We start from the raw sequence: 57,671 nt of genomic DNA, 5'->3' as shown, positions 1-57,671 counted from the left end.
GCAGTGCCCTGATGGTGGCTACGGACGTTTATCGTCCCGCCGCCATTGACCAGCTCAAAACCCTGGGGCAACAAATTGATGTGCCCGTATTTGACCTTGGTAGTGATGCAAACCCGGTGGAAATTGCTCGCCAAGGGGTGGAAAAAGCGAAGGAACTGGGGGTAGATACGGTTCTGATCGATACCGCCGGTCGTTTGCAGATCGATCCCCAGATGATGGCGGAGTTGGCCGAAATTAAAAAAGTCGTTGACCCCGACGATACCCTGCTGGTGGTGGATGCCATGACCGGGCAGGAAGCGGCCAACCTAACCCACACTTTCCACGAACAAATTGGCATTACGGGTGCAATTCTCACCAAACTAGATGGGGATACCAGGGGCGGTGCGGCCCTATCTGTGCGGCAAATCTCCGGCCAGCCGATCAAGTTTGTCGGGGTGGGGGAAAAGGTGGAAGCTCTGCAACCCTTCTATCCCGATCGCCTAGCCAGCCGTATTTTGAACATGGGGGATGTGCTCACCCTGGTGGAAAAGGCCCAAGAGGCGATCGATGTGGGAGACGTGGAAAAACTCCAGAACAAGATTCTGGAAGCCACCTTCGACTTCGACGATTTTCTCAAGCAAATGCGCTTCATGAAAAATATGGGCTCCCTCGGGGGCTTGCTGAAAATGATTCCTGGTATGAACAAACTCAGCAGTGGCGACATTGAAAAAGGCGAAAAAGAACTCAAGCGCACTGAAGCAATGATTAGTTCCATGACCACGGAAGAAAGGAAAAACCCCGATCTACTGGCCAAATCCCCCGGTCGCCGTCGTCGCATTGCCCAGGGATCGGGCCATAGTGAAACCGACGTGTCTAAATTAATCACTAATTTCACCAAAATGCGGACCATGATGCAACAAATGGGCATGGGGGGAATGCCTGGAGGGATGCCAGAAATGGGGGCAATGCCGGGTATGGGAGGAGGTATGTTTGGCGGCCAGCCGGGCCCTGGTTTCCGGGGCTACAAGGGCAAAGGTGGCAAAGTCAAAAAGAAAAAGAAGAAAAAAGGCTTCGGACAGCTTTAGGGGTTTGGGGGCCTGGATTTATTTGTTTTTTGAATCGATCTGCTATCACTCTAACAATGTGGTAAGAGCCACCAAAAAATCGGAGAGCCGGGATACATTCTCGAACCTAATTTAGGTTTTCCTTGGATCAAGATTAGGATGAAAAATCTGTTGCCAAAATTTTAGTTTTTTCCTTGAATCAACTTACTCAACTTATTTAAAGATCGGGCAATACTGGGAGAATTAAATCTAGTCCTCTCTAAAATTTGCTGGGTCAAAGGATCTGTAAAACTTGCTCCAAACCAATGACTGGAAATGGGTAACACAGCATCCAGTTACAGTCAATTTATTCCAAAAGAATTATTCTGGGTTCCCCTAGCTCCATACATTGAAGAAGTATATTAAGGCTCCCCCAATATCTGTGCCTAGCTCAGGATTTTCCCAAAACAAGTAAAATCATTTACACTGAAATTGTTTTATTTAATTTTTTAGGGATTATTCCTGGTGCTCATTGCTCAATCTGAATACGTTAAAAAACTCCGTCCCCTCTTGCCACCGGAAGCCTTCCAAGCTGATCCCCATAAATTAATTGTTTTAGGGTTAAATTTGGGTATTTATGTTGCCGGATTAACCATCGCTCGTAATCTCAATCATTGGCCTCCACAGTGGCTTTGGCTATTTTTGCCCATGGCGGTCTTGATGGGGAATAGCGTCACTGTGTTTTTATTTGGGAGCCACGACCTAATGCACGGTAGTGTGCTGAAAAAACGTTCCAAAATTTCCTATCTCATCAGTTTTTTAGGTCTTTCTCTTTGGTGGATGCCTCCGACTCAATGGCGATCGCTCCATAATCAAGTCCACCATAACAATACGAATAGTGTGCGAGATCCGGATCGAAATTATCTACACGAACAACCCAAAACCTGGGGGAAATGGATCCATCATTTATTTGCGCCTTCAGGAGAAGTTAATCCTCTGTGGCTAATTTTTGGCATGGGTACAGCCTGGGGAGTGCATAATTTTCGCAACCTGATTTCCGTACTTTTCTTCACTGGGGGAAGCGCTGACTTTGTTCCCGCTGCTTTTACTGTTAAACCACAGGAGCGTCAGAAAATTTTGTTGGAATTGGTCGCTATCGTAGCGGTGCATTTAAGCATTTTATTTTACTTACAATTTCAGTTGATTCCAGTTATTTTAGGCTACTTTTTGCCAATTTTTCTCGGACATGCCATGGGAATGTTTTATATTTATACTAACCATTTGGCCTGCCCAATGACGGACGTTAATGATCCACTAGTTAATAGTGTTTCTTTGCGGATGCCCAAGCTACTTGATTGCTTGCATTTTAATTTTTCTTACCATACAGAGCACCATTTATTTCCCGACGTAAATTCGGATTATTATCCTTTGGTGCAGGATTTATTACAAGCCCACTACCCTCGCCAAATGAATTTATTAACAGCAAAGCAAGCCTGGCAAATGTTGCTGGAAACGCCCCGTCATTACCAAGGAGAAACAACGCTGGTGGGCTACGACGGCACTGGGGCGATCGCCTGTCCGTTGCCGAAAAATACCCCCGATTTAACTGAGGCCAAGGTAACTACATTGGTTTAGGTGCATTAGTCAAATTTCCCGAACAGTAATTGCCATGGACATCAACACCCTACTGGAACCATATAAAACCGCCGGCGTTAATCTGGGGCTGGAACGCATCCATGGCCTGCTGGCCAAGTTGGGTAATCCCCAAGCCAAAGTGCCCTATATCCATGTGGGGGGTACCAATGGCAAGGGATCGGTGTGTGCCTACCTGTCCAGCGTATTGACGGAAGCTGGTTATAAGGTAGGGCGGTACACTTCTCCCCATTTGATTGATTGGCGGGAACGGGTTTGGCTGGATAACCATTTCATCGATAACCGTGACCTAATGGCGGTGTTGCAACAGGTAAAGGCGATCGCCAAAGCGGATAGTGCTGACCGCCCCACTTTGTTTGAGGTGTTTACAGCGGCGGTGTGGCTTTATTTTGCCCAGGCAGAAGTGGACATTGCGGTGATGGAAGTGGGTTTGGGGGGAAGGTTAGATGCCACCAACGTCCCAGAACCTTGTTTGCTCAGCATTATCACTTCCCTCAGTCGGGAACATTGGCAGGTGTTGGGGCCCACCGTAGTGCATATTGCACGGGAAAAAGCAGGCATTCTCAAAGCAGCAAGGCCGGTGTTTTTAGGGCAAATTCCCGCAGAGGCACAGCCAGTTTTTCGGGAACGCATTGCCGAATTACATTGCCCCGATCATTGGATTGACCCCGCCATGGCCAGCGGGAAAAATGGTCAGCCCTGGGCTAATTGGCAAGGTTTTGAGTATCCCCTCGCCCTATTGGGAGATTTCCAACTACAAAATTCGGCCCTGGCGATCGCCGCTTTACAGGAATTACAGCAACAGGGTTGGGACAAATTAACCCCGGAGATTATCCAACGGGGCATGGCCAAAGCTACCTGGCCTGGTCGATTGCAATGGGTGGATTACAACGGGCAAAAAATCCTTTTAGATGGAGCCCATAATCCAGCAGCGGCGCAGGCTCTGGCAAATTACACCCACCACTTAGTTGATCATTCAGACCACTATTTACCGACTATCACCTGGGTAATGGGCATGCTCAGCACCAAAGAACATGACCAAATTTTCCGCCATCTGCTCCGTCCCGGCGATCGCCTCTTGTTAGTGCCGGTGCCCGACCATGACAGTGGGGATTTGCCAGGGTTGGAACGGTTAGCATGGCAGACTATGCCGGAATTAAGCGAGGTTAAAGTGTTTGATGATTGTTTTACAGCCCTGGAAAATTTAGAAAAAACGGAAGAACATTCTAAAAAATTGACTGTTCTCTGCGGCTCCCTTTATTTAGTAGGCTATTTCTTAAAAAAATTGCAATCTTCTCAGTAATTATCAAAAAAATGGGTTTTAAACCCCGTCCTTTAGGACGGCTTTGTGTTAGGCTGTATGTGCCCATGCACCTGAGTGTGCCACGAGAGGCAAGGTTGGTGGTTCCCGCCGTCTAGAATGCACGACCAAAAGGAAATACCTGGGCACAGGGGCGTCATAGTCTAGGAATGGGAAAACTACACTAAATATTTGTTCGGTCTGCGGTGGGGCACATCGTGGACGTTAAAACAGATGCCTGTGGAGGGGAATCTGGACGGGGCTTGTGAACAGAGACGTTTTCAAGCTAGACAAAACCGATGAAGCAGGAATCCTCTGACTTTAGTCAGAGGAGGATGTCAATTCTAGCAATTCTGCTTGGACTTAATTTTGATTGCTATGATTGCTATGATCGGATTCTTCCTCCTAGTTTACCTACCATAGCTATTCCACCAAACCGTCTAGCTCGCTAGCACCAGGGACAACACAGAAGAACTGATTTTACCCAAGCTTTCATTAATTTGTAGGATAAATAAATTGATTAAGCTACTTATTTATTTTGTTATTCTTCCCATCATTATTTTCCTCCTGGGCAATCAACCCACCATGGCAGCGTCAAATTCTATCTCCCAGGAGCAGAACCCTGCGATTTTAGTTTGTTTTTCGGGGGGGCAAGAGATTTTTCGTAAAAATGTGGTGGATGGACCCTTTGCTGATGAGTATAAATTCGCCCATGAAATCAAAGTTGCCGATAGCGAAGGAGAACACTGGGTTAATTTTGGTGGAGGCATGTGTCTGATTGATCAAGGGGAAGCTTTCAACAGAAGACAGCTAGAATTAACAGATAACTTAAGTTGTTATTCAGGGGTGAAAAAAGTAGTCACTTTTGATGTTTATGGAGAAGAAACAACCATTGATGAATATGTTGAAGGCAGAACATTTCTGGCCAAAGCCAGTGGCAGTGGACTTGCTTCCGAGTCAATTCATAGATATTTACTGTTTGGTAGTGGAACCTGCATTGGAGAAGAGGTAGGGGAAGATTGATAAAAGTTTTAATTAAATAAATTTCTCAAGCAAGATACAGAAAATGATTCAAGAGATGCGTCTAGTCCATTTTTTATGGCGGTGGTGTGAGCTTGACATTTTTTTATTTTGAAAAAACGCTCTAGTTGCGGTGCTAGACAAGTAAAAAGTCGTCAATTTTTTCTTTTGAGGTTAGTTGAGAACCCTTGATTTTTGCGGAGAGATTATATTGACAAATAACTATGGCGAACCTTAAATTTGTCGGCATTGATTTGGAGGCGATCGCCTGCTGTTAGTGACGGTGCCCACACTATGACAGTGTTTTCAGGTCATCTCTACCTAGTGGGGGATTTTCCGTAGAGTAATTTTGGTTCTTTTCGGTTCAGTTGATACCATAGGGGCGTTTCACTCTACCGCCAATGAGTATGGATTTCCCCACTCTAAGTTCTTACCTGCATCACCATCGACCAGAGGAAGATATTCTGGCAGAACTGCAGACGGATCAAGGTTTAGGACTAACAGCGGAGGCCGTGGCCCAGCGTTACGAACAATATGGCCGCAACGAACTGAAATTTAAACCGGGTAAACCGGCTTGGTTACGTTTTCTGCTGCAATTTCACCAACCTCTGCTCTACATTCTGCTCATTGCCGGTACAGTTAAAGCTTTTCTCGGTTCCTGGACTAATGCTTGGGTTATCTGGGGAGTCACCTTAGTCAACGCCATCATTGGTTACATCCAAGAAGCTAAAGCAGAGGGAGCGATCGCCTCTTTGGCCAAGGCCGTGACCACGGAAGCCACCGTGTTGAGGGAAGGACAAACCCTCCGTATTCCCTCCCAGGAATTAGTCATTGGTGACATTGTTTCCCTGGCTTCAGGGGATAAGGTGCCAGCGGATCTGAGATTGTTAAAAGTGCGGAATCTTCAAGTGGATGAATCGGCTCTGACCGGGGAAGCGGTGCCCGTGGAAAAAGCTGTGCAAGTGTTACCGGAGGAAACGCCCCTCGCCGAAAGATTAAATATGGCCTATGCAGGCAGTTTCGTCACCTTTGGCCAAGGCACCGGGGTGGTGGTGGCCACAGCTAATGCCACGGAAATGGGACAAATTTCCCAGTCCATGGAAAAGCAGGTCAGCCTCATGACCCCTTTGACCCGTAAGTTTGCCAAATTTAGTCACACATTGCTCTATGTCATTGTCACTTTGGCGGCGTTTACCTTTGTGGTGGGTTGGGGGCGGGGAGGCACTCCCCTCGACATGTTTGAAGCGGCAGTGGCTTTGGCCGTCAGTGCCATTCCCGAAGGTCTGCCCGCTGTGGTTACCGTTACCCTGGCGATCGGGGTTAATCGCATGGCCAAGCGCAATGCCATTATCCGTAAACTTCCCGCTGTGGAGGCCTTGGGCAGTGCCACTGTAGTATGCTCCGACAAAACCGGTACCCTGACGGAAAATCAAATGACGGTGCAGGCCGTGTATGCAGGGAGAAAACACTACGAAGTCAGCGGCGGTGGTTACAGTCCCAAGGGGGAATTTTGGCAGGTAATGGGAGGGGAAGTGGACAATGTTTTGTTGGATGGTTTACCCCCAGTGCTGGAAGAATGTTTGCTCAGCGGTATTCTTTGTAACGATTCCCAACTGGAACATCGAGGGGAAGATTGGGTGGTGGTGGGGGATCCCACGGAGGGAGCATTGTTAGCTTCGGCGGCCAAGGCTGGATTTAGTCAAGCTGGTTTAGCCAGTCAAAAACCTCGTTTAGATTCCATTCCCTTTGAATCGGATTATCAATATATGGCTACGCTCCATGATGGAGAAGGGCGGACAATTTACGTTAAAGGTTCGGTGGAATCCCTGCTACAAAGATGTAATTCCCTGCTGTTGGATGATGGGCAAACGGTGCCGGTTAATCTGTCGGAAGTGGAAAAGAATGTTGAAGATATGGCTAAACAAGGCCTGCGGGTGTTGGCCTTCGCTAAAAAAACGGTGGAGCCCCATCACCACGCCATTGACCACGGGGATATTGAAACAGGGCTAATCTTTTTAGGTTTACAGGGCATGATCGACCCACCGCGACCGGAGGCCATTGCCGCAGTCCATGCCTGTCACAGTGCTGGCATCGAAGTGAAAATGATCACTGGTGATCATATTAGTACTGCCCAGGCGATCGCCAAACGGATGGGCATTGCCTCTGAAGAGGATGGGCTTGCTTTTGAAGGACGACAGTTGACAACCATGGGTCCAGCGGAATTGGCCCAGGCGGCCACAGAAAGTTGTGTATTTGCTAGGGTAGCCCCGGCTCAGAAATTGCAACTGGTGGAAGCTTTACAGGAAAAAGGTCACATTGTCGCGATGACGGGGGATGGGGTGAACGATGCGCCGGCTTTAAAGCGGGCTGACATTGGCATTGCCATGGGTAAAGGGGGAACGGAAGTGGCTCGGGAGTCCTCCGATATGTTGCTCACCGATGATAATTTTGCCTCCATTGAAGCGGCGGTGGAAGAAGGACGCACTGTTTACCAAAATCTCCGCAAGGCGATCGCCTTTTTATTACCGGTCAACGGCGGGGAGTCCATGACCATTTTGATCAGCGTGTTGCTGGCTCGGGCGTTACCCATTCTTTCCCTACAGGTGCTGTGGTTAAACATGATCAACTCCATCACCATGACGGTGCCCCTAGCCTTTGAGGCCAAGTCACCGGGCATTATGCAAAAGCCCCCCCGCAACCCCAATGAACCCCTCATTACCAGGAAGTTACTGCACCGTATTTTATTGGTGTCCCTGTTTAACTGGATTCTTATTTTTGGCATGTTTGAATGGATCAAGCGCACCACTGGCGACGTCGATTTGGCCAGGACCATGGCCATCCAAGCCCTTGTGGCCGCTAGGGTAATTTACCTGCTCAGCATTAGCCAATTAGGTCGTAGTTTTCTCGGCTATGTGATGGGTAAGCGTCAAACCATTACCAAAGCCCCCATACTGTTAGTGGGCATTGCGGTGGCGATCGCCCTGCAAATAGGTTTCAGTCAACTGCCGTTTATGAATGTATTGTTCAAAACTGCTCCCATGGACTGGCAACAATGGGCAATCTGTTTACTGCCGATGATTCCCATGGTGCCCGTTGCGATCTTGGCCAATCGTCTTGATCCTTAATCGCTGGTTTAGCCGGCCCCAGGGGTGACAGAAACCTTAAAATTCACCTAAATAACTTCTCAAATCCCCTTTCATCCCACCCAATGCACCTAGAAGATACTATTGCGGCGATCGCCACCGCCATTGTGCCCCAACAGGGCAGTATCGGTGTGGTGCGACTGTCGGGACCACAATCCCTCACCATTGCCAAAACCCTTTTTGAAGCACCGGGGAGCCAAACCTGGGAAAGTCATCGTATTTTGTACGGCCATGTGCGTCATCCCGATACCCAAGTGGCGATCGATGAAGCATTGCTCTTATTGATGCTAGCGCCCCGTTCTTACACCAAAGAAGATGTGGTGGAATTCCAGTGCCACGGGGGAATCATGCCAGTGCAACAGGTTTTACAATTGTGTTTGCAACAGGGGGCCAGGCTGGCCCACCCGGGGGAATTTAGCCTGCGGGCCTTTCTCAATGGCCGGCTGGATTTAACCCAAGCAGAAAGTATCAGTGAACTGGTGGGAGCCCAATCTCCCCAGGCCGCGGCGATCGCCTTAGCGGGTTTACAGGGTAAATTGGCCCAACCGATTCGGGATCTACGGAACACTTGCCTAGATATTTTGGCAGAAGTGGAAGCCCGCATTGATTTTGAAGACGACTTACCCCCCCTGGATGAAAATTTAATTCGTCAACAATTAGAAGACTTATATTGCCAGCTAGAAAGGATTTTAGACACCGCCCAGCGAGGGGAACTGCTCCGCACCGGCTTAAAAGTGGCCATCGTGGGGCAACCCAATGTGGGGAAATCCAGCTTACTCAATGCTTGGAGCCGCACAGACCGGGCGATCGTCACTGATCTACCAGGCACCACCAGGGACGTGGTGGAATCCCAACTCGTAGTGGAAGGCATTCCCATCCAGGTATTAGACACTGCAGGTATTCGGGAAACGGCGGACCAAGTGGAGCAGATGGGAGTAGAGCGCTCCCGCAAAGCGGCCCAACAGGCGGATTTAGTTTTATTGACGGTGGATGCTCATCAGGGTTGGACCGAGGCAGACCAGTTGATTTACGACCAAGTCAAAGACCGCCCTTTAATTTTGGTAATTAACAAAATTGATTTAGCCCGGGCCGATTTAGTCAACTATCCACCAGGAATTACTAACATAGTTCTAACCGCCGCCGCCGTTAATTTAGGTATCGACGCTCTAGAAACCGCCATTGTTGAGCAAGTTAATCAAAATAGCTTATCACCCCAAAATTTAGATTTTGCCATCAACCAAAGACAAGCGGCTGTTTTAACGGAAGCTCAACTAGCTCTTAAGCAATTACAACAAACCCTAACGGAGCAGTTACCCCTAGACTTTTGGACCATTGACCTGCGTTTGGCCATCAATGCCCTTGGACGAGTGACAGGGGAAACGGTAACGGAGTCAGTGTTAGACCGTATTTTCAGCCGTTTCTGCATTGGCAAGTAATGGATATAGCAAGCTGTCTGCCAACGGATGGTTACTCGAATCCTTAATTGTTTTGATTGGCCACAAACTGATTAACCAATTCCACATCAACATCTAATTCTTTGACATTTTTTGACAATCTCGGCGATCGCCAGACCTGATTTTTTTGGTATGGGTATAGTTTCCAGTTTTTCTTCAAAACGATCCTCTAGCTCGTCCTCCATTTTTTCCTTAGCTAAACCTCTCTGTTCCCCCTCTTGTAAAATTTCTTGATAGGCAGCGAATTACTTCATAATTCCACTTCTTGAAATTGTCTTGATAAGCTCAGGGGAGATTGGTAAACATACTCAAATTTTACCGGCGATCGCCAGTTGGGCAAAAAACAAACCGATTAATGTGAGAATAACTGGCTTCATATTGTGGTCACTGAACAGGGGTAGGCTGCAAACCTTGAAATACCATCTACCATGGAGCACAAGCCAAAGGAGTTTGGGAAACGAGCCATGAAAATCGACATCATCATTGTCTACATTCAGCGATACCGCAAGGGACATGAGGTTCATTTTGTCCCACCGCTGACTGGTATTCACCTGGCTGCGCTGACCCCAGCAAAACATACTGTTCGAGTCATTCACCAGCAGGTTGAGACCGTAAACCTAGATAGCGAAGCGGACGTGATCGTTCTCTCCTTCTTCAGTGGCTTTGCACCGGAAGCATATCGTTTGGCAGGGGAGTATCGAAAACGGGGCAAGATAACAATCGCAGGCGGTCCTCATGTCACCTTTGCGCCAGAGGAAGCTCTAGGATTTGTGGATAGTATTGTCATTGGTGAAGGAGAGTCCGTCTGGGAGCAGATTTTCCAAGATATCGAGCAAAATAGGCTTCAGCAAAGGTATGTTGGCGAAGCTATTCCTCTCACCCATGTCCCCACTCCTCGGTATGATCTCTTACCTCCGCAATACTTCATTCGACGGGTCGTCCAAGCCACTAGAGGATGTCCATTTACCTGTTCATTCTGCACTGTACCCGTTCTCAATCCCGGTTTCCGTACTCGCCCTGTCGAGGCAGTGCTAAACGACGTCCGATACAACAAATTCAAATGGTGGTGGCAACGAAAGACCGTCTGGTTCTGGGATGATAATTTGACAGCAAACAGACCTTATATCAAGGAACTTCTGCGCCAGATGATCCCTCTGCGAAAGTGGTGGTTGACCCAAGCGAGTATGGACATCACTAAGGATGACGAGCTGTTAGATTTGATGCGCGACTCTGGTTGCATCGGAATTTTTTTCGGCATTGAATCATTCGGCCAGGAATCTTTGGAAGATGCAGGAAAACGCCAAAACAAAGTCGCAGAGTATCAAAGCAAAATTAAAAAATTGCACGACCGCGGGATTGGTGTAATGGCTGGTTTTATTTCCGGTTTGGATGGAGATACCCCAGAGAGCATCCGAGACATGGCTAACCAATTGGAGGAAATTGGTGTAGATGTGCCATTTTTGAGCATTCTTACTCCCTTCAAAGGCACACGTTCATATTCAAAGATGATGGATGCGGATCGGTTGCGTTCTGATTTAGGGTGGGAGTTTTACAATGGCTATAATGTGACATTCATGCCCAGTAAAATGACTCCTGCAGAGCTTTTAAAGGCGCACCGTGATTTGTGGAGATCGGCCTTTAGCCTGCCAGCAATTTTTCGTCGAATTAGTAGATCTTTTTTTACTTTGCGCGGGGGGGCAATGATGATGTGTGGCATCATGAATTTGTTTTACGGACTGAAAGCTCTCACAAATAATGAACCGATTAGTTTTGAGGGAACGGATAAATATAAATCGATTCGCGAAACCACGGATTTGATTCCGCACAGTCCCCAAAAGGTTGAGTCAATGTAGTTGAAGAAGCTAAATAGCGGAAATTTGCCGATATATCCTCGTTTTGTTTGTCTGGATGTTTGTTGAAAAATAAGCGATGGATTTAATGGCGATCGCCAAAAGATGCATCAAGCTATATTCCTATTTTGCTGATTGAGATAATTGCGATAAATTATCCATAGAAGACTTGGAGATCAATTGCTGTGAACTATGTACCTCACAAGACTAAAGGAAGTTGCCGTTGCGGCAAGATTCAATTTGAGGTGTCTTCAAAACCATTGATTACTATGGCTTGTCATTGTACAGGGTGTCAGAAAATGACATCAAGCGCATTTAGTCTGAGTTCACTGTTTCCCAGTTCTGCATTTTTTATCACATTAGGTTCACCTGCTATCGGTGGTTTACATGGGGGTACACGTCACTATTTCTGTGGCCATTGTATGAGCTGGCTATTTACACGCCCTGAAGGGATAGATGATTTTGTCAACGTACGCTCCACTATGTTAGAAGACACTCAAAACTATAGGCCATTCATTGAGTGCTACACAGACGAAAAGCTAGCTTGGGCTACCACTGGTGCAAAGTACAGTTTTAACAAATTTCCTGCACAGGAGGATTATCCAGCGCTGATTCAAGCATTTGCGGATAATGAGGAATAAATACAGCATTTGATGGATTTAATTGTATTGGTCTGGAGCTTTTTTGACTGAAAATTCTGATTTGGTAATGATTGCTATTCTGCGTTAATCATTCCTCTAAACAGTTAACTGCTTTGAATTGGAGTGGTTCCGCTGGGCCAACCCAGCCCGGGGGGTTATTAGAAGGTTTTCTTTCAAACCTGATCTGGCAATCTTGACCATAGTTAATGGTCTGATTTGTTAAATCTATGGATTTCAACGTTGCTGCCACGTCGGGATTTTCTTTAACGTAATTGACCATTACCTCCAGATCCTTGATGTTTTGGTACTGGGGAGGCAAAGCGGCAATGCCAGGAGCGCGCTCGGCGATCGCCATTGAAAAAAAAGAAAAAGTGATCAGTGCGGGAATAATTTGCTTCATATTATGGCGGCTGATGGTTCCGCTTCACCTTACATCAAAACCTGTCAGCCTCAAAAATGATACAATTCTACGAAGGACGCAGTTTCATCGCTTGAATGATACTAATGGTTAGAATTAAAGATATAGATGCTGCCCTAAAATTTCCCCAATCATTCTAGTTGAATTAATAGATATTTCTCCCGATTTTATTATCTTATTTAACTACTATTAAACCGATAAAATTTTATGGTTACTCCCCTTTCCTGGCCGGCTCTAGCGGAATTATCTAACTACCAAGTGGATACAGTTAATGGTGCCACCACTGCCCAGGCAACCTTAAGATTGTTTGGACAACCGGAGGAGGCAGTGCGAGTCACCCTCTATCGGGATAATCATGCCTGGTGTCCCTATTGTCAAAAAGTTTGGTTATGGTTAGAAGAAAAGCAAATTCCCTACCAAATTAAAAAAGTGACCATGTTTTGCTACGGAGAAAAGGAAGCTTGGTATAAAAAATTGGTGCCATCGGGAATGTTACCGGCTTTGGAGTTAGATGGCAGATTCTACACCGAAAGCGACGATATTTTAATGGCTTTGGAAAATGCTTTTGGGCCATTGCTTTGGGGCATGGAAGATCCATTGGTTTTACCCCTGAGAAAACTGGAAAGACTATTGTTTCGAGCTTGGTGTAATTGGCTCTGTTACCCAGCCATGTTTCCCGGTGCCGATCAACGGAATCAACAACAGTTTCAACAGGTAGTTGATCAAGTGGAAAAAGCCTTAGAAAAATTGCCTGGTCCCTATTTTTTGCCGGAATTTAGCACTGCTGACATCGTTTTTATTCCCTATGTGGAGCGCATGAATGCCAGCCTGTTTTATTACAAAGGTTATTCTCTGCGGGAAAATAATCCCCGGCTCAACGACTGGTTTGGGGCATTGGAAACTAGGGATACCTACCGGGGCACCCAGAGTGATTTCCACACCCATGCCCACGATTTGCCTCCCCAAATGGGTGGTTGTTACTCCAACGGCAGCGCCCAGGCCCAGCAGAACCAAGCGCGGGTAGACCATGGCCCTTGGTTTGGTTTACCCGATGCCACCTACCCGGAACCGGAAAACGTTAAGCAAGAGGCGATCGCCAGGGTGGTGAAACACCACCGCAATATTATTGAAATCAATGGCCATGACCGGGGGGAGAGTTTTGAGCAAGCTCTACGCTGTGCGTTAACCCTACTGGCGACGGGGGAACAATGTACACCACCCCAGGGTACCGACCAAGCTTTGCGTTATCTGCGGGATCGTATTAATGTGCCCCGGGATATGTCCATTTATGCGGCTAAACATCTCCGCCAAGCGTTGGAAACCACCGCCAGTTTAGTGGGAGATCAGGAAGGAGAACCAATTCCAGTGCGTCACCGCCGGGATCAGGACCCAGCCAATTTTCGCTGATCCGTTGTTGCCCTAGGGCTATGTTCCAATTGGGCGATCGCCCCTTGGCAATCTTCAAATAACTCCAGGGAAGCCTGTTGCTGGCCAAAACAGAGTTCCTGATGGATAGTGAAAAGGGTATTGTAGGCGCTGGCCTGGGGAAATTGCGCCGTTAGCCGTTGATATTCCCGGTCAGTTCTCCCTGGTGCTGGCTCTAAACCCCTTTTCTCCTGCAATATTTGCAACATGGCCAAATACAAATAACGGCAAGCTTGGTAATAATCTCCCTGGCGGGCAGCCTGGTGGGCCGTTCTCATCCAATAGCTAGCTCCGGGGGGAGGAGTTGCAAAATTAGGGCGCAAATCCACTGCGGTTAAATTATGCCAATACCTCTGCCAAGTGCGGCGGTTCAACCAAATGAAGGCGATCGCCACTGCAATAATTAACCAGAGTAAGCTGTGGAAAATTAATTCTTCCCACCGTTCCCAATGGGGAATATCTAACCCCGGTATGGGAGGCACCCCCTGCCAGAGGCGATCAGTCTGCCAGGCCACCCATTCCCGCCCATTCTGCGTTAACTGTTGCAATTCCCAGGCAAGGTTGCTTTTTTGATAGGTGGCCATGGCATTGGTGAGAAAAAAGAGACAGAGCCTTTAGCCGATGGGATTGCGGTCTTTGATCATGTCGATGGCCTTGGTGACACTTTCGGGGAACATCACCACCAAGCCATCGGTTTCAACGTTGTCTAGAGCCTGGTTGAGGGCGGTGGTTTCATTCAAAATTAACTCATAGTCGGCACCAGGATTTTCTTGCAAAATGCCCTTAATGATTAAATCGGCCGCTTCTCCCTCTGACCGGCCCCGCTTATCGTCATCTTCTTTGACAATGATACGGTCAAATACTTGGGCGGCAATTTGTCCCAACTCAATCAAATCACTATCCCGGCGATCGCCAGGGCCCCCCACCACCCCAAAACGTTGACCCCGCCAGTTTTTGACAAAATCTCCTACGGCCCGATAGCCGGCCGGATTGTGGGCATAGTCCACCAACGCATGGTAACGACCCAGATTAAATAAATTCATCCTGCCGGGGGTCTGTTCCGCCGAGGTGGTGAAGGTGCGTACCCCCTGACGAATTATTTCCACATCTAAGCCATTAACAAAGGCGGCCAGACAGGCGGCCAGGGCATTGGCAATCATAAACGGTGCCATCCCCCCCATGGTCATGGGAATCAATGTGGCCTGCTCCACCCGCAGAGTCCAGGAACCTTCCAAAATGGACAAATAACCAGATTCATAGACTGCCGCAATGCCATTGCGCCGTATGTGGGTTTGGATAATGGGGTTATCGGGATTCATGGAGAAATAGGCCACCTTGGCTTTCACCTTATCCGCCATGGCCGCCACCAAGGGATCGTCGGCATTGAGCACCGCATAACCACTGGGATCAACCACTTCCGCAATGACGGACTTAACTTTGGCCATTTGTTCAATGGTGTCAATATCTCCCAAACCGAGGTGGTCCGCCGCCACGTTGAGCACTACCCCCACGTCACAGGTATCAAAGGCTAGTCCTGCCCGCAAAATTCCGCCCCGGGCCGTTTCCAACACCGCCACTTCCACCGTGGGATCCCGTAAAATTACTCCGGCACTCTGGGGTCCCGTATTGTCCCCTTTTTCCACACAGTATTCGTTGATATAGATGGCATCGGTGCTGGTGTAGCCCACCGTTTTGCCCGTCTGTCGATAAATATGGGCCAAAAGGCGGGTAGTGGTGGTTTTACCGTTGGTGCCCGTCACTGCCAAAATGGGAATGCGGCTAGGGGTACCGGGGGGAAAGAGCATATCCAATACGGGGGCGGCTACGTTACGGGGTAGGCCCTGGCTGGGGGCCACATGCATACGAAAACCCGGGGCAGCGTTCACTTCCACAATTACCCCGTTGGTTTCCCGCAGGGGCTTACTAATATCGGAGGTCACCACGTCGATGCCGGCAATGTCGAGGCCAATCACTTTGGCTACCCGTTCCATTAACCAGATATTTTCCAGGTGAATATCGTCGGTGCGGTCAATGGCAATGCCGCCGGTGCTGAGGTTGGCCGTGGCCCGCAGATAAACCACTTCATCTTTGGGTAAAATGCTGTCCAGGTTATGGCCCTGGCGTTCCATTACATCGATCGCCGTTTTATTAACAACAATTTTGGTGAGAATATTATCGTGCCCATCACCGCGATTGGGGTCTTGGTTGGTTTTATCAATTAACTCGCTAATGGTGGAGTTGCCGTCCCCGGTCACATGGGCCGGAATTCTCTCCGCCACCGCCACCAGTTTGCCATTTACCACCAGCACCCGATGGTCACTGCCTTCGTAATAGCGCTCCACAATAATGGAACGACTCTTCGATTCTTCCACTGCTAAATCATAGGCGGCGATCGCCTCCTGCCAATGGCGCACATTAATGGTGATGCCCCGACCATGGTTACCGTCTAGGGGTTTAATTACTATCGGATAGCCCCCCACATCGTTGATGGCTTCCTCCAAATCATCAAAATATTGGATGGTGGTGCCCCTGGGCACTGGAATGCCCGCATCTTGGAGAATGGTTTTGGTACCTTCCTTATCACAGGCCAGTTCCACCCCCAGAATGCCAGATTGGGAACTAAGGGTCGCCTGAATTCTCTGCTGATGTATGCCATACCCCAACTGCACCATGGCCCTGGCACTGAGGAGCATCCAGGGAATTTTACGGGCATCAGCTTCAGTAACGATGGTTTCGGTGCTGGGGCCCAGGGCAGAGTTAGCCCCCAAATCCCGTAAATCTTCTAAATCCTTCTCCAATTCTGCTTGGGGATAATCCCCCGTATCCACCAAGGCACGACATAAACGCACCGCCGCCCTGCCGGCGTAACGTCCCGCCTGTTCATCCACATATTCATAGACAACGTTATAAATGCCCGGGGTCGAAGTTTCCCTGGTGCGGCCAAATCCCGCTGTCATACCGACCAATTCCTGGAGTTCCAGGGCCACATGCTCAACGATATGACCCATATAGGTTCCTTCCTGCACCCTTTCCAAAAAGCCGCCCCGGTGGCCTGGGGAGCAAAAGTGTTCTATGAGGGAGGGCAACACCCTGATTAACCCTTCATAAAAACCGGGAATACTACTGGAGGGTCGCTCCGCCAAATCCTCCAAATCTAGGCGCATTACAATTAACTTCTTGCGTCGAATGCTCCAATAGTTAGGGCCGCGGAGAGTAAGGGTTTTAAGAATTTTCATGATCTGTGTCAGTCAAGAACCAATGCAAGAAGCACAACACGCCGACTATCATTCTCAAGCTAGGCCTCTGACTGAAACTGTTCGCTGTGAACAATTGATCCGAGTCAGTCCCTGGGGTCAGGGAACCTTACCTGCCTTGGGTCACCCCTAGATTACCCGAGGAAAAGCCCGCTGTTTTACTTGATGATAAACTTCCCCATGGACAAGGATGTTAAGGCGGAGATTATGGAGGCTCAACGGGGCATTGGCCACCACCATAGCGGCGTTGGTGTAGCTCATGTCCCTAGCATCCACAAAGGACACCGTACCCTGGCCAATAACTTTAACGGAGCCATCCCGCTCGAACATGGCGCAGGTATCTTCATCAATGCCTAAACCAAGCAACTCAGGATGGGTAGAAATGGCACTCAACAGCCGGGCCATGCGGTTACGATTGTGGAAATGCTGATCCACCACAATTTCCGGCACAATCCCCAGCCCCACTGCCATATCCACCAAAGCTCGATTGGGCCATTCGCCGCTACTGCCCCCGGCAATCATGTGATGCCCCATCACCGCTGCCCCTGCACTGGTGCCTGCTAAACTAATTTCCCCGTTATGCACCCGTTGACGAATGCGGTCCATCAAGGGGGTATCCGCCAACAGCCCACAAAGGCGCAGTTGATCTCCCCCGGTCATAAAAATGCCTGTACACTGTTCGACAAATTCCCGGTAACCACTGTCGTCCCCCTGGGAGCGGTCCCGGATATCCAATACCTTTAACTCTTTGACCCCCATGTCGCCAAAGATAGTTTGATATCTCTCCCCAATTAGTAAAGGCTCCCGAGATGCAGAGGGAATGATGCCAATAATGGCGTCGGTGCCACCGGAACGCGACCAAAATGTTTGTAAAATTTCACGGCCGTGAACTTTATCTTCTGCACCACCAATAATTAAGATGGCCGGTTGGGAGGATAGGGGCATTGTCAACTCTTAGGGGTTCAGTTCTCTGATTAGCAGACTAATATTATCTTGACCGGACGAAGAAAAAAAGTCCATGCCAAGAGTTTTTGCGGGCACCTTGACAACCATTGGGGCGCCTTGATCAGCTTTAAATCCCTCGACCAAATTATTATTACTACTCAGACAGGGCCAGCCTATGGTCAAAGCTAGTTAAATTCAGTCAAATTTAAGTTTAATTAGCCACTGTAAGCGATTTTAGTCATTAATTAATTGGGGGAATTCTCCGGAGTAACGGTGGGCTCAGGCTCAACTGCGGGGGATGGGGCTGCGGGAGCATTAATGACATCTTTGGCGCTTAGGCCATCGGCCTGGGCTCCTAAAAACCAGAGGGCAGAGGCTGCTTCTTCCCTGGTGGCGGGGCGCTGGGGTTGAAAGATGGTGATGTAACCAAACATTCTTTTGAGGTTGGATTGATCGCCATTTTGGAAGTCGGCAGCTAGGGCGGGCCAAATGTTGGGGTTAATTTTGGCGGCGTCCTGGAAACCCCAGGTTTCTTTAATATTTTCCAGGCTGGCATTGGGCAGGGCCCGGCGATAGTCTAGGGGCACTTTCCAACGGACTACATCTTCCCTAGTTAGGGGAGCACCGGGGCGAAACTGGGTGGCGCTGGGGTCGTTGGTGAGGCTAGAGGGAATTAAACCGGCATCAGCTAAACCTTGAATTTGGGCAAAGTCGGGGTGGCTGGGGGGAACGTCGGTGAAAAGAGGGGTGGTGTTACTGGAAGCGGGTCTAATTTGTTTACTGGGTTGGTTGGCAAAAAAGACATTATTGGCTCGAAATAACCAGCGGGCGAATTCTCCCCGACTGATGTTACTCTGGGGCGCAAATTCCTGCCCCGTTTTAGCTTGAACAATGCCTAGTTGACTCAGGTCTTCAATTTCTGCCCTTTGGCGATCGCCTACTTTTTCTAGATCGCTAAAAGTGCCCGTAGAAAAGGTGGCAGTGGGGGTTGGAGTGGGTGTGGCGGTGGAATCTGGCTCTGTGGGTTGGGGAGTTGGGGCAGGGGAAACCGGGGTAGTGGTATTGGGAGAACTGCCCAGGGAAGGATTGGCGGCAAAACGATCCTGTAACGCTTGGTTGCTACTGCAGGCCCCCAACAGGGCGCAAAGTCCAATAATTAAATAGGGAAAAAATGATGAAGATTTTTGAACCATCGGCGGCACTGCTGGCTGAATTGGGCAACTTTTTTGAGCAAAAGGGGAGTGATGCCCCCATAGATCCTATCAAATCGGTAATGGAAAAGAAGATCCAACACATCTTCATAGCGGAGATAGCTCAAGTACGTCACCCCCAAATCAATCTGGCGATCGCCAAACTCTAGGTAAACCCGTTGACTTAATTTTTCTGTCCGTTGCCAGGGTTCAGCAAAATGGGCTTTCATCGCCTGCTCATACTTTCCGAAAGCCTTTGGATCCCCCTGGAGATAATCCCGCACAAAGGGAACGGCAATATTAGCTCCCTGCATACCATGGCGGATGCCTTCTCCTCCCAAAAAATTTACCGTCGATACCGCATCCCCGATCGCCACCACGGAACCCCGATGGTAAGTGTCCCCTTGATTAACGGCGTAATCCAACACGGAGCCGTGGATTTCCTCCAGATGGTATTGGGATTTTTCCAGTTTTAAATAGTCCCGGATAATGGCTTCAGTATAGGCACGGATCGGCTTTAACTTACCTAAATAACGGTGTTGCCCGGCAAAAATAGCTGTTCCCACCTTTAACTGGTGATTATCCATGGGAAAAATCCAGGAATAACCCTGGGGACTCCAACGGTAACCAAGGAAGAAAACTAAGGTGTCGGCAAAACGTTCATGGGTAGCTTCGTCCACCGTGATTAAATATTCTGTGCCAATGCCTCGGTAATATTGACCGTTATCCGTGACTTTGGGTTGCCCATAATTAATCACCGCCCGCTTTGAGCCGGTGGCATCAATTAACACCTGGGTTTTGACAGTGACCTTTTCCAGGGATCCAGCACCTAGGGGATCTCGGCAAGATAGGGTAACCTCTAACCCCGATTCCCCCGGTTGGTAACTCAAAAAACGGTGCCCCAACCACACCTGACCCCCCGCCTCCGTGACCATATCCGCTAAAAATTGTCGCAATTTCGCAAAATCAAACACAACACCCTGAGGTTGATCGCTGTACCAGACTTGTTCTTTTTCCGTGGCGGCGATCGCCAAATTGTGCCAATAGCGGGCCACCACCCCTGGAGGTAGATCAAACAATGCCATGGTTTCCAAAGGACTAGCGGCGCTAGAGTAATTATTTTGGCTAAAATTTGAATGTTGCTCTACTAACAGGACTCGGACACCCTGTCGGGCCAACTGTCGAGCACATTGCCCCCCGGCGGGCCCTGCCCCAATTATCACCACTGCAAACTCTTCCATCGGCCTCTGGGCTTATTCCCCTAGATAATCGAAACATCAACAATAAAAACATCAACGGGCAAATTTGTAATGTCCCCATCCCAGCCCCCTTCAGCCATTGCCACTTTTGAGCCAGAGAGTTTTCTCATTCTGGTGGTAGATGATGTGAAAGATAATATCTATGTCATTTCCGAGCTGTTGGAAGGGGAAGGTTACAGCACCACCTTTGTCACCTCCGGGCCAGAAGCTCTGCAACGGGCCACCCAGGCTCAACCGGACCTGATTCTGTTGGATTTGATGATGCCCGGCATGGATGGGCTGGAAGTGTGCGATCGCCTTAAACAGGATCCCCAGGCCAGAGATATTCCGGTAATTTTTCTTACCGCCAGCAACGAAAAACAACATCTTCTCCAAGCCTTTGCCAAGGGGGCAGTGGACTATGTCACCAAACCCTTTAGCCCGCCGGAACTGTTGGCCCGGGTGAAGACCCACCTGGAACTAAAACAAACCAGGGACAATCTGCGCCATACCCTACTAGAACAGGCCAAAACCGCTGAAGCCTTGGCTTGCACCTCCACCCGCCTCAGTACCCTGGTGCAAAATATGCAAGCGGGGGTGCTAATGACCGACGCCCTGGGCAATATTGTGGTGGTCAATCCCGAATTTGCTCGACTGTTTAACCTCGGTTTTCCCGCCGAACTCCTGCTGGGGAAAAATTTAACGACGATCGCCCCCCGCATTAATGGCCTTGTTTCCCAGGGCCAGGGCATAACCGAAGACTTTTTGGCGATCGAGCATCCGGAACCATTGCTGAAAGTGGAACTGTCCCTACAGGACGGACGTTTTTTTGAGCGGGATTATGTGCCCATCTTGTTGGGGGATAGCTCCCAGGGCCATTTTTGGCTTTACCGGGACATCAGCCAGCGTAAACAAGTGGAAGTGATTCAGGGGCAATCCCTGGAAATGGAACGGCGCATGCGGCAACAATTGGCCGAACAAAATCAAGAATTGGTGGTGGCCACCAGTGCGGCGGAGGCAGCTAACCGCTCCAAAAGTGAATTTTTGGCCACCATGAGCCACGAAATTCGCACCCCCATGAATGCCATCATCGGCATGACCGGATTATTGCTAGATACGGCATTAACCACCCAACAAAAATATTTCACCCAAACCATCCGCAACAGTGGGGAAACCCTGCTCACCCTAATTAACGATATTTTGGATTTTTCCAAGATTGAAGCCGGCAAATTGGACCTGGAAGTGTACCCATTTGATTTGGGGCAATGCCTGGAGGAAGCCTTGGATGTGGTGGTGCCCAGCGCCAGGGAAAAATCCCTCACCCTGATCCGACGTTTTCTCACCCCCATTCCCCCCAACCTCCAGGGGGACGTGACTCGCCTCAGGCAAATTTTGGTTAATCTCCTCAGCAATGCGGTCAAGTTCACCGAAGCAGGGCAGGTTAAAGTGACGGTGGAAGTGGTGGACCATGACGCGGCCAAGGGGGAATATCAACTCTGTTTTGCGGTGCAGGACACGGGCATTGGCATCGCCCCCAACCAACAGCAGGCTTTGTTTCAGGCCTTTAGCCAGGGCAATTCTTCCATTACCCGGCGCTTTGGGGGCACGGGGTTGGGCTTGGCCATTTGTGTCCGTTTAACTGCTTTGATGGGGGGCACCATCTGGGCAGAAAGTAATGGTTGTGTGGTGGGAGACCCCCCCGCTCCTTGGCAGATCGGGCAACCGACAACCCTGGGTTCGACTTTCTATTTCACTGTCAATTTAACGGTGGTGCCCAGCTGTGCCTATTCTGCCCATAATTTGCGCCACTCCCTGTTCCTTGGGCGATCGGTGTTGGTGGCGGATTACGACGAAGGCCGGGCCACCAGAATGCAAAATCTTTTGGCCAGTTGGCGTCTCCAAGCGGAGCAAATTACTTTTTCTTCTCCGGCAAAACTGGGGGAGGATCTAGGGGAAAAATTAGCGCAAAAAACCTATAGCGCCCTAATCATCCATTGTCCCCATCCAGACGGGAGGGGAGAGCATTTGGCCGATTTTGATTTGGCGGAAATTGCAACGTGGGCCCCCACGGACCAAGGCATTCCGGTGCTGGTGGCCACGGACATTTACCTATCCCCTGGGGAGCGCTACAGCGGGGATAAATCTCCGGTACAGACTTGGCTTAGGAGTCCAATCAATCCTGACGAGCTGGAAAATACCTTGGTGCAGGTGTTGGGACAAACGGAGCCTCCCACCCTAGTGTCTACGGGGGCAATCAGCGGGCCTTTGTTTCCCTATGCTCCTTCCAATTTAACCATTTTGTTGGCGGAAGATAACCTAATTAATCAACAGGTGGCCAAGCTCTTGCTGAAAAAGTTGGGTTACCCAGTAGAGGTGGTCAACAACGGCCAAGAAGCCCTCACGGCTTTGGCTAAGGGGGATTACGATGTGGTGTTGATGGATGTGGAAATGCCGGAAATGGATGGCTTGACGGCGACGAAGCAGATCCGACAGTCCCGGGGCCGGAGTCAAAGACCTTGGATCATTGCAGTGACAGCCTATTCCATGGAAGGCGATCGGGAACGGTGTTTGGCCAGCGGCATGAATGATTATGTCAGTAAACCCATCCGCCTAGAAGCTCTGCAACAGGCCTTACAGGTGGCTGCCACAGCGCTCCAGTCCACCAGCCAAAATACGGTTACCGTCGTTCCCAGCGCCAATACTTTTGAGTCAAAATCATCCCCTTCTAGCCCCGATCCAGAGGACTTGGCCAGCATGGCCTTGCCCTCCATTGACCAAGACATTATCTATTCTCTGCGGGAATTGGATGAGGAAAATGGTGACTTAATTCTCAGGGAAATTAGCGATATCTATTGTCAAACGGTGCCGGAACTATTGCAAAGGATCAAACTGGCGATCGCCAATCAAGATTGGGTAGATTTGAGTTTAGCCGCCCATACGCTTGGTTCTAGCAGTGCTAACTTGGGGGCGGTGCTTTTGGCCCAACAGGCTAAAACCTTAGAAAATCTTGCCCGCCAACGGGACTCCCTGGCCATGGACCCAGACCATTTCCCCGCCCTAACGGCTAGCTATGCAAGGGTACAGGGGGAACTGCAAACCATGCTCGATCGCCTCTAGGAAAAGTTTTGCCGGGCATTGGTTAGTTAGAATACGGAGTGTTTTCTCTGGCAATGTATTCATGACCGTTAGCGAATCGATGGCCGGGGCCCCGTTGCCAAAATTGCCCTTGGTGACCATGTTCCGCCTAGGCTTATTCCAGATGGGGCTGGGCATTATGTCCCTGTTAACCCTGGGGGTACTCAACCGCATTTTAATTGATGAGTTGGCGGTGTTACCCTGGGTGGCCGCCACGGCGATCGCCATGTATCAATTTGTTAGCCCTTTTAAAGTGTGGTGTGGGCAACTATCCGACAGTCAACGGTTGTGGGGCTACCATCGCACTGGTTATGTTTGGTTGGGAGCCCTAGGCTTTACGGTGTTGTCCTTTATCGCCCTCCAGGTGGTGTGGCAGTTGGGCCTCAGTTTGCAAAATAACGGTTGGGGGGCCCTAACAATTTTTTGGAGCATAGCGCTGGGCACAGTTTTCGCTGCCTACGGAGTAACCCTGAGTTTAAGCTCCACTCCCTTTGCCGCCCTGTTGGTGGATGTGTCCGACGAAGACAATCGCTCCAAACTAGTGGGTATTGTCTGGTCCATGTTGATGGTGGGCATTGTGCTGGGGGCCATTGTCAGCTCCCGCCTGTTAAATACCCCGGAAATTTGTGGCCGGGCTCTGTTGGATGCCGATGCTCTGCTGGTGAAAAAAACCGTTGACATTGCCCAACTGCAACGGGGCATTAATCCCGTCTTTATCATCATGCCGGCGATCGTCGTTTTCCTGGCCTGGCTGGCCACGGTGGGGGTGGAAAAAAAATATTCTCGCTTTGGCGATCGTTCCGAAGGCCGGGAGGACGAAATCACCCTGGGGCAAGCGGTGAAGGTTCTGACCGCCAGCCGACAAACGGCCATCTTCTTCGGTTTTTTACTACTGCTGACCCTGAGCCTATTTATGCAGGATGCGGTGCTAGAACCCTACGGCGGAGAAGTCTTTAACCTTTGCATTTCTGAAACCACCCAGTTAAACGCCTTTTTTGGCATGGGTACCCTGTTGGGCATTGGTTCCACCGGCTTTTTTGTCGTACCCCGTTTAGGCAAGCAACGCACCACTTCCCTGGGCTGTGCCCTGGCCGCCCTTTGTTTTTCCTTGCTAATTCTGGCGGGATTTCAGCAAAATGTGACCCTGTTAAAATCCGGTCTACTTTTCTTCGGTTTAGCCTCGGGCATGATCACCGCCGGAGCCACCAGTTTGATGTTGGACCTCACCGCAGTGGAAACCGCTGGCACTTTCATCGGGGCCTGGGGTTTAGCCCAATCCATTTCCAGGGGCTTAGCCACCGTGGCCGGGGGCACAATTTTGAACATCGGCAAGGCTTTGTTTGCGAATGCAGTGTTGGCCTACGGTTTGGTATTTGCTATCCAAGCCCTGGGTTTAATTTTCTCCATTTTCCTGCTCAACAAGGTTAACGTGCGGGAATTTCAGGACAACGCCAAAACGGCGATCGCCACAGTGATGGCGGGGGATTTGGACGGCTAAAAAAAACTCCCCAGATATTTAGGGAGGAGAAAATTAGGATGTCTGCACAATACCGCAAAAATTAGGTGTGGTGAGCACCATTCACCCGTAACACTTCGCCGGTGACATAGCTACTGGCCACGGGAGAGAGCAAAAAGGCCACCGCCCAGGCAATTTCTTCTGGTTTACCAAAACGGCGGAAGGGGATTTCCTTAGTAATTTTCTCCCGAATATCTTCCCGGATGGCTAAGGTCATTTCCGTGTCAATGAAACCGGGGGCCACTGCATTGGCCCGCACCCCGTAACGGGCTCCCTCCCGAGCAAGGGATTTCATCATGCCAATCACCCCGGCCTTAGTGGCGGAATAGTTAGTTTGGCCAACGTTGCCCCGCTCCCCAGAGATGGAACTAATGGCCACAATGGAACCGGCTTTGCGTTCGTACATACCTTCAATGAACGGTTTGATGCTGTAGGCCACCCCCTTGAGGTTGACATTGAGCACCGCATCCCAATCGGCGGGGGTTAATTTGGGAAAAAAGTTGTCTTTGGTAATGCCAGCATTGGCCACTATGCCGTAAACGGGCCCCAGCTTATCGGTGATTTCCGCCGCCGCCGCCGTCATGGATTCTAAATCGGTGACGTTGGCCACCACCCCCAGGGCCTCAGCATTACCGCCATCCGTAGCTAAATCAGTGAAAGCCACCTTAGCCCCCATTTCCTGGAGCAATTTGACGATCGCCGCGCCGATGCCCCGATTGCCGCCGGTGACCACAATTACCTTATCTTCCAAACCCAGACTTAACATGGTGACTCCTTAAAAGTTAATAGAAACAAATTCAACTTGATCAGCCAAAGCCTCCACATTCGACTCGATCAGCCACTAATCCTTAAACCCTTTCAATGGCTACGGCCGTACCGCCGCCGGTACCATGGCAAAGGGCCGCCAGACCCATGGCTTTATCCCGTTGTTGCAGAGCGTAGAGTAGGGTAACCATAATCCGGGCCCCCGATGCCCCAATGGGATGACCCAAGGCGATCGCCCCACCGTTAACATTCAACTTGTCCCGGTCCACTCCCAATTGCTGCTCAAATAAGAGATTGCTGACGGAGAAGGCCTCATTATTTTCAAACAAGTCAAAATCAGCAAGGGTCTTATCCAGCTTGGCCAACAGTTTTTGGCTAGCGGTGATGGGCAACTCGGGAAAACGGCTGGGGGTGCCGGCGGCCCAACTCCCCCCAAGAATTTTGGCCAGGGGTTTGAGTTGATATTTTTCCACCGCTTCCGCACTGGCTAGGAGTAAAGCTGCCGCCCCATCGGTAATCTGGCTACAGTTGCCCGCCGTTAACACACCGTCCTTGGCAAAGGCTGACCGCAATTTGCCCAGGCTTTCCACGGTGGTGTCAGCGCGAATACCTTCATCACTCTTCAGCACCTGGGTCCCTTTGCGACTGGTGATTTCAATGGGGGCAATTTCTGCATCAAAATAACCAGATTCCGTGGCCTGGGCCGCCCTTTGTTGCGACAAACAGGCCACTTCGTCCAATGCGGCCCGGCTGAAACCATGCTCTGCGGCCAATTTTTCCGTCTGGTCCCCCATGCCCTCACCATTGGTGCTGTCCGTCAAACCATCATGGAGAAGAAGATCAGTTAAATTTTCCGGGGCCCCCATGAGAAACTTATAGCCCCAGCGGGCCCGGTGGGAGAGGTAAAAACCCGTTTGGGACATGGATTCCGTCCCGCCAGCCAAAATTAGATCCCCTTCACCGGCCCGGATGGTCAAAGCGGCATTAATCACACTCATCATGGCGGAAGAGCAGACCATATCCACCGCATAGCCGTCCACCGTATCGGGAATCTCCGCCTTCAAGGCCGCTTGACGGGGAATTAGTTGCCCATGGCCAGCCCTCAACACGTTGCCCATAATGTATAGATCTAGGTGCTTTCCCTCCACGCCGGCCTGGGCTAGGACACTTTTCATCACATGGGCCCCCAAATCCACCGCCGAAAAATTGGTCAGGGATCCACCAAAACGCCCCAGGGGAGTTCGTTTAGCAGCAACAATAAAAACATCACGCATAATTCCTTTCCAATGCCATGGGTTGGGATGGGCGGGCATTAACTCCGCCTCCAGCTCAATTATGGAGGTGAATTCCGAAAGCAGTGCACCCCAAATTTCAAGCTATGACAACAAATACCCCGTGCAGAAGCACAGGGTAAAAATTAGGATAAGCTCAATGGCAGTCAGTGTTGGCGCTCAAAAACTTAGCCCAAAGCTTTTTCAATGGCAGCTTTTAAAGAAGAGTCATCGGGTTTAGTTTGGGGGTCAAAGCGGGCCACCACCTGCCCATCCCGACCAATTAAAAACTTGCCAAAATTCCAGCCAATGTCTTCGCCATCGCCGACGAGGAATTGGTAGAGGGGGCTGCGGTTGGGACCATTGACGTCTTGCTTTTCTAGCAAGGTAAAGTCCACGTCGTACTTGGTTTTGGTGAATTCCTTAATCTCCTCTGGGGAGCCTGGTTCCTGGGCACCGAACTGATTGCAGGGCACACCGATAATTACCAAACCTTGGTCGCCATAGGCCTGATCCAAGGCCACTAGGCCGCTGTACTGGGGAGTTAAGCCACACTTACTGGCAACATTGACAAAGAGGACAACTTTATTATCAATTACCTCTGGGGCCAGGGGCGTTCCATCTAGGGTGGTCAAGGAATTGGGTAAAGACATAGGTGTTAAGAAATATTACGACGGTTTCCATTATGGACGATTAAGGTACTTCCGGTACCGGAGGGGGAGCATCCTCCAGGGTGGTGTTATCCAACAGCAATCCCAGGGTGGCAAAGGGCAGGCCGTAAATGGCGATTGGATTGGTGTAACCCTTCAACTCAATGGTGTCTTGCTGAATAGTTGCGGCCCATTGGGGTAATTCCTGTAGATAGCTAAAGGTTTTTTCGCTCATGGCCAAGTCGAAATGGGCCTGCTTGGTGGCAGATTCTAACCGAAAAGCAGCGTTGACCGTATCACCGATCGCCGTGTAGTCGGGATGGTCGCCACTGCCAGTATTACCCACCATGGCGTAGCCAGTGTTAATTCCTGTGCCGATGCGGAGGGGGAAAGGCAGATCGTATTTTTGATTTAACCGGGCCGTCATGGCCTGGAGGCGGTTGACAGCATGGAGAATTTGAAGAATTTCCGCCGGAGTAGCTTCGTTGTAGCCGTGGAACCAGATCGCCATCACCGCATCGCCAATGTACTTATCCACCCAACTACCGGCTTCCCGCAAAATGTGTCCGGCCTGGCGGAACCAATTGCCAATCAGTAGGGATAGCAATTCCTCCTGTACCTGCTGGGCCATGCCAGTGAAGTTGCGCATATCCGCCACCAACACCGTAATTAGTCGCCGCTCATGGAGCACGTTGGTCTGGGTATCCCATTCCGCCGGATTCCGCAACAGCCCCGACGGCGTACCGTTTTGGTCAGAGTAAAATTTTGCTTCCGTTTTACCAAAGGTAATTTTGTCCTTGTCCTGAATGGCGATCGGTATACTCACCCGCCGACCATTGACAAAGGTGCCATTGCGGCTACCTAGGTCAATTAACAAAAAAGTATCTTCCTCCGTCGCCTGCAAAATCGCATGGTTGCGGGAAATGCAACTGTCCCGGATGACCAAGTCATTCTCCTGGCTCCGGCCCACAGTCCAATAGTTCCGCCCCTGGAGAGGAAAAGTCACATCCCCATGGGAGAAATGTACTATTAGGTGAACGGATGGAGCAGGCTTATCCACAGGGTAATGGCAAAAGTTGACTTAGGCCATCATAGCCCCAAGCCAGAAAAGGGCATCTACAACAATAGTACTCAACACGGCTCCCGCAAAGGCCTGCCAGCCGGGGGACCGCCGTTGCAACGCCCAACCACCCAGCCCCAGCAATAGGGCCAACAATAGCCAAGCCCAGGCTGCTCCCCAGGGGGTATGAATTTTAGCCAGGGCCGCTTGGAAAACAAATCGGGCGAATTCGGGGTCCACCACCATCACCTGACGCCAATGATCCATCAACCCGGTGAGGTAAAAGTAAATATCGGTGACGGCCGTTCCCGTCAGGGAGCCTAGGTAGAATAAATGGCCGATTACGCCCCAGCCCCGTTTCAGTCCCCAAAGGGCAAAGGGTAAACCGATCGCCTCGATGGGTAAATGCCAGAGGGGTTCCCAACGAAACCAACCCCAATAAATGGCCCCCGCCAACCAACTCCAGCTAAAGCCCAGCAGTAAATCCCCCCACAGGGCCTGATCGGGTCGTTTCATTAACCAAACGGCGATCGCCACCCAGGGTAAAGTCAACGCCAGGGAAAGCCAGGGAAATTGCCGCACCAGGGGCGCTTGGATAAACACCGGCACAGAAACGAGAAAGCCCGCCATCAGTTGCATGCCGGTGGTGGTGGCATCAATGGCAAGGCTGGAGCGCCAACGGTGGAAGCGGCGCAGAAAATTAAGCCCTGGCTGGGCTAAGGCGGTGGTTAAAAGGGGAATCACTACAGGGGTTGAATAAAGTTGGCTAAAAGAGGTTTTAAAAAAGCTTCCCTCTGGGGGAACAGAGGCAGGGGTAATTTTAAGTTTTGTTACTTTAAATTAATCTTGCTTATTATATCCAAAAACTTCTAGGCTTTCTAGGGAATACCGCCTATGGTTTGGCCACCTCAGCCCTAGGGAATCAGAAATATTGCTAACGGTTATCCCCCAAGCCGCTAGAATGGGCTACGGAGATCGGCCCAGGATACCAACTGCATCTAGTGAATCTAGCCTGGCTCCAGGGATTTTTTCTACCCCTTCCGTCCCCGCCGGCCCCAGCGCTATTAATTTTTCGATCATTCACCATGGCTAAAGTTTTAGTTTCTGACTCCATTGACCAAGTCGGCATTGATATTCTCAAACAAGTTGCCCAAGTTGACGTAAAGACTGGGCTATCGGAAGCAGAAATTATAGACATCATCCCCGAGTACGATGCCATCATGTTGCGCTCTGCCACTAAGGTGACGGAGAAAATTATCCAAGCGGGTAGCCAGTTAAAAATCATTGGTCGGGCTGGGGTTGGTGTGGATAATATCGATGTGCCTGCGGCCACTCGCCAGGGCATTGTGGTGGTTAACTCCCCCGAAGGTAATACCATTGCGGCGGCGGAACACGCTTTGGCCATGATGATGGCCCTGGCCCGCCATATCCCCGATGCCAATAAATCCGTCAAAGAAAATAAGTGGGAACGGAAACAATTCATCGGCACCGAAGTTTACAAAAAAACCCTAGGGGTTGTGGGTCTAGGAAAAATTGGTTCCCACGTGGCCGGGGTGGCCAAGGCCATGGGCATGAAATTGCTGGCCTATGACCCGTTTATTTCCCAGGAACGGGCCGACCAAATCGGTTGTACGTTGGTGGACCTGGATCTGCTATTCAGCGAAGCGGATTTCATCACCCTGCACATTCCCAAAACGCCGGAAACCGCTAATCTGATCAATGCTGAAACCCTGGCTAAAATGAAGCCCAGTGCCCGCATTATCAACTGTTCTCGGGGGGGCATCATTGACGAAGAGGCTTTGGTCACTGCCATTGAAACGGCCGAGATTGGCGGGGCGGCCCTGGATGTGTTTGCCCAGGAACCCCTGGGGGAATCCCGTCTGCGGGAATTTAGCAATGTGATTCTGACTCCCCATTTGGGGGCCTCCACTGAAGAAGCCCAGGTAAACGTGGCGGTGGATGTGGCTGAACAAATACGGGATGTGTTGTTGGGCTTACCGGCCCGCTCAGCGGTGAATATCCCTGGCTTAACCCCCGATGTGATGGAAAAGTTACGTCCTTACCTCAAGCTAGCGGAAACCCTTGGCACCCTAGTGGGGCAGTTGGCCGGTGGCCGGATCGATCGCCTGACGGTTTGTTTACAGGGGGATTTGGCGGAATATACCAACAGTCAACCCCTGGTGGTGGCGGCCATTAAAGGTCTGCTCTCCCAAGCCCTCCGGGAACGGGTCAACTATGTCAATGCGGCGATCGAAGCTAAAGAGCGCGGCATTAGGGTAATTGAAACCAAAGATGCTTCGGTGCGGGACTATTCCGGCTCCTTGCACCTCAAAGCCACTGGCACCATGGGGGAACACTCCGCCACGGGGGCCCTGTTGAGCAACGGCGAAATCCGCATCACCGATGTGGATGAATTCCCCATTAACGTTCCCCCCAACAACTATATGTTGTTCACCCTGCACCGGGATATGCCGGGCATCATTGGTAAAATTGGTTCCCTGCTGGGTAGCTTTAACGTCAACATTGCCAGCATGCAAGTGGGACGTAAAATTGTCCGGGGGGATGCGGTCATGGCCCTGAGTTTGGACGATCCCCTCCCCGATGGTTTGCTATCAGAAATCACCAAGGTGGCTGGTATTCGGGATGCCTACACCGTTAAGCTCTAATCAGCTTGCCAAAGGTTGAAGTCAATTTCGGGAGGTTTAAATCCCTCCCCTGCCGTTGGCCCATATCAGGGAGGAATAAATGGCTGTGGCTAATAGTTGGTGGGAAATTAGAATACTTTGCCATCCTTCCCTGGAAGAAACTGCTTTTTGGCGGCTGGAAAAGTTTGGCTGTGTGGGCACTTCCACTGAAAAAAAGGCCCATTCCCTGCTCATCCGTGGTTATTTACCCCAGGAAAAGGCAGAAATTCTTGACCTCGCCGCCCTAGCCCTCTGGTGTGAGCAGGACGCCCTATTACTCCAGGTGCCCAAGCCCCGTTTCCATTGGCAATTGATTGACGAAGAAGATTGGTCCATTAGTTGGAAGGAGCATTGGCAACCCACCCCTGTTGGTGATCGGTTTATTATCTACCCAGCCTGGATTGATCCCCTAGACCCTGGCGATCGCCTGATTCTGCGCCTCGACCCCGGGGTGGCCTTTGGCACCGGCACCCATGCCACCACCCAGCTTTGTTTGGAATCCTTGGAAATGCGAGTGGATCCAGACAAAAATCAAGTGTTGGCGGATCTTGGTTGTGGTTCCGGTATTTTGGGCATTGGAGCAATTTTATTAGGGGCGGCCAAAGTGTACGGGGTGGACAATGACCCCCTAACGGTGGATTCGGCCCGCCATAATCGCCATCTGAATCAAATTCACCCCGATAATTTGGTCATTAATGAGGGCAGTGTGCCGGAGTTGGAGCAGTTAATTGCGGAGCCGGTGGATGGCATTATTTGCAATATTTTGGCGGACGTCATTGTCGATTTACTGCCCCAATTCACCCCCCTGATCAAACCCCAAGGTTGGGCCATTCTCAGTGGCATTATGGTGGAACAAAGTCAGGCGATCGCCGATGCGTTGGAGCAAAACGGTTGGACGGTGGTCGCCATTTGGAAGCGGCAGGAATGGTGTTGCTTTCAAGCTAGAAGGGAAGAGAGTGATTGATAATAGCAGTGGGGAGAATTGAGATTATATGGGGAGAAAACATAAACTTTTAAAACAAATTTTGTCTTGCTCAAAGAATATACCTTTTAACGATTTAACGATTTTGTGAGCCTGATAGAGTCATTTGGTTTTCATCTTTCCAGAATTAGTGGGAGTCACCATATTTTTATCCACCCCGACGTCACAGAATTGGTTAACGTTCGAAATGTTAAAGGACAGGCTAAACCTTACCAAATCAAACAGTTTTTAACTTTAGTTGAAAAATATAATCTCAGATTGGAGGATTAATTATGAAGGACTATCACATCAATATCTTTTACAGTGAAGAAGATGAAGGTTATATTGCCGATATTCCCGATCTTAATTGTTGTTCCGCCTTTGGTGAATCACCATTTGAAGCTTTGCGGGAGTTGGAAATTGCCAAAAAATTGTGGTTAGAAAGTGCCAAAGCGGAGGGAAAATCCATTCCTCTGCCAACCTATCGACCCGCCATTTATCAGGCTTCCTGAACAACCTAAGGGCAGAAGATGCAAAAAATCACAAAAAAGAGGCCATTGCTGACCTCAAAGAAATTGATTCATAAAATTGCCATTCAACATTGCTAAATTAGCAACAACTAGTCTCGAGCCTAGGCCAGACCCGCATTGGTGCCGGGACGGCCAGTGGCTAATTCGACTTTCACAATTTTGCCGCCCATTTTCATGATGCGCTGTTGCTCACGAAACCAATTGTCGTAGGGCACCAACTTCGTAAAATAAGTATTTTGTAATTCCCGTTGTGTCCGAATCCGGGTTTGGCTAGGAACACAAGCCGTAATTCTAAACATCCGCATGGGGTGTGGCTCTCCTAAAACGTTTTCTCTTAAAAAGTTGGCATATGCGACAGAACGGGAGTCAGAAGTCAATACCGGTCAGCTAAAACCCCGGCTATCCCGGTGGTGGCTTTAACGGCCCCAGCACTCACTTTAGACTTCCCGTTCCAACAGAGGGGCTACTGGCTAAGTTGTAAATCAACCAAGGCAGAATCACCCACGGGAATCCAGGACTAGCTCAAGCCAGAGCAGATGTAGTCGAGGTAAACGCCCATTTCTTTGCCAGCATCAGCACCAACCAAGCTAGCGGTAACTTCTTTGATGGCTTGGATAGCTTGTACGGTGGAAGAGATGGGTACACCCAAGGAGTTGTAGGTTTCTTTCAAACCGTTGAGTACGCGCTCATCGAGAATGGAAGCGTCACCAGCCAACATGGCATAGGTGGCATAGCGGAGGTAGTAGTCCAAGTCACGGATACAAGCCGCATAGCGACGGGTGGTGTACATGTTGCCACCGGGACGGGTTACGTCGGAGTACAACAGGGATTTGGCCACAGCTTCTTTAACGATGGTGGCGGCGTTGGCGCTGATTACACTGGCAGCCCGCACCCGCAGTTCACCGCTGGCGAAGTAGCTTTTCAGTTTGTCCATGGCAGCACCGTCGAGGTACTTACCTTGAACGTCAGCAGAGTTGATTACAGCCGTAATTGCGTCTTGCATAGTTTTGGTTTCCTTAAATCTTACTCAATTGGAAAAATTGCTAAAAGGGTTGAATAATTAGGGCTCAACACTTCAATAAGCTCAGGTTTAACAACCTAGCTCATGGCACCGATAACGAAATCAAAGTAGGCAGAGGCTTCGGCGGCATCATCGGAGGACATCAAACCAGAAGCAACTTCTTTCATTTCCCGGACACTTTGAGCAACGGCTTCAATGGGGGTGCCGAGGGAACGATACATTTCCCGTACGCCCACTAAACCGATTTCTTCGATGGGGGTAACGTCACCGGAAACCACACCGTAGGTGACGAGGCGGAGGTAGTAGTCCATGTCCCGCAAGCAGGTGGCGGTCATTTCTTCACCGTAGGCATTGCCACCGGGGGAAACGATGTCAGGACGTTTTTGGAAAAGGCGATCGCCAGCTTGTTTAACGATGGTTTCGCGGGAACCGGTCAAGGTTTCAGCAATGCGAAGACGGGCGGCACCGCCGGTAACGAAAGATTTAATACGATCCAGTTCACCCGGGCTTAGGTAGCGGGCTTCTGCATCAGCATTCACGATTGATTTCGTGACGATACTCATGGATGGATTCCTCCGTAAAGATTTAAAACGTTAAAAAAAGGCTTTAAGCTGATTTTATCAACCGAGACATAGTCACGAACTGGACAAAGCCGTTAACCAGCGGACTCCAGCGAGCAACCTGCCCAAACTATTCTCAGGCATTGCGTTCCTGATTACACTGTCCCCGTAACAGTTTGTAATATTTCTTGACGATCACCCCCTGAATTTGCCCTAATCCCTTGGCATTTTAGGGGGAGGCTGTAAGATTAGAGGGGAAAGTAATGGTTAAATCCAAATTTTCCCGAATTTTGACTTCCACTCCTCCGCCTCCCTTCGTATTTTCGGCTGTGTTGCAGCGATTCCAATAATGAAGAAGCGACCCCTATTCTCCCTTTTAACTGGCTCTCTGCTGATTTTCAGCGGCGGATGTGGATTTCTCCCCGGTGGTGGTGATGGTGAAACTGATGTTTCCTCAGATACCCAAGAAATGCCTCCTCCGCAGGTGCCTCTGGCCGCAGTCCGACCTCTGCCTCCGGTAGATATGGCGGCCCTGGGGCTAATTCCCCCCGTCTTACCGGATCAACGGCTGAGGGAGATCCGCGCCGGCCGGGCAAATCCGTTCGAGCTAATTCCTGTGGAAGCGAAGATTCGGGAATCGGTGTGTCAGCTTGATCCGCCCAAGCCAGGGGAGGCCAATGGGGCAAAGCAGACTAAAACTAACGGCGGCTCTGTCACCACAACTACAACCACCGCCACTTCTGCCACTCCCAGCACTCCGGGCACTGTTAATCTATCCCCTTCGCCAACCGCTCCTCCGCCCCTGTTCCCCAACGACGCCAGGGCAGTGGTGGTTTCCGGCGTAATTGAGATCGGTAGTCGTCCCTATGCCATTGTCCAAGCCCCTGGGGAGCCCGTCGCTCGTAATGTGACCGTCGGCGATCGCCTTTCCGGTGGCCGGGTTAGGGTCAAAGCCATCAATCCCTTTGGAGCCCCCCCCAATGTGGTGCTAGAACAGTACGGAGATTCTGTCACGAGGGATGTGGGTTCCCCTGCTTTACCGCCCCTCACTCCCCCCACTTCTCCCACTGCGGCAGGATCCCCATTGGATGCGGAAGCGGCCATGGAGGCTTTCGGCCAAGGATTCGTCCAAATTTTAGGGGCAATGGCCCAGGAAATGGGCGGCACTGTTACCACCACCACCCAGAACACCAACACCACCCGCACTGTCCCCCTCAGGGGCCCTGAAGGAGATGGCATTGGCTACGGTGAAATTCGTAACCTAGCGGTGCTCAAGCTGGCAGTTAACGAAAGGGGCGGTGATTTGATCAATTCCGTTGGTGTGCTCTGTAATGCTGGCCAAGAAACCCTTGAGGTGCGCCGTTTGACCTTCCAAGTGGAGGACGCCACCGACAATACTATTTTAGATAGTATCCAGATTGGTTTAGCCCGTCCTTATCTCCTGCAAAAGGGGCAAAAACTCGAATTTGATGGCAATGCTCCCCGCTTCCGGGGCCGTTCCCCCCAGGACGTCATTGTCAAGCTGGTGGATTGGGGTTCCCAACAAACCCAAACCGCTAGTAATTGATCTCTGGGTAGCCCCGGGGTTGGCCTGACCTTATAGCTTTATAGCGTTTGGGATTATCCATAGTCGGCAGATAAGGCCGATTTCCCCTGGGGGCCTGGGCCGGCCTGCTCCCTTGACCTACAGTTAGGTAATGTCTTCCCCCAGCCTTTCTCCCCAATACCAAACAATGCTCGATGATCTGGATGGGCAGGTGCTCCAGCTAGACCGTCAAGTATTCCGCCGCCTGGCCAACTTGGGCTACCATCCCCAGGTGATTTTCGACGTGGGCGCTTCCAATAGTGGCTGGTCCTACTATATGAAACAGGTGGCAACGGAGGCTGACTTCTATTTATTCGAGCCCCTGGTGGACCATGTGCCGGATTATCAAGGTCTGATGGCGGAAACATTGCGGGTTTATCCTTCTTTCCATCTATATAAATATGCCCTCGGCGATCGGGACGGGACCATAACAGTTAATGTCTTCAATGACCCCGCCAGTAGCACCACCCTGGCCATGCCAGAGGGCAGTCCCCCCACCAAGGCCGTCCAAGTGCCTCTACTGACTTTGGATTCGGCCCTGGCCAAGCTTCATTTGCCCCAACCCCAGGTGATTAAAATCGACACCCAGGGCAACGAGTTGGCCATTCTCCGGGGAGCGCCCCAAACATTAACTAAAGTTGACGTTTTATTTCTGGAGTGCTGGCTCTACCGGGGTTATGGCCCTGGGACTCCCCTCCTAACGGAAATCGCCAATTGGTTACTGCCACTCAATTTTCGCCTCTGGGATGTTTCCGAGCCCTACCGTGCCCCCCAGGGAGAGTTGACTACCTTGGATTGTATTTTCATCAACACAGCGGCCGGCCTAACCCCAGATTGGTACTATTAGCTTTCTGTCCCTTTCCTCCTTAAAAGGGGCCCCAAGGAAGGTTAATTACGCACCAAGGGAACTGTAATGAAAAATTTTCTGTCCAATTCATACATCTTCTCCCTTTTTTACCATAGCTTTTAGTGAGTAGGGGCAAAGGGGATTAATCACGATTAACAGCAGTGAATTCGTTGCCCGCCTATCTAGCCATTCTGGATTTTCAGGCGCTGGCCAGCAAAATATCTCTGCATTTCCTTGTTCGTAGGCTATAATTTGCCTGGAGTAGTGATTCTAGACGATCCCTATGGGTTTGCATCCTCGGGTGGACTAGAACAGATCCTACTGTTCGCCCAGTAGACAATGTCGAAAAAGCGCGAATAATCATCTATTGGTGGCACCATGCTTCTGGTCTTGACAGCAAGGCAATTCTTGCTATGATTACCCTAAGCAACTCCTAGACACACATAGATGAACCCTGTTTTGTATATTTTTTACCGTAAAAACTGAGGAGTTTTAAGAAGTCCTATGGCACTAAGTCCTAACGTAATTGCGGCTCTGCAGATCATGTACACCGGCCGCGGTATATCCGCAAGTGATCTGAACTGGTGGGCCACAGATGGGGCAAACATCACCTATGAAGAAGCGGTTCTACTATTTGCTAATACCCCCGACGCCGCTGCTAAATATCCTTTCTTCCAAGCACCCCAGACCGCTGACAAGAGGCAGTATATCGGTGAGGTTTTTGCCAATCTCTACAACATCAACATCAGCGACGTTTCCGAAGAGGAGTTGGCCTACTGGGAAAATTGGCTTGGTTTAGATCCCAACAACTACCTTCTTTTCCCTGATGTCCTCAATACAGCCTCTGCCAACGCTGGTCTCACCGATCGCCTCGAAGCTTTAGTCGCCAAGTCCGATGTTTCCCTAAGCTACGCTGATATCTTTTCCAGCGTGGGGGTTAACACCTTCACTGAAGAACAATATGCCGATTCGTCTGACATCATCAGCGGTGTTGACGGAAGCCCCGAAAGTATCCTGGAAGCCGAAGCCCAGATTATTGGACTAGCCGCTGGTGTAAATGTCTTCACTGTTACCGAGGCCCTGGACCAGGTTCTCCTCCCCCCTCTCTACACCATTAGCGACAGTGCAGATAACTTGATTGCTGCTTCCGCTGTGCCGGTTGTGGTTGATGCCACCATTGTTGTGGCGGACCAATCTCCCGCAGCTCCTTTGACTGTGGAAAATGCAGAAACACTGCTTGCCACTGTCGATTCTCTAGCTCCCGGTGTTACCTGGGATATTCTTGATTCCGCCACCGACGTCCTCAGTGGTGGTATTGCTGTATCTGGTGCCGCTAGTGTTGGCATCACCGATGCTTTTGTGGACATTGCCACTGCCGGTGATCTGACTGCCCTGGGTAACTTCGATGGTATCTACGCCATTGAAGATACTTCCGCCGCTATTCTCGCCAACACCGGGATTGCCGCCGGTGCCACTAGTGTTACTCTTTCTGATCCGGATGTACCCGTAAGCGTTGCTGACGCAACAATTTTGCAGGGTCTTGGAGTACCCGTTGGTCCCTCCTACATTGTTGAAGATACCTCCGCCAATATTCTGGCCGCCGCTGATACCCCTGCGGTGCTCAATGCCCAAAGCATCATTTTGTCCGACCCCGGTGTGCCCGTAAGCGTTGCCGACGCAACAATTTTGCAGGGTCTCGGCATTCCCGTTGGTCCCTCCTACATTGTTGAAGATACCTCCGCCAATATTCTGGCCGCCGCTGATACCCCTGCGGTGCTCAATGCTCAAAGCATCACTTTGTCCGATCCCGGTGTGCCCGTAAGCGTTGCTGACGCAACAATTTTGCAGGGTCTCGGAGTACCCGTTGGTCCCTCCTACATTGTTGAAGATACCTCCGCCAATATTCTGGCCGCCGCTGATACCCCTGCGGTGCTTAATGCCGAATCTGTCTCCCTGTCTGACCCCGGTGTGCCTGTAACCGTTGCCGACGCAACAATTTTGCAGGGTTTGGGCAACTTTGTAGGTCCTTACCACATCGAAGACACCTCTGCCAACATTTTGGCTGATGAAGTCGCCGGTGGCGCAGTTACTGGTGCCACCAGTGTTACTCTTTCTGATCCGGATGTACCCGTAAGCGCTGACGGTGCTATAGCCCTCGTGGGTTTAGGTACCTTTGTTGGTCCTTACAACATCGAAGACACCTCCGCTAACATTCTCGCCGCGGCAGCGGGACCAGGTAATATCCCTGCGCTGGTTGGGGCCGAATCTGTAACCTTGTCTGACCCCGGTGTTGGTATTACCGTTGCCGACGCTGCAGTTCTGCAAGGTTTAGGTAACTTTGTTGGTATCTACCACGTCCTCGATACATCTGCGAATATCCTCGCTGCCGCTAGTTCCCCCGCGGTGATCGAAGCAACTAGTGTTAGCTTGTCCAATCCCGGTGTCGGTGTTACCGTTGCTGAGGCAGAAACTCTCGCCGATATTCCTGGTTTCGGCGGTCCCTACAGCATTGCCGATAGCCTAGAAGCCTTGACGGCTGCCATTGGCAATCCCGTGGTGGATGGTGCTACGGATTACAGTCTGACCAATACCCCTGGTTCCCTCGGTATCATCTCTGATGCCCAGTTGTTGATTGTTCAGGGCGCCCTCAACGAATCCGACTACACCTTCACTACCGTTGATATCACTGCTTCCCGTCCCCAGGTCAACGAAGGCTCTGTAACTGAGATTCTTCTTACCTTGAGTGAAGCCCAGGCAACGGACACAACGGTGACCTTCTTCCTTACCCCTGGTGATCCCACTGCCCCTGACACTGGTACCGATGAGTCCAACACTAATGACTTTATAGGCGGTCAGTTTAATCCCATTACGGTCGTTATCCCTGCTGGTGAGCTTTCGGTCTCCGTTGACTATTCTCCCTTCCTGGATGGCATTCCCGAGTTTACTGAGGGATTCAGCGTTGTTGTTACCATCTCTGGTTCCGCCGCTGGCGCCGTATTTGATCTGGGCGGTCTTGGCATTCTAGATGGCCCCGGTGATGGCAGTACTGTCAACTTGACTCTCGGTAATGACATCGTCTCTGCCACTACTTTCATTGCTGCGCCCGAACAAGGTTTTGGTGGCGCTGTAGGTAACACCCTGAACACTGGTGACAGGCTAACCGGTATTGGTGAAGATACCAGCCTCACCGTTACTTGGGTGGCAAGCACCTTTGGCACCAACCTGGTTCAACTGCAGATGAAAGGGGTTGATGACCTCAACGTCACCCTGCTCCAGGATGACCTGAACATCTTTGCCAATAATCCTGGTGGTGTTACTGTTACGGACCTGAAGAACCTGAAAGCCAGCGGTAGTGTTAATGGCGACTTCTCTCTGATTGATCTCCAGAGCACCCTGGAAACCATCACCGTTCAGAACTACTTCTTTGGTGATGATGTCAACGTTACCATCGGCGATCCTTTCCTAGCTGGAGATGACGATGTTCTGGAACTCTTCCTTGACCAGGTTACAGCTAACAAAGTTAGTGGCAACACCCGCGTTAACGTCAGTGACTTCTCTGGTACCGGTGGCTATGAAAACCTAGGTATCACGTCCGGTGTTACTACTACCTCGAAAGGCATTACCAATACGGTAGAAATTGATGGCATTTTAGAGGTTGAAAACATTGGCATCACTGGCAATGAAAACCTAACGCTGGCCACTTCCCTCATTAGCTCCACTGTCAATGTTGATGCCACTGGTTCTGATCTGATTCCTGAGTTTGAGGGTAATCCCGTCTTCACTGGCGATCTCAAAGCTTTTGTTGATACCCCCGGTGGTGACTTAACCTTCCTGAACGGTTCCGGCAATGATGAAATTTCCATCTCTCGGACTGCTTTTGAAGGTGGTCACATCCTCGAGGGCGGTGCTGGTAACGACACACTAACCGTTACTGGTGATGCTTTCGGCGATCCTGCTGGTCATCTTGTTGGTGGCGGTGAAGGTAATGACTCAATCTTGGTAACTGGCGATGCCGGCGATGGTTCCGGCGATTTCGCTGGTCACCTTGTTTTTGGTGATGGAGGAGATGACTTCATCGAGGTCACTGGCGATGCTCTCGCTAGCACTGCTGGTCACTTCGTCTTTGGTGGTAGCGGCAACGATGTCCTCCTAGTCAGTGGTGCTGCCATTGCTGTGGACTCCGAAGCTGGTCATGTTATTGATGGCAATGACGGCGATGACTTCATCGATGTCAGTGGGGACGCTTCTGCTACAACCTCCCTCGTAAACGACAATGCCATTGCTGGTCACACTGTTGATGGTGGTACTGGCAATGACCTGATCGTTATTGAAGGTGACGCCTTTGCTGATTCCCTTGATGGCAGTGCTAGTGCTGGTCACAGTGTTAATGGCGGCAATGGGGACGACATCATTACCATCGGTGATGGTGTTGATGATGGTGTTGATGATGGTGATGCCACTGCTTTTGCCTCGCTAATTGATGGTGATGCCAATGCTGGTCACACCGTTAATGGTGGTGACGGCAACGACACCATTACTATCAACGGGGATGCTCTTGCTGTTGGTTTTACCGCCTCTAACGGTCACATTGTTAATGGTGGCGCTGGTAATGACGACATCTTCCTCAATGGCGACGGCAATCACCTAGCATTTGGTGGCACTGGCGACGACCTAATTGTCATGACCGGAGTTGGTAACGTTACTTTCTTCGGTGAAGACGGCGAAGACACCCTCGTTGGTAATGCCGGTAATGACTTCCTCTCTGGTGGTGCCAATGATGACTTCCTAATTGGTGGCGACGGCAACGACACCCTGACCGGTGGCGAAGATGACGACACCATGTTCGGTGACGAAGGCGACGATCTCTTTATCATCGATGCTGGCATTGACTTCGTTGGTGATTTGGGCAACAGCACAAGTCCTGATGGTGATCAGTTCCAAGTGTCTAAGAATGCGATCGGTAATATTGCCGTAGTCGGCGACTGGATCGCGATCCCAGATGGGCCTCCAGGAAAAGAAGGTACATGGAACCAAGGCGAAGCGAATCTCGAAATTGCTAGCCCCCTAGGCCTGTTGGTTGATTTGTCCAACGCAAATACTGGCTCCGGTGCCCCCTCCCCCACCAATGGCTTCACTGTTGTGGGCAACGTGGGCAAGGACACCATCATTGGTAGTGGTGACAACGACACCATCCACGGTGGCATCGGTAATGACACTATCTCCGGTGATGAATGGTTTGTTGGTACTCCTTCTTTTGCTTCTACTGTTACATTTGGGGGTGGTAACGACACTCTCTCTGGTGATACTGGCAACGACCTAATCGTTGGTGATCTTTTGATTGATAACGCTGTCGATATCAGCATCAACACCGACTCTTTGATTGTGGGCGGTGACGACTCGATTGACGGCGGTACTGGTAGCGACCAAATCGCTGGTGATCTATTGATTAGTGCTGATGAAGACGTCACAATCACTGATAGTCTTTTCTTCGGTGGTGACGACTCCATTGACGGTGGTACCGGTAACGACGAAATCGTTGGTGATCTATGGATCAGTGCTGGTGGAGACGTCACAATCACCGATAGTCTTTTCTTGGGTGGTGATGACACCATTGACGGTGGTACCGGTAACGACGGAATCGTTGGTGACTTTGCCATCCTGGTTGATGATGGTAGCGTCTTAATCGACCCCACTGTCATTGATGGAGGTGACGACATCATCACTGGTGGTGACGGTAACGACGCTCTCGTCGGTGACCTGAGTATTGTTGCCAGCAGTGTCACAATTGAAGGCGATATAGTTGAAGACACCTTCATTATTGGCGGCGACGACTTCGTTGAAGGTGGCGAAGGCAATGACGCCATAGTTGGTGACGCGTTTATCGATGGCGATCTCGTCGAAATTACCAAAACCACTGTGCTCGGCGGTAACGACGAACTATTCGGTGAAGAAATTTCGGTGGCAGGCGACGGCAGCGAATTCATCGTTGGTGATGTCTTCATTGATGCTGTTAACCTCACCTTGGATAAATTTACCTTTGGTTCGTTTAACCCAAGTACCGGCCTAGTTGAAGTTGGCAACGACTTCATCGTGGGTGGTAACGGTGTTGACGGCAACGGCCTAGTCGGTGATTTGCTCTTCCAAGTTGACAATGCTCCCACTCTCACTGACTTAACCTTAATTGGTGGTAACGACACCATCTTTGGTGGCGACGCAGAGGACCTTCTGGTTGGTGACTTTGCTATCCAACAAGGTGGTGGTGACTTTGGTGTTGCTAACCTCGTAAGTCTTTCTGATGCCACTGAATTTGCTTTAGCTGGCGGTAAAGACTTCCTGGAAGGTGGCAAAGGTGACGACACCTACTACGGTGGTGGCGGCATCGATACCATTGTCCTTGGCAACAACATCACCAATCCTTTTGGGGAGGGTATCAACGGCGACAACGAAATTTGGTACATGAACGGTGCCTCTGAGAACGGTGCCCGCAACGGTGCCAACGTTGACGTGGTTACTGGTTTCAACACCATTAATGACAAGTTCGTGTTTGCTGCCGGTGATGGTAACTTCCTGGCTAACCTCAACCTGCAGGCAGGGCCTGCAACCATAGCGTTTGCTTTCAATCCGAACCCCCCCTTCGTACCTCTTTTCCCCGGTGCCTTAGTTCCCGTTAACGGTACTGTTTTCAATCTGGCCGCCACGGTGACCAATGCCACTGCTAATAACTTGAACAATGTGTTTGAGTCTGTAACAAATACGGTGGCATCCTTCTCTGGTGGGATACCCTTGCTCACGAATCCCGGTTTCAACCCAGTGTTATTGGCTTCACTCGTTCAGATGCAACAAATCAACGTTACTTCTGGGGATCTCGCCGGTCGTCAATTCCTGTTCATCAACGACGGTGTTGCGGAAGTTAATACGCAGGATGACTTCCTCGTGGAAATCACCGGTATTACTGGTACCTTCGGTGGTGCTATTCCTCTCACCGAAAACTTCGAAGTTCGTGCGTTCAACGTCTAATAACTTGAAGCTTAGCTGGGTCTAATTTACTCAGCTTAAATAAACGGACTTAATTTAATTACAGCCGTCCCTCCGGGGGCGGTTTTTTCTGCTTTTCATTCCCCCCTTACAAAGGGGGGCTAGGGGGGATAAATTACTATTTCCATAAAGGAAGGAAATCCCCCTAAATCCCCCTTAGTAAAGGGGGACTTAAATTTTGAAGGGGTCCTAGGGGGGGATTCAACTCAACTTTACAAACAGGAACTAGAGAGGATAAATAGATTACGATCAAATCCGTAAATTTCCTCAGTAAAGTTCCGGCTGCATAAAAGAAACTTTGAGTTATCTTGGGGGGCTAACCAGTGAATCAACTAAAAAACAGTGATTTCTTCCTACCCTATAATCCCGACTTGATCGAGCGGGCCAGGAAAATGCGTAAAAATTCCACCCCAGCAGAACGAAAACTCTGGAACCTATTAAAAGGTACTAAGCCCTTTGGTCGTGGTGGCATTCGGGTTTGGCGACAACGTCCTATTGATCATTTCATTGTCGATTTTTATATTCCCCAATTAAAGTTAGTAATTGAAGTAGATGGCGATTCCCATTTTTCACCCGATAACCTGGCCTATGATCAACAACGTTCTCGTATTCTTGAAAGCTATGGACTGTCTGTAATTCGTTTTACTAACCGGGAAGTTCTTGATAATTTGGATGGAGTTTGGGAGCGTATTTGTGAGTTTTTGCCTTTTTAATCCCCCCTAACCCCCCATTTCAAGGGGGGAGAACTGTTTCCCTGCTAGTCTTTTTGACTGGAGTAGCATTAAAGTATGACACCATCTACTTCCGAAACTACACCCTCCCCATCCCCCAATGGGCCGGCCTCAACTTCGCCGGGCTTACTTTCTCGTTTGTGGTCTTGGATCAACTCCTACGGGGGTTTGTCCGACTTGAAGAAATACAACGAAGAAGCGAGAATCTTGCACGAGCAGAGAATGAAAGAGCTGAGGCAAGAGAACGAGAGGCTCGCCGAACTCGAATCGAAAATCAATACCGTCTTGCACTCATCCGCTACCAACTCGAGCCCAACCCCACCCATCGACAACAATTAGAGGATATCCTCGCCCTGCTGGATGAGTATGGAGATATGCTTTGAGAATGGTGATCAATCCCCCCTTCCTCCCTTAAAAAAAGGGAGGGGAAGGCGTTGGTAGCCAGGAAGTTCAAAATAAATTTTCCCAAATACAGTTAGTCAGATTACGGTAACCCAAATCGTTAAAATGGGCGTCGTGTTTATGGTACATGTCTCGGTTCCAAGGGCAGATTTCTAGTAAGGGAACATACTCCAATCCCATTTGCTTGATGTCATCACGGATTTCCAAAGAGTACTTATTGTTAAAAATTTCTCCTTTTTCCGGGATATGGACAACACGAATAACTGCATCAGGAAAACTATCTTTAATTTCTTGTAAAGTAGTTAAGGAATCTTTGTATAGTTCATTTTTGTCATACTCGTTGGCCTGGGCAAACCTAAGATGGGGACAAAGGTTTAATGAGGATGGCTTATTATTGCCCAAACTATACAGATCACATATTAAGTTGTATAGCCTGAACTGCTGCAGAAAATTGGGTTTGCTCTGCTCTGGGAGGTTCTTCGTTTCATACAATTGTTTTGCCCGATTAATCAATTCAGTTTGGCTCTCATTCTTGTCTGCAGTATAGATAACGGGGGGATATTTTTCTACACAATCCTGGGCGTTTTCTTGGGAACAAAACCAGAGGGCTTGCCCTTGCACCACGGGATACCATAAAGGACGAAAAAAATCATTGCCAATGACCATGATATTAATTTCGTTAAAACGGACGGTGTCTTTAACACTTGCGAGTAACTGCTGAAAATGTTTAATGCCAGTGCCGGTTACGCCAAAGTTGTAGAGATTAATATCTGGGCGGTCCAAAAGTTGCCGCAGTTGGCTAACCCAGGTATAATTGCTCCCATCTCCCGCGGTGAAAGAATCACCAATAAAGACAATTTTCTTGGTTGATGCTAAATTAAAATCATAATCTACATTATCGACAAAACCGAGATTGTTAGTGCCATAGGTAATATCATAATCAACCTGGTCTCCGTAGATAGCAACGCTTCTAATGTCAGTTTTTGGTTCATATTTAACTGTTTTATCCTTTCCTTGCACCAGGGAAGGTGCGGTGAAAAACAAGGTTCGATCGTAGAGACTATATTTGCCTAAATTTGTTAGTCTGAGGACAATTTCAGCTAGAACCAAGCTAAAGGCGATGGAAGCGAAAATCAAGACAATATTTTGAGATATTTTAATAATTTTTTTTGAAGGCATTGTTTTATTGGAGCAATGGGACCGGTGCGACCTTCACAAATTAGTTTGTCAATTATTCTTTAATCATCAGCATGACCAAGCTGAAATGATGGCTTTAGCTGGCAAGACCCTATTTTACTTGGTGTGGGAATGATTCAATCACGCTAGGACTGGCAGTCTGACTATCTAACCATTCAATTGGGTGGGCGATCGCCACTGATCAGGGCGAGGGGACCTTCCCACCGACGCGGTTGACATATCAAGTTTGTTTGATGTATCGTTCTTTCATCAAGTTTTTTTGATGGGTTGCCATGGTCAGTCGCATTAACCCCAAAGCTATTAAGGCTGGGGGAACACTCAATTTGTTTGAAAAATACCTTACCCTCTGGGTTGCTCTCTGCATTGTCCTTGGTATTGCCCTGGGTAAGCTGTTACCCACCGTGGCCCAAACCTTGGATTCCTGGAGTGTTTATAACGTTTCCATTCCGATCGCCATCTGTTTGTTTTTCATGATGTATCCCATCATGGTGAAAATTGACTTTTCCCAGGCACGGCAGGCGTTCAAGGCTCCCAAGCCGGTGATGTTAACCCTAGTGGTGAATTGGCTTATTAAACCCTTTACCATGGTGGTTTTTGCCCAATTTTTCCTGGGTTATTTGTTTGCCCCGCTGTTAACTGCCACGGAGATCATTCGGGGTCAGGAGGTGACATTGGCCAATTCCTACATCGCTGGTTGTATTTTGCTGGGCATTGCCCCCTGTACGGCCATGGTCTTGATGTGGGGTTACCTTTCCTATAGCAATCAGGGCCTAACTTTGGTGATGGTGGCGGTCAACTCCCTGGCCATGCTGTTTCTCTATGCCCCTTTGGGCAAATGGCTATTGTCGGCCAGTAACTTGACAGTACCCTGGCAGACCATTGTGCTGTCGGTGTTGATTTACGTAGGCTTGCCCCTGGCCGCCGGTATTTACAGTCGTTACTGGATTTTGAAATATAAGGGAAAGCAATGGTTTGAAACCCAGTTTTTGCAATACCTGAGCCCGATCGCCATTGTGGCTTTGTTATTGACGTTAATTTTGCTCTTTGCTTTTAAGGGGGAATTAATTGTTAATAATCCTCTGCATATTTTGTTAATTGCAGTGCCCTTATTTATCCAGACCAATTTTATTTTTCTCATTACCTATGCACTGGGCCTAAAGCTCAAACTCAGCTACGAAGATGCCGCCCCCGCCGCTCTGATCGGTGCCAGTAACCATTTTGAAGTGGCGATCGCCACCGCTGTAATGTTATTTGGTCTTAATTCTGGGGCCGCCTTGGCCACCGTGGTGGGAGTGTTAATCGAAGTACCAGTGATGTTGATGCTGGTGGAAATTTGCAAAAAAACCGCCTTTTGGTTCCCCAGGGATCCGGAAAAAGCCACCTTGCTAGATCCCCGTTGTGCTAATTCTCAATTAGGTTGCAACTAGTTGTTAAGACAATCGCCCCAATGACAAATTTTGACCATCCTCCCCGGATTTTATTTCTCTATGGTTCCCTGCGGGAGCGTTCCTATAGCCGTTTACTCGCCGAAGAAGCCGCCCGCATTATTACCGCCATGGGGGCAGAAACCAAATTTTTTGACCCAAGGGAATTGCCTCTGCGGGGCCAAGTTACGGACAGCCATGCCAAAGTGCAAGAACTCCTAGAACTAAGTCAATGGTCAGAGGGCCAAGTCTGGTCTTCCCCGGAAATGCACGGCAACATTACGGGCATTCTCAAAAATCAACTTGATTGGATTCCCCTAGAAGTGGGCTCCATCCGACCCACCCAAGGGCGCACCCTGGCCGTCATGCAGGTCAGTGGTGGCTCCCAATCGTTCAACGCCGTCAACACCATGCGGATTCTCGGTCGTTGGATGCGTATGTTTACCATTCCCAACCAATCCTCTGTGGCTAAGGCCTACCAGGAATTCCACGAAGACGGCACCATGAAGGATTCTTCCTATCGGGATCGGGTGGTGGATGTGATGGAAGAACTGTACAAATTCACCCTTCTACTGCGGGATAAGGTGGATTATCTGACCGATCGCCATAGCGAAAGAAAAGCTAGAACCCCCGATTCCCAATGATTTTGGAGTCGGTTTGGCCCGAAACACAAAAAATTACCGACTGATAATTTCACCAATATCCAAGCTAAAACCATGAAAAAAGTCATGTTCGTTTGCAAGCGTAATTCCTGCCGCTCCCAGATGGCAGAAGGCTTTGCCAAAACCCTAGGGGCGGGCGAAATATCCGTTACCAGTTGCGGTCTAGAATCCTCCCGGGTCCATCCCACTGCCATTGAAATGATGACAGAGGTGGGCATAGATATCAGTGACCAAACCTCTGATCCCATCGAAAACTTTAACGCCGACGATTACGATGCGGTTATTTCCCTCTGTGGCTGTGGGGTAAATCTGCCGCCGGAGTGGGTTACTCAGGAAATTTTTGAGGATTGGCAACTGGAAGACCCGGATGGTCAGTCCCTAGAGGTTTTCCGCACAGTGCGGGGACAAATTAAGGAACGGGTAGAGAACTTGATTACCAAAATTGCCTGATCGACCCCATTCCCACTGATACGGACGATACTAAACCCTCAATTTGGCTATATGCTTAGGGAAATGGCTTTGTGCCACGAAACTTCACTAATCGTTATACAAGTTAACCAAAGGAGGGTTGTGGATCTTGGAAACCAATAAAGAAAGAATATTGGTGGTCGACGACGAGGCCAGCATCCGACGCATACTGGAAACCCGTTTATCCATGATTGGCTATGAAGTGGTGACGGCGGCCGACGGCGAAGAGGCGATCGCCACTTTCCATGAGAGCAACCCCGATTTGGTGGTGTTGGATGTGATGATGCCCAAGCTGGACGGCTACGGCGTTTGCCAAGAACTACGTAAAGAATCGGACATTCCCATTATCATGCTTACCGCCCTGGGGGATGTGGCCGATCGCATTACCGGTTTGGAACTGGGGGCCGATGATTATGTGGTGAAGCCCTTTTCCCCCAAGGAATTGGAAGCTAGAATCCGATCCGTACTACGGCGGGTGGACAAAAATGGTATGCCAGGTATTCCCAGTTCGGGAGTGTTGCAAATTGCCACCATTCGCATTGATACCAACAAGCGGCAAGTGTATAAAGGAGATGAGCGCATTCGCCTAACGGGGATGGAATTTAGCCTCTTGGAACTGTTGGTGAGTCGCTCCGGGGAGCCCTTTTCCCGCTCAGAAATTCTCCAGGAAGTGTGGGGCTATACCCCCGAACGCCATGTGGATACCAGGGTGGTGGACGTGCATATTTCTCGCCTGAGGGCCAAACTAGAGGAAGACCCCAGCAACCCAGAGTTAATTCTCACTGCCCGGGGCACCGGTTACCTCTTCCAACGCATTTTAGAACCAGGGGAAGAACCGTAAGTCTGCCTAGTTCCCCGGCGGATTTCGAGTCCATCTCCAGTTAGTTGTCACCATGAGTGCAGATTCCAATCGTATTGTTCGTTTGTTACCCCTGGGGGCGGGCACTGTGGGGGGGCTGTTGCTACTGATTAACCGCCTTTCCACGCCGATGTTGACCCCATCCCAAGCCCGTTCCGATGTGGTGGGGGTAATCTTGGCGGGCATGCTGGTGTGTGTGTGGCTAATTTGGCAACGGATTCAGCCCAAGTCACCGGAAGCGGTGGTGCTCGAAGGCAAAGAAGGTTTTGATTTACTGGACAGTCTGCCCCAGGACTTGAAAACAGAATTAGCCTGGGCCTCCCATTTATTGCTGACCAATACGGTGACCCAAACCATGGTGGTCTATTACGATCGCCAAGTGTTGTTACGCCGGGGCATTTTGAGTGGGCAACCAGAAGTGAAACTAGGGCCCATTGTGGAAAGGGTAATGAAAACCCAAAAGCCAGTTTATCTAGTTAACTTACCCCTCTATCCCGGTCGGGTGGAATTTGATTATTTACCAGCCAATACCCAAGGTTTGATCTGTCAGCCCCTCGGCGATCGGGGCGTGATGATTTTAGGAGCCAATATCCCCCGCAGTTACACCAAGCAGGATGAAAATTGGGTCACAGGCATTGCGGATAAAATTGCCCATAGTTTAACCACCGTCAGGGTTTTATGAGATATTTTATTCGCTGAAAGTGACTTTTGCGGATATATTTACTAATTCCCTCATTTTAGCGCCGCAAGTGGCGAGGAATTCGACCCAGAGAAGAGAGATTAAAAAACCTCTCCTGTAAATTGGGAGAGGTTTTTGATAGTTATGGACGATCAGGATAGTTAATTTAATTACACGTTAATTACACGGTTCTAGCGAATTTGTTAAAGGCCCGGCGATTAGCCTTTAAGGTTTTTGGAATAGAATGGGCTTCTGCCATGATGCTCCACTCCTTATTTACCGGCCAGAAATAATCAATACTCGAAAAGAAACGCCGTAAGTCATTCAACAGCCGAGTGACATACTGCAAGGACACATGAAACCCTTGGTGTTCCGTACAAGAGCATTTTTCGATCCAAACTAAAGCCTCTGCGGCGGACATGCCAAACACCGAAGATCGAAGGACACTATACAGAACAGGCATAAATAACTCATCCTTGAGCGGGGCCCCGGGTGCCAAACCCGATAGGCTACCAGCTCCATGTTTTTGATAGTTATAGATGACCGTATTCATCAAAAACTTTTCGTAGGCAGATGGCTTCGCAAACTCTTTATAAAGTTCCTTGCCAAGCAGCTGGGAAATAGTAGTATGAAATGATTCATCCAAAAGATGATAGCGGGAAATAGCCGTCGGCGCTGGTACGTGGGCGCCAGAGTTTTCCAGCTTGCGACAGTGCAACGAGTAAACTTGCTCTTTGTTTTTGAGGGAAATATTGGCAATGTATCGAGCACAGTAATACTGAGAAGCCAAAAATGGAGTGCTTCCCCAATTGAAGCTGAGAAATTTCAGCGTTAAATCCGATCCCATGTATCGAGCAACTCCATCCCGCAGAACATCTAGAGTTTGTTTGCGGTACTGATCCCCGTTAACATCCGCATCCCCAAAAATACCTTCTTGGACAACGCGATCAATATTTTGGAAAGCATGAATATGATACCGTTCCTGATTAGTTTCTAGATCAAGCTCGTGGCATAGGGAGTCAAATCCTCCCAGGGAGAAGAAAACATTTGCGGTAACCTGATTAAACAAAATCGTGCTTGTTTCACTGGCCGCAACGAGATTGTACTGTCCAATCCAGTAAAGGTGATTCAGAACCTTTTTCTGGGACTCTGAAGCCTTTTCATAGAGGGGGGTTCCATACAAAAATGACAATTCTGGAGAGCCCCAATAATAGTCTTTTTCAACCGAGTAGTTGAAAGCTTTTTCCAACTGTTCAATTTTTTCGGTGTAGTCAGATTCCGTGTTGTTATGATAGGTTTTTTCGATGATCTGAGTGATCTTGCGCTCTTTACCCCGCAGATGGCTAAAATCCAAACTTTCGACAGAAGATGGCGTTACAGAAACCATGGCTTTCAGTGTAAATAGAAAATATACGGCATGGACCTTTTTTTGCGGCAAGTCCTATGTTCCTCTCACTATAACACTGCTCTAAGTTTCGTACAGACGGCCATCTTCCATGCTAAGGATGCGGTGGGCAATGTCAAAAATACGGTTGTCGTGGGTGACTAGGAGAACCGCACTTCCTTGTTCATGGGCCAGTAGCTGGATGAGATTAATAATCTCCCGACCGGTTTTGCTATCCAAGGATGCAGTGGGCTCATCCGCCAAAATTAGCTTCGGACTATTCACCAAGGCACGGGCAATGGCCACCCGTTGTTTTTGCCCCCCCGATAGTTCGTGGGGATAATAGTCTTTTCGTGATTTCAAACCGACAGCATCCAGGATGCGATGGGCCCGCTCTGTTGCTGGGCCAAGGTGAGGTTCTTTCAATAGCTCCGCCGACATTCTGACGTTTTGCAGAGCCGTCATAAATTGGAGAAGATTATGGGACTGGAAAATATAACCAACTCTCCGGCGAACATCCACCAATCGGGCCTCATTGGCCCGATATAATTGACGGTTGAGCACCAGGACATTTCCCTCAGTAATGCTCCGCAGTGCGCCGATCAACGAGAGTAGGGTCGTTTTACCCGAACCTGATTCCCCCGTTAGTAGAACAATTTCCCCTTCATGAATAACCAGATTAATATCAAATAGAACCTGCTGACGGAGTTGTCTATGGCCGTAATAGTGATTGAGATTACTAACAAAAACAGCGTCATTCATGCAAAGTAAGTGAAATTGCTCCTAGAGTTAAAGATATATTAACTGCTTCAGTTCTAATAAAACACATCCGCCGGATCAGCATCCTGAAGTTTACGAACGGCAATTCCACCCGATACAAAACACATAAGGCATGATAGTAACAATACAATTATTGCTTTGTTTACATCGATATAGACAGGAAGATTGGTGGCATCCCTGGCCAATTTGGTGGCAAAACTCGTAAAGATAATACCTGGAACGTAGGCAAACAGGGCTAAAAAAACAGCCTCTTGAAAAACAACTCCGAGTAGATAGCGCTGTCGATAACCAACGGCCCGGAGTGTCGCATATTCCGACAGATGCTGGGAGATGCTGCTGTAGAGCACTTGATAGGTAATCACCACACCGACAGACAGCCCGATTCCAACTCCTAACGCAAACACAAAACCGATGGGACTGCCCGTGGCCCAGTAGTTTTTTTCAAAGGCAAAAATCTCTGCTTTGGAAAAAACTTTGACATCATTCGGCAAATAATCCCTAAGTGCTTCCAGAGTGATATCCAGTTTACTTTCGTCTTGAAGTTTAATGCCCCCCAAATTAATAAATCCTTTTTTACGTCCTGGCAATATCCGCTGGAAGTTTAGATCACTAGTAAGAATAGTGCCATCGGCACCAAAGGATATGCCTAAAGGAAACAAACCTACAACAGTCACTTCACGATTACTAGAACCCCGATCGCCAATTTCAGTCTTTAATTCTCCCCTTTGTCGAAAAAGCTCTGGGATGGGCCCATACTCGGCCCGCGAATGCTCATTGAAAAGAACCGTATCTGGTAGTTGCAGTCTAAAGCGGTTTTCTTCAACTGATTTCAAATTAAATACAGACTGGCTGGGATCGATGCCAATAATATAAATGCTCCGCCAGTAGTTTTTTCGCACCGGATTGCGCCACTGGGCAAAGCCTAAATAGAGGGGGATTACTTCCGCAACATTTTCCACGGCCAGGGACTGACTCAGCCTTCGTTCCGGAAAGTTTTCCATGGCAATTAAAGCTGAAGAACGACTACTCAGAATAAAAATATCCGCATCCAGAGGCTCGTATAAAGATACGGCACTATCGAAAAGAGCATCCTGAAAGCTCAATTGCATAAAAATCAAAAATATTGAAAAACAGACCCCCGCCACCGCCACGACGAGGCGTAGTGGATAAAATTTGAGTTGAAGCCAAGCAGTAGGTATCTTCACAGAAAAAAACTAACAAATTTTTTTAGTGCCAAATGTTTATTTCCAACCTAGGCAGTCACCAGTTTAATCTAAAAAAACACGGTGTTAACCGCTACCGCTCCAATCCAATCAACGACATAGATACTCGAAGGACGTCTTTCCGGACCAGCTACTTTTTCTGCTTAGCCTTGTAGCTTTGAAGAATTAGTTTGAATAATCACCTGAGTCTTAAGATTGGTTAGCCGTGAAAGATCAATTTTATTTTGACTCTCCTCCGACAGGCGGATACCCACTTCGACTACCCTGGCATCTATATCCGCAACGGGATCATTATCAAGAACTGTGCGACGACCGATTTGATGGCCAACGGATTCAACCACCCCTTCCAGTGGCTCAGGAAAAGCCGGATTAGAAATGTAGGCCTTCTGACCCCTTCTGACATTGATAATATCAGTTTCATAGACTTCCGTCCTCACGTACATTGTTTGAGTTTGTCCAATCTCAACAATGCCTTTGTCACTAATCCTCTCGCCTGGATAGGTATAAATCTTGAGGATTTGTCCATCAGTGGGGGAAACAATTTTAGTTAAATTAAATTCGGCCTGAGCTTGCTTGAGTTGCGCCATTGCTTCCTGCACCTGGGCTTCTGCGACGGCCAGATCAACTCCCCTAACTTCAGAAATTTCATCTAGAGTCCCTAGGGCTTGATTTTGTTGATCGTTAAGAGTTTGCACCGTCCGACTGAGATTTGCTCTGGCCTCCGCAAGTTCTTCTTGGCGACTGCTGATAATTCTTTGCAGATTAGCTTGGGCCTCTGCTAGTTCTCGATCTAGTTGTTTCGGCACCAAACAGAACCGATCATATTCGGAAGCAGAAGTACCTCCCTGTTCAAAAAGGGATTGATAACGTTGGCATTCCGAACTAGCATTGTTGTACTCAATTTTCAATTTTTCTATGGATTTTTCTTGGGCAATTTTCTCGCCTGCTAACTCTGCAGCAATCCGCTGAATGGTTGCATTTTGGATGCTAATTTGCCCCTCTAGCTCGGACACAACACCAGATAATCGAGCTTTTTGTGCCGAAATCTGCCCCTGCTTGGCTCCCGCTTGTACTTGCATTAACTTGGCCTGGGCTGTTTGCAGTTGCGACTGAGCAATCCGTACCCTTGATTCCATTGTGGCGTAGTTATCCAGAAGGGCCACCACCTGTCCAGAGCTAATAAACTCTCCTTCTTTGACCAAAAGTCGCTCAACTCGACTGCCCTTACCATCGGGACTAAGGGGACCAGAGAGTCTCCGAACCTCACCCTTAGGTTCGAGGTAACCAATGGCTGCCACTCGGGATAATACATTGGCTTGCTGACCATTAAGATCCTCTGCTGTCGGGCTTTGACTCTGTTTATTTTCACCAGACTGGGACTGAGAATCAGATACTCTGCCGGGGGGAAAGCTAAACCACCCCAAAATCCCGACCCCTGCGACTACAACACCAACAACGAGGAATACAATGAGCCTGCTGCTTGAGGAATTATTCGGGAAAACTGACTTCATTGCGATAAATCCTCTGCAATGCTACGGCGATCGCCCTTTTGTAAAAGTGGCTAGTCTATGGTAACACAATCATCCCGGTGTGTATAGTACAAGGGGTGATTTTAAGTTGCCTGATTTCGTTTTTTTGTTCCGAACTATCTTCATAATTTTTGGAGTTTGCCAGGGAAGATAATTTAGACACAACTCTCAATAACTTCCACTGCTTTCTGTAAGCCGCCCGCTTGCTCAATGTCAGTCTGGATACGTTGAGCGTTTTGGCGATAAATTGGATTATCCAAAATCTTCTCAATAACGGCCCTTAGATTCTGAGAAGAACGGCGGGCGATCGGCAGAACTTCACCGGATTTTGTCCAGGCAATGCGAGCCGCTACACTCGGTTGATCTCCTGCCACCGGCAGGGCAACTAAAGGAACACCGTTTTTCAAGGACTCCAAAGTCGTATTAATACCAGCATGGGTGATGGTCAGTGAAGCTTTTTGGAGTAGCTCCAATTGAGGCGCATAATCTACCACAATGACATTATCGGGCATATTATCTAGTTCTTCAGACTTTAACCCCCCACCGAGGCTAATCACTGTCTGTACATTGAGGTCTCTGACTGCCGTTGCAATTCGTTGAAAGAGGGTTTGATCGAGATTAAACGTGGTGCCCAGGGAGGCGTAAATAAGCGGACGGCCATCTAGTTTTTCAAAGGGAAAAGGAATATGGGGACGGCTTGATTCATCTAAAAAAGGCCCTGTAAAAATAAATTGTGGAGGTAATTGATGGCGGGGAAACTCAAATGACTGGGGAACTTGGCAAATTTGAGCAATGGAAGAAAAAGCCTCATCAGGATGATTTAAGACTGGTAAGTCCCAGTCCTGCCGATATTTATCTATAAGTTGGTGAATTGGACGACGGGCCTGATAATACGCAAAATATCCCATACGATTACGCGCTAATGCCCAACCTTCTTTCTGAAAAGGCCAATCTGTGAAGCAAGGAGGGACTTGTAACTCATAGTTAAGTGGAGAAATAGCGCAGGTAGTAATAAAGGGAATTTGTAGATATTCCGCAATACTTCCAGCCTCCGGGCAAAGTTGCTCCACTAGCAATGCTTCGATACCATGGGACTTGATAAAAGGGGGAACTTCCCTCAAAACGACCTGGGCAAAGGCCAGCAAGCCATCTCGCGTGTACATACCCGCCTGAATGCCCTCGAGTTGAGCTAATTTTTCCAAATAGGCAGGTAATGTACCTTTAGGAAATTCTTCTTTTCCGATCACTTGCACCTGAATGGCTGAACGGGGAAATTTCTCTTTAAAGTCGTCAACACAAAAAAGAGTTACCTGATGTCCTTTTTTGGACAAGGCCTTGCCCAGTGCAACCATCGGATTAAGGTGGCCTGTCGATTGAGGACAAATCAGTCCGAAATGAGTCATGGAGTTCTCTCAAAGTAACCGTAAATAATTCAGTTTTGATGACTATGAATATAGTATTTATCTAGTGATCAGACCCCCTGGCTCTGCTCAATTACCTAAACGACAGTAAAGTGCATATAAGCATAGGAAAAGCGGGCACTTTCTGGAATAATGCAGAGAATTTTTTGGCCTTTCTCCAGACGTCCAGAATTAAACAATTCCTCTAACATAATCCAAATCGAAGCGGCTCCGGTATTGCCTTTATATTCCAGATTGGTAAACCAACGCTCTTGCGGTATAAACATGCCAATTTCTTCCATTTGTAAACCTAAATCTTTTTTGAAATAACCAGAGGACATGTGAGGAAGAAACCAATCAACTTTGTCGGGGTCTAAGTTATACTTTTTCTTGACATCTTCTAGACCACGCTGGCCCATACGAACAATATTTTCTGCAAGCAGTTTAACATCTTGGTTCAGATCAAAATAGCCTTCATCAAAGGCCTCTCCAAGGTTATCAAGGTTTTTCCAGCCTTGAATATCACCATTTTCGAGCTTGATACAACCTCCATACATACAGGTTTCTAGTCAGAAGTGTTGAACGATAGTTATAAAGAAGGAAAAAGCCCTTTAAAATGATAGAATAAAGGGCAGAAACATTAAAATAATTGAAGCAATGATATCAAATTTTGGACATATTGTCAAAACTCATCTATCTAATTTTCCTAAAGATGACTACCCAGTGTTAGACACATTTAAGTTTGTGAGTATCTGGTTAG

At 49.2% G+C, this 57,671-nt stretch carries 45 protein-coding genes and 2 pseudogenes (1 of these 47 running past the window's edge); 24 read left to right on the top strand and 23 right to left on the bottom strand.

The window, feature by feature from the left end; genetic code table 11:
- From ffh to mnmE, 6 genes are all read left to right on the top strand, one after another.
- On the top strand, positions 1 to 1,064 hold the 3' portion of the coding sequence (gene ffh / locus H6G45_RS10640) for a signal recognition particle protein (protein ID WP_190598419.1). It extends 385 nt beyond the left edge of the window; the window shows 1,064 of its 1,449 coding nt (coding positions 386-1,449); the start codon falls outside the window, past its left edge; its stop codon occupies positions 1,062 to 1,064.
- A gap of 483 nt (positions 1,065 to 1,547) precedes the next feature.
- Positions 1,548 to 2,657 (top strand): fatty acid desaturase, encoded by a 1,110-nt coding sequence (locus tag H6G45_RS10635; protein WP_190598418.1) that lies wholly within the window; start codon positions 1,548 to 1,550, stop codon positions 2,655 to 2,657.
- A 34-nt stretch (positions 2,658 to 2,691) separates the two neighbouring features.
- Complete coding sequence (locus H6G45_RS10630) at positions 2,692 to 3,978, top strand: folylpolyglutamate synthase/dihydrofolate synthase family protein (RefSeq protein ID WP_190598417.1); 1,287 nt, start codon at positions 2,692 to 2,694, stop codon at positions 3,976 to 3,978.
- A gap of 582 nt (positions 3,979 to 4,560) precedes the next feature.
- A complete protein-coding gene (locus H6G45_RS10625; protein ID WP_190598416.1) occupies positions 4,561 to 4,998 on the top strand; it encodes a hypothetical protein in 438 nt (145 codons plus the stop codon).
- A gap of 404 nt (positions 4,999 to 5,402) precedes the next feature.
- The gene (locus tag H6G45_RS10620; RefSeq protein WP_190598415.1) at positions 5,403 to 8,120 is read left to right on the top strand and encodes a cation-transporting P-type ATPase; all 2,718 of its coding nucleotides are present in this window, start codon (positions 5,403 to 5,405) and stop codon (positions 8,118 to 8,120) included.
- A gap of 83 nt (positions 8,121 to 8,203) precedes the next feature.
- Positions 8,204 to 9,574: a tRNA uridine-5-carboxymethylaminomethyl(34) synthesis GTPase MnmE gene (gene mnmE, locus H6G45_RS10615; protein WP_190598414.1), complete on the top strand. Its 1,371-nt coding sequence runs from the start codon at positions 8,204 to 8,206 to the stop codon at positions 9,572 to 9,574.
- A gap of 43 nt (positions 9,575 to 9,617) precedes the next feature.
- On the opposite strand, the pseudogene H6G45_RS19975 reads toward mnmE, so the two are convergent.
- Positions 9,618 to 9,888: pseudogene (locus H6G45_RS19975) on the bottom strand (flagellar assembly protein H); the annotation flags it as partial.
- 12 nt (positions 9,889 to 9,900) lie between these two features.
- The gene (locus tag H6G45_RS19850) at positions 9,901 to 10,029 is read right to left on the bottom strand and encodes a hypothetical protein (protein WP_277922717.1); all 129 of its coding nucleotides are present in this window, start codon (positions 10,027 to 10,029) and stop codon (positions 9,901 to 9,903) included.
- Here H6G45_RS19850 and H6G45_RS10610 point away from each other — a divergent pair.
- Together H6G45_RS10610 and H6G45_RS10605 are read left to right on the top strand one after the other, a co-directional pair.
- Positions 10,021 to 11,445 carry a radical SAM protein gene (locus H6G45_RS10610; RefSeq protein ID WP_190598413.1) on the top strand — a complete coding sequence of 475 codons (1,425 nt, stop codon included), beginning with the start codon at positions 10,021 to 10,023 and terminating at the stop codon, positions 11,443 to 11,445. The two genes, H6G45_RS19850 and H6G45_RS10610, sit on opposite strands and share 9 nt — an antisense overlap.
- A gap of 182 nt (positions 11,446 to 11,627) precedes the next feature.
- Complete coding sequence (locus H6G45_RS10605; protein WP_347338262.1) at positions 11,628 to 12,083, top strand: GFA family protein; 456 nt, start codon at positions 11,628 to 11,630, stop codon at positions 12,081 to 12,083.
- Positions 12,084 to 12,171: 88 nt separating this feature from the next.
- On the opposite strand, the gene H6G45_RS10600 is transcribed toward H6G45_RS10605, so the two are convergent.
- Positions 12,172 to 12,483 carry a hypothetical protein gene (locus H6G45_RS10600; protein WP_190598412.1) on the bottom strand — a complete coding sequence of 104 codons (312 nt, stop codon included), beginning with the start codon at positions 12,481 to 12,483 and terminating at the stop codon, positions 12,172 to 12,174.
- A 225-nt stretch (positions 12,484 to 12,708) separates the two neighbouring features.
- On the opposite strand from H6G45_RS10600, the gene H6G45_RS10595 reads away from it, so the two are divergent.
- Positions 12,709 to 13,908, top strand: coding sequence for a glutathione S-transferase family protein (locus H6G45_RS10595; protein WP_190598411.1), 1,200 nt, complete (start codon positions 12,709 to 12,711; stop codon positions 13,906 to 13,908).
- Here H6G45_RS10595 and H6G45_RS10590 read toward each other — a convergent pair.
- The 5 genes from H6G45_RS10590 to H6G45_RS10570 all read right to left on the bottom strand — a co-directional run bounded on the left by H6G45_RS10590 (position 13,884) and on the right by H6G45_RS10570 (position 20,556).
- Positions 13,884 to 14,510, bottom strand: coding sequence for a DUF4129 domain-containing protein (locus H6G45_RS10590; protein WP_190598410.1), 627 nt, complete (start codon positions 14,508 to 14,510; stop codon positions 13,884 to 13,886). The genes H6G45_RS10595 and H6G45_RS10590 overlap by 25 nt on opposite strands.
- Positions 14,511 to 14,540: 30 nt before the next feature.
- Positions 14,541 to 17,162 carry a cyanophycin synthetase gene (gene cphA / locus H6G45_RS10585; RefSeq protein WP_190598409.1) on the bottom strand — a complete coding sequence of 874 codons (2,622 nt, stop codon included), beginning with the start codon at positions 17,160 to 17,162 and terminating at the stop codon, positions 14,541 to 14,543.
- Positions 17,163 to 17,309: 147 nt separating this feature from the next.
- On the bottom strand, positions 17,310 to 18,125 hold the full coding sequence (locus tag H6G45_RS10580; protein ID WP_190598408.1) for a cyanophycinase: 816 nt from the start codon (positions 18,123 to 18,125) through the stop codon (positions 17,310 to 17,312).
- 245 nt (positions 18,126 to 18,370) lie between these two features.
- On the bottom strand, positions 18,371 to 19,318 hold the full coding sequence (locus tag H6G45_RS10575) for an S-layer homology domain-containing protein (protein WP_190598407.1): 948 nt from the start codon (positions 19,316 to 19,318) through the stop codon (positions 18,371 to 18,373).
- Positions 19,282 to 20,556: an NAD(P)/FAD-dependent oxidoreductase gene (locus H6G45_RS10570; RefSeq protein WP_190598406.1), complete on the bottom strand. Its 1,275-nt coding sequence runs from the start codon at positions 20,554 to 20,556 to the stop codon at positions 19,282 to 19,284. The genes H6G45_RS10575 and H6G45_RS10570 overlap by 37 nt, the downstream gene beginning before the upstream one ends.
- A gap of 69 nt (positions 20,557 to 20,625) precedes the next feature.
- Here H6G45_RS10570 and H6G45_RS10565 point away from each other — a divergent pair, with 69 nt between their 5' ends.
- Both H6G45_RS10565 and H6G45_RS10560 read left to right on the top strand, forming a co-directional pair.
- The gene (locus tag H6G45_RS10565) at positions 20,626 to 23,670 is read left to right on the top strand and encodes a response regulator (protein ID WP_190598405.1); all 3,045 of its coding nucleotides are present in this window, start codon (positions 20,626 to 20,628) and stop codon (positions 23,668 to 23,670) included.
- Positions 23,671 to 23,731: 61 nt separating this feature from the next.
- Positions 23,732 to 25,186, top strand: coding sequence for a PucC family protein (locus tag H6G45_RS10560; protein ID WP_190598404.1), 1,455 nt, complete (start codon positions 23,732 to 23,734; stop codon positions 25,184 to 25,186).
- A gap of 61 nt (positions 25,187 to 25,247) precedes the next feature.
- Here H6G45_RS10560 and phaB read toward each other — a convergent pair whose 3' ends face one another.
- The 5 genes from phaB to H6G45_RS10535 all read right to left on the bottom strand — a co-directional run bounded on the left by phaB (position 25,248) and on the right by H6G45_RS10535 (position 29,694).
- Positions 25,248 to 25,970, bottom strand: coding sequence for an acetoacetyl-CoA reductase PhaB (gene phaB, locus H6G45_RS10555; protein ID WP_190598403.1), 723 nt, complete (start codon positions 25,968 to 25,970; stop codon positions 25,248 to 25,250).
- An 82-nt stretch (positions 25,971 to 26,052) separates the two neighbouring features.
- Positions 26,053 to 27,243, bottom strand: coding sequence for an acetyl-CoA acetyltransferase PhaA (gene phaA, locus H6G45_RS10550; protein ID WP_190598402.1), 1,191 nt, complete (start codon positions 27,241 to 27,243; stop codon positions 26,053 to 26,055).
- Between the two features lie 185 nt (positions 27,244 to 27,428).
- Positions 27,429 to 27,893, bottom strand: a complete 465-nt coding sequence (locus tag H6G45_RS10545; RefSeq protein WP_190598401.1) for a glutathione peroxidase — start codon at positions 27,891 to 27,893, stop codon at positions 27,429 to 27,431.
- A gap of 40 nt (positions 27,894 to 27,933) precedes the next feature.
- Complete coding sequence (locus H6G45_RS19970) at positions 27,934 to 28,950, bottom strand: FHA domain-containing protein (RefSeq protein WP_190598400.1); 1,017 nt, start codon at positions 28,948 to 28,950, stop codon at positions 27,934 to 27,936.
- 21 nt (positions 28,951 to 28,971) lie between these two features.
- Positions 28,972 to 29,694, bottom strand: a complete 723-nt coding sequence (locus tag H6G45_RS10535) for a DUF3120 domain-containing protein (protein ID WP_190598399.1) — start codon at positions 29,692 to 29,694, stop codon at positions 28,972 to 28,974.
- A gap of 257 nt (positions 29,695 to 29,951) precedes the next feature.
- Between H6G45_RS10535 and serA the strand changes: the two genes are divergently transcribed.
- The 3 genes from serA (at position 29,952) to H6G45_RS10515 (ending at position 33,107) form a co-directional block, all read left to right on the top strand.
- A complete protein-coding gene (serA, locus tag H6G45_RS10530; RefSeq protein WP_190598398.1) occupies positions 29,952 to 31,616 on the top strand; it encodes a phosphoglycerate dehydrogenase in 1,665 nt (554 codons plus the stop codon).
- 79 nt (positions 31,617 to 31,695) lie between these two features.
- Positions 31,696 to 32,598: a 50S ribosomal protein L11 methyltransferase gene (gene prmA / locus H6G45_RS10525; protein ID WP_190598397.1), complete on the top strand. Its 903-nt coding sequence runs from the start codon at positions 31,696 to 31,698 to the stop codon at positions 32,596 to 32,598.
- 290 nt (positions 32,599 to 32,888) lie between these two features.
- Positions 32,889 to 33,107 carry a type II toxin-antitoxin system HicB family antitoxin gene (locus H6G45_RS10515; protein WP_190598396.1) on the top strand — a complete coding sequence of 73 codons (219 nt, stop codon included), beginning with the start codon at positions 32,889 to 32,891 and terminating at the stop codon, positions 33,105 to 33,107.
- Between the two features lie 119 nt (positions 33,108 to 33,226).
- Here the strand turns inward: H6G45_RS10515 and H6G45_RS10510 are convergent, their stop codons facing one another.
- The 3 genes from H6G45_RS10510 to H6G45_RS10500 form a co-directional block, all read right to left on the bottom strand.
- Positions 33,227 to 33,430 (bottom strand): phycobilisome linker polypeptide, encoded by a 204-nt coding sequence (locus tag H6G45_RS10510; RefSeq protein ID WP_010872505.1) that lies wholly within the window; start codon positions 33,428 to 33,430, stop codon positions 33,227 to 33,229.
- A gap of 212 nt (positions 33,431 to 33,642) precedes the next feature.
- A complete protein-coding gene (gene apcB, locus H6G45_RS10505; RefSeq protein WP_010872504.1) occupies positions 33,643 to 34,128 on the bottom strand; it encodes an allophycocyanin subunit beta in 486 nt (161 codons plus the stop codon).
- Positions 34,129 to 34,223: 95 nt separating this feature from the next.
- The gene (locus H6G45_RS10500) at positions 34,224 to 34,709 is read right to left on the bottom strand and encodes an allophycocyanin (RefSeq protein WP_190598395.1); all 486 of its coding nucleotides are present in this window, start codon (positions 34,707 to 34,709) and stop codon (positions 34,224 to 34,226) included.
- A gap of 346 nt (positions 34,710 to 35,055) precedes the next feature.
- Here H6G45_RS10500 and H6G45_RS19555 point away from each other — a divergent pair, with 346 nt between their 5' ends.
- The 4 genes from H6G45_RS19555 to H6G45_RS10480 all read left to right on the top strand — a co-directional run bounded on the left by H6G45_RS19555 (position 35,056) and on the right by H6G45_RS10480 (position 44,886).
- Positions 35,056 to 36,273, top strand: coding sequence for a hypothetical protein (locus H6G45_RS19555; RefSeq protein WP_242018133.1), 1,218 nt, complete (start codon positions 35,056 to 35,058; stop codon positions 36,271 to 36,273).
- A gap of 130 nt (positions 36,274 to 36,403) precedes the next feature.
- Positions 36,404 to 37,138 (top strand): FkbM family methyltransferase, encoded by a 735-nt coding sequence (locus H6G45_RS10490; protein ID WP_190598394.1) that lies wholly within the window; start codon positions 36,404 to 36,406, stop codon positions 37,136 to 37,138.
- Between the two features lie 930 nt (positions 37,139 to 38,068).
- The gene (locus H6G45_RS19965; RefSeq protein WP_347338261.1) at positions 38,069 to 44,155 is read left to right on the top strand and encodes a calcium-binding protein; all 6,087 of its coding nucleotides are present in this window, start codon (positions 38,069 to 38,071) and stop codon (positions 44,153 to 44,155) included.
- A gap of 410 nt (positions 44,156 to 44,565) precedes the next feature.
- The gene (locus tag H6G45_RS10480) at positions 44,566 to 44,886 is read left to right on the top strand and encodes an endonuclease domain-containing protein (RefSeq protein WP_190598392.1); all 321 of its coding nucleotides are present in this window, start codon (positions 44,566 to 44,568) and stop codon (positions 44,884 to 44,886) included.
- 468 nt (positions 44,887 to 45,354) lie between these two features.
- Here the strand turns inward: H6G45_RS10480 and H6G45_RS10475 are convergent, their stop codons facing one another.
- Positions 45,355 to 46,485, bottom strand: coding sequence for an SGNH/GDSL hydrolase family protein (locus tag H6G45_RS10475; protein ID WP_190598391.1), 1,131 nt, complete (start codon positions 46,483 to 46,485; stop codon positions 45,355 to 45,357).
- Between the two features lie 290 nt (positions 46,486 to 46,775).
- Here H6G45_RS10475 and acr3 point away from each other — a divergent pair, with 290 nt between their 5' ends.
- The 5 genes from acr3 (at position 46,776) to H6G45_RS10450 (ending at position 50,598) form a co-directional block, all read left to right on the top strand.
- Positions 46,776 to 47,930 carry an arsenite efflux transporter Acr3 gene (acr3, locus tag H6G45_RS10470; RefSeq protein WP_190598390.1) on the top strand — a complete coding sequence of 385 codons (1,155 nt, stop codon included), beginning with the start codon at positions 46,776 to 46,778 and terminating at the stop codon, positions 47,928 to 47,930.
- Positions 47,915 to 48,571, top strand: coding sequence for an arsenical resistance protein ArsH (arsH, locus tag H6G45_RS10465; RefSeq protein WP_338116528.1), 657 nt, complete (start codon positions 47,915 to 47,917; stop codon positions 48,569 to 48,571). The genes acr3 and arsH overlap by 16 nt, the downstream gene beginning before the upstream one ends.
- A 72-nt stretch (positions 48,572 to 48,643) precedes the next feature.
- Positions 48,644 to 49,039 (top strand): arsenate reductase, glutathione/glutaredoxin type, encoded by a 396-nt coding sequence (gene arsC / locus H6G45_RS10460; RefSeq protein WP_190598388.1) that lies wholly within the window; start codon positions 48,644 to 48,646, stop codon positions 49,037 to 49,039.
- A gap of 127 nt (positions 49,040 to 49,166) precedes the next feature.
- Positions 49,167 to 49,898: a response regulator transcription factor RpaB gene (gene rpaB, locus H6G45_RS10455; RefSeq protein ID WP_190598387.1), complete on the top strand. Its 732-nt coding sequence runs from the start codon at positions 49,167 to 49,169 to the stop codon at positions 49,896 to 49,898.
- Between the two features lie 52 nt (positions 49,899 to 49,950).
- The gene (locus H6G45_RS10450; RefSeq protein ID WP_190598386.1) at positions 49,951 to 50,598 is read left to right on the top strand and encodes a cofactor assembly of complex C subunit B; all 648 of its coding nucleotides are present in this window, start codon (positions 49,951 to 49,953) and stop codon (positions 50,596 to 50,598) included.
- Between the two features lie 178 nt (positions 50,599 to 50,776).
- Here the strand turns inward: H6G45_RS10450 and H6G45_RS10445 are convergent, their stop codons facing one another.
- From H6G45_RS10445 to H6G45_RS10420, 6 genes are all read right to left on the bottom strand, one after another.
- The gene (locus tag H6G45_RS10445; RefSeq protein ID WP_190598385.1) at positions 50,777 to 51,982 is read right to left on the bottom strand and encodes a hypothetical protein; all 1,206 of its coding nucleotides are present in this window, start codon (positions 51,980 to 51,982) and stop codon (positions 50,777 to 50,779) included.
- Between the two features lie 81 nt (positions 51,983 to 52,063).
- Positions 52,064 to 52,741, bottom strand: a complete 678-nt coding sequence (locus H6G45_RS10440; protein ID WP_190598384.1) for an ATP-binding cassette domain-containing protein — start codon at positions 52,739 to 52,741, stop codon at positions 52,064 to 52,066.
- 53 nt (positions 52,742 to 52,794) lie between these two features.
- A complete protein-coding gene (gene devC, locus H6G45_RS10435; protein ID WP_190598383.1) occupies positions 52,795 to 53,964 on the bottom strand; it encodes an ABC transporter permease DevC in 1,170 nt (389 codons plus the stop codon).
- Between the two features lie 161 nt (positions 53,965 to 54,125).
- Entirely contained in the window at positions 54,126 to 55,493 is a 1,368-nt protein-coding gene (locus tag H6G45_RS10430) for an HlyD family efflux transporter periplasmic adaptor subunit (protein WP_190598382.1), read from the bottom strand.
- Positions 55,494 to 55,666: 173 nt separating this feature from the next.
- Positions 55,667 to 56,914 carry a glycosyltransferase gene (locus H6G45_RS10425; RefSeq protein WP_190598381.1) on the bottom strand — a complete coding sequence of 416 codons (1,248 nt, stop codon included), beginning with the start codon at positions 56,912 to 56,914 and terminating at the stop codon, positions 55,667 to 55,669.
- Between the two features lie 95 nt (positions 56,915 to 57,009).
- On the bottom strand, positions 57,010 to 57,468 hold the full coding sequence (locus H6G45_RS10420) for a 3-oxoacyl-[acyl-carrier-protein] synthase III C-terminal domain-containing protein (protein WP_190598380.1): 459 nt from the start codon (positions 57,466 to 57,468) through the stop codon (positions 57,010 to 57,012).
- A 100-nt stretch (positions 57,469 to 57,568) separates the two neighbouring features.
- Between H6G45_RS10420 and H6G45_RS10415 the strand changes: the two are divergent.
- Positions 57,569 to 57,671 (top strand): annotated as a pseudogene (locus H6G45_RS10415) (IS4 family transposase); the annotation flags it as partial.

It is taken from the genome of Synechocystis sp. FACHB-383, assembly GCF_014698605.1.
GTDB classification, from domain to species: domain Bacteria; phylum Cyanobacteriota; class Cyanobacteriia; order Cyanobacteriales; family Microcystaceae; genus Synechocystis; species Synechocystis salina.
This window is presented reverse-complemented; position numbering and strand designations above follow the sequence as displayed.

Coding starts and splice junctions, on each gene's coding strand:
- H6G45_RS10565 (WP_190598405.1), top strand. CDS start 20,626: ATGTCCCCATCCCAGCCCCCTTCAGCCATTGCCACTTTTGAGCCAGAG.
- phaB (WP_190598403.1), bottom strand. CDS start 25,970: ATGTTAAGTCTGGGTTTGGAAGATAAGGTAATTGTGGTCACCGGCGGC.
- H6G45_RS10480 (WP_190598392.1), top strand. CDS start 44,566: ATGCGTAAAAATTCCACCCCAGCAGAACGAAAACTCTGGAACCTATTA.
- cphA (WP_190598409.1), bottom strand. CDS start 17,162: ATGAAAATTCTTAAAACCCTTACTCTCCGCGGCCCTAACTATTGGAGC.
- H6G45_RS10590 (WP_190598410.1), bottom strand. CDS start 14,510: ATGGCCACCTATCAAAAAAGCAACCTTGCCTGGGAATTGCAACAGTTA.
- acr3 (WP_190598390.1), top strand. CDS start 46,776: ATGGTCAGTCGCATTAACCCCAAAGCTATTAAGGCTGGGGGAACACTC.
- H6G45_RS10510 (WP_010872505.1), bottom strand. CDS start 33,430: ATGCGGATGTTTAGAATTACGGCTTGTGTTCCTAGCCAAACCCGGATT.
- H6G45_RS10515 (WP_190598396.1), top strand. CDS start 32,889: ATGAAGGACTATCACATCAATATCTTTTACAGTGAAGAAGATGAAGGT.
- H6G45_RS10420 (WP_190598380.1), bottom strand. CDS start 57,468: ATGTATGGAGGTTGTATCAAGCTCGAAAATGGTGATATTCAAGGCTGG.
- arsC (WP_190598388.1), top strand. CDS start 48,644: ATGAAAAAAGTCATGTTCGTTTGCAAGCGTAATTCCTGCCGCTCCCAG.
- H6G45_RS10600 (WP_190598412.1), bottom strand. CDS start 12,483: ATGAAGCAAATTATTCCCGCACTGATCACTTTTTCTTTTTTTTCAATG.
- H6G45_RS10500 (WP_190598395.1), bottom strand. CDS start 34,709: ATGAGTATCGTCACGAAATCAATCGTGAATGCTGATGCAGAAGCCCGC.
- H6G45_RS10575 (WP_190598407.1), bottom strand. CDS start 19,318: ATGGTTCAAAAATCTTCATCATTTTTTCCCTATTTAATTATTGGACTT.
- H6G45_RS19555 (WP_242018133.1), top strand. CDS start 35,056: ATGAAGAAGCGACCCCTATTCTCCCTTTTAACTGGCTCTCTGCTGATT.
- H6G45_RS10450 (WP_190598386.1), top strand. CDS start 49,951: ATGAGTGCAGATTCCAATCGTATTGTTCGTTTGTTACCCCTGGGGGCG.
- H6G45_RS10625 (WP_190598416.1), top strand. CDS start 4,561: ATGGCAGCGTCAAATTCTATCTCCCAGGAGCAGAACCCTGCGATTTTA.
- H6G45_RS10610 (WP_190598413.1), top strand. CDS start 10,021: ATGGAGCACAAGCCAAAGGAGTTTGGGAAACGAGCCATGAAAATCGAC.
- H6G45_RS10490 (WP_190598394.1), top strand. CDS start 36,404: ATGTCTTCCCCCAGCCTTTCTCCCCAATACCAAACAATGCTCGATGAT.
- H6G45_RS10595 (WP_190598411.1), top strand. CDS start 12,709: ATGGTTACTCCCCTTTCCTGGCCGGCTCTAGCGGAATTATCTAACTAC.
- H6G45_RS10620 (WP_190598415.1), top strand. CDS start 5,403: ATGGATTTCCCCACTCTAAGTTCTTACCTGCATCACCATCGACCAGAG.
- H6G45_RS10430 (WP_190598382.1), bottom strand. CDS start 55,493: ATGAAGTCAGTTTTCCCGAATAATTCCTCAAGCAGCAGGCTCATTGTA.
- prmA (WP_190598397.1), top strand. CDS start 31,696: ATGGCTGTGGCTAATAGTTGGTGGGAAATTAGAATACTTTGCCATCCT.
- H6G45_RS10545 (WP_190598401.1), bottom strand. CDS start 27,893: ATGTCTTTACCCAATTCCTTGACCACCCTAGATGGAACGCCCCTGGCC.
- phaA (WP_190598402.1), bottom strand. CDS start 27,243: ATGCGTGATGTTTTTATTGTTGCTGCTAAACGAACTCCCCTGGGGCGT.
- H6G45_RS10445 (WP_190598385.1), bottom strand. CDS start 51,982: ATGGTTTCTGTAACGCCATCTTCTGTCGAAAGTTTGGATTTTAGCCAT.
- H6G45_RS10425 (WP_190598381.1), bottom strand. CDS start 56,914: ATGACTCATTTCGGACTGATTTGTCCTCAATCGACAGGCCACCTTAAT.
- H6G45_RS10475 (WP_190598391.1), bottom strand. CDS start 46,485: ATGCCTTCAAAAAAAATTATTAAAATATCTCAAAATATTGTCTTGATT.
- apcB (WP_010872504.1), bottom strand. CDS start 34,128: ATGCAAGACGCAATTACGGCTGTAATCAACTCTGCTGACGTTCAAGGT.
- H6G45_RS10570 (WP_190598406.1), bottom strand. CDS start 20,556: ATGGAAGAGTTTGCAGTGGTGATAATTGGGGCAGGGCCCGCCGGGGGG.
- H6G45_RS10630 (WP_190598417.1), top strand. CDS start 2,692: ATGGACATCAACACCCTACTGGAACCATATAAAACCGCCGGCGTTAAT.
- H6G45_RS10580 (WP_190598408.1), bottom strand. CDS start 18,125: ATGCCCCTATCCTCCCAACCGGCCATCTTAATTATTGGTGGTGCAGAA.
- mnmE (WP_190598414.1), top strand. CDS start 8,204: ATGCACCTAGAAGATACTATTGCGGCGATCGCCACCGCCATTGTGCCC.
- H6G45_RS10560 (WP_190598404.1), top strand. CDS start 23,732: ATGACCGTTAGCGAATCGATGGCCGGGGCCCCGTTGCCAAAATTGCCC.
- H6G45_RS10440 (WP_190598384.1), bottom strand. CDS start 52,741: ATGAATGACGCTGTTTTTGTTAGTAATCTCAATCACTATTACGGCCAT.